Below are 54,312 nucleotides of genomic sequence, written 5' to 3' on the forward strand. Positions count from 1 at the left end.
CGCGTCGCTCCCTACGTCGAGGCGCTCGCCGACCGCGGGACCTGGCTCGCCGACGAGGCGGCAGCGGTCCTCCCCCGGCCCTACCGCGACTCGCTCGACGCCCTGCCCCGACCGGTCGCGCCCGCCCTCGGCGCCGTGCTCGCCCGGGCGGAGACGGACCCCGCCGGTCTCGAGGACGCCGACTACCTCGCCCTGCTCGCAGCCGACGGCGACGACCTCGACGCCCTCTCCGCTCTGGCGGACGACCTGCGGCACGACGCCGCCGGCGACGAGGTCTCGGTCGTCGTCAACCGCAACATCGACACCTCCCTCTGGGGAGACGGCGGGCTGACCGTCGAGCGGCTGGAGGAGCTCGCCGACGAGGCGGTCGCGCTCGGCGCCACCGAGCTCTGCCTCCAGGGCGCGATCGGACCGGAGCACCCGGGCGACGATCTGCTGCTGATCGTCCGCACGCTGAAGCAGCGGCAGCCCTCGCTGCACCTGCATGCCTACCGGCCCGGCGAGATCCTCGAGGTCGCCCGGCGCACGGGCCGAACCCTGCCCGCGATGCTCGACGCTCTGCGCGAGGCCGGCGTGGACTCCGTCCCGGGGACCGCCGCCCGCATCCTCGACGACGACGTCCGCGCCGTCCTGAGCGAGGGGACGGACCCGACCGTGGCCGAGTGGCGCGAGGCGATCACGGCCGCGCACCGCAGCGGCCTCCGCTCCACCTCGACCATGGTCTACGGACACGTCGAGACCCCCGAGCAGCAGCTCGCGCACCTGCGCACGCTCGCGGCGATCCAGGACGAGACGGGCGGCTTCACCGAGTTCATCGCGATGCCCTTCGTCCCGGCGGAGGCGCCTCCTTCCGTGGTGCGCGCGAGCCGGGGCGGGCCGACCCTCCGCGAGACCCGCGCCGTGCACGCCGTCGCACGGCTCGTCCTCCACGGCCGGATCGCCCACGTGCAGACCGCCTGGACCAAGCTCGGACTGCACGCGGCGCAGGTCCTCCTCCGCGGCGGGGCGGACGACCTCGGCGGCCTGCTGCTCGACGGCGCCCTGCGGCCCGAGGCCGGAGCGGAGGCCTACCGCTCGCTCGACACCGCGACCGTCGCCCGGCTGAGCGGCGAGATCGGCCGCGGCTGGCGCCAGCGCACCACGACGTACGGCGTGGTCGCGCCGGAGAGGGCGCTGCGGGCGGAGCCCGTCGCAGCGGCGGGTCCGCAGCGGATGCGCCTCCCGGTCCGCGGGACCCGCCGGGCGTCATGACCCGCTCCGAGTACCTGCGGCGCCAGGCCGACCTGGTCCGGGAGGAGCGGATCGAGTCGGGCAGCGCCACCGTGCGGCTGCTGACCGCGGGCGCCGAGAGCCCGCGCGCGGTCCTGCTGCTGACCGGCGTCGGCCGGGGCGCGCGGAGCGACACCGGGCTGCTGCTGCCGATGCTGGCGCGGCGCCACCGCGTCGCCGCGCTCGAGCTCGCCGATCTCGGCGACCCCTGGCTCGACGGACCCGCCGCGGTCCGCGCCTCCCTGGACGCGCTCGGCGCCGAGGAGGCCGTCCTGATCGGCCACTCGCTCGGAGCCGCCGTGGCCCTCGCCGCGGGCGATCGGCGGGTGCGCGCCCTCGCCCTCGTGGCCGGATGGCTGCGCCCGACGGAGCGCCTCCTCCGCACGGCGCGCCTCTGGCCGATGCTGCCGCCCGACGCGCAGGAGGAGGCCGCTCGGCTCCTCGCCGTCCGCTCGGCCACCGCCTCCTCCCCGTGGGGCGCCGACGCCGCGCGGATGCTCGCCGCCTCCGCCCGGGCCGACGTCGCTGCGGCCGCCTCGGACTGCCGGGTTCCCGCCCTCGTGGTCGGCTGCTCCGCCGACGCCGTCGCCGGCGTCGAGGGCGCCGAGGCCCTGCTCGGCGCGATCGACGACGCCCGCTACGCCGTCCTCGACTCCGGTCACGCGGTGCTCGCCGAGCGGCCCGCCGAGCTCCTCGCCGTCCTCGAGCACTTCCTCGCCGATCCGCACCGCGACCCGGCGGGCAGCGTCCTGGCGAGGACGACCGTCTGATGGACGTCGACGTCGTCGTGATCGGCGCCGGGTTCGCCGGGCTCGGAGCCGCGGTCCGCCTGGAGCGCCGCGGCGGGACCTCGTTCGTCGTGCTGGAGCGCGCCGAGCGGATCGGCGGGACCTGGCGGGACAACCTCTACCCCGGGGTCTCCTGCGACATCCCCTCGCACCTCTACTCCTACTCCTTCGCCCCCGAGGCCGACTGGTCGGCGTTCTACGCCCCCGGGGCCGAGATCCAGTCCTACCTCGAGCGCGTCGTCGAGAAGGAGGGCCTGGCGCCCCGGCTCCGGCTGGGGACCGAGGTGCTCGAGGCGGTCTTCGACGAGGAGGCGCACCGCTGGCGGGTGCGCACCTCCCGGGGCGACTACTCCGCCGCGGTCCTCCTCGTCTGCGCGGGGCGCCTCTCCGAGCCCCGCCTCCCGGCCGTCCCGGGCCTGGATTCGTTCGCGGGTCCCGCCTTCCACTCCGCACGCTGGCGGGACGACGTCGACCTCGACGGGAAGCGCGTCGGCATCGTCGGCTCGGGAGCCTCCGCCGTGCAGATCGTGCCGCACCTCGCCGAGCGCGCCGCCGAGGTGGTGCTCTTCCAGCGCTCGGCCCCGTACGTCGTCCCCCGCCGGAACCGCCCGTACCCGCCGGAGGAGCGCCGAGCCCTCTCCCGCGCGCCCGGGGCCCTCGCGAGGCTCCGCGAGGAGCTGTTCTGGCGCGCCGAGCTCGGCTTCGCCGGCCGCGTCGCCGTGCCCGAGGCCATCGACCGGCTGCGGGCGGAGGCACTCGGCCACCTCGAGGCGCAGATCATCGATCCCGCGCTCCGCGCCGTGCTGACTCCGGACTACGAGATCGGCTGCAAGCGCGTGCTCCTCTCGGACGACTACTACCCCGCTCTCGCGCAGCCGCACGTCCGCGTCGTCCCCGGTCCGCTCCGGCGCCTCGAGGAGGGCGCCGCGCTCGGCGACGACGGTGTCCCGCACAGGGTCGACGTGCTCGTCTTCGCGACCGGCTTCCACTCCACGCGGCCGCCCTTCGCCCGGCGCATCCGCGGCCGCGGCGGCGTCCTCCTCGCCGACCGCTGGGCCGACGGCATGGTCGCGTACGAGTCGACCGCGGTCCACGGCTTCCCGAGCCTCTTCGTCGTCAACGGCCCCAACGCGAGCCTCGGCCACAACTCCGCGGTGCACATGATCGAGACGCAGATCGCCTACGTGCTCGCCGCGCTCGACCACCTCGCGGTCTCCGGCGCCGACCGGCTCGAGGTCACCGCCGAGGCCGAGGCCGCCTCCGTCGCCCGCCTCGACGCCCTCAGCGCCGACACCGTCTGGACCAACGGCGGCTGCGAGAGCTGGTACCTGGACGACAACCGGCGACTCACCCTGCTCTGGCCCGACTTCGCCTTCGCCTTCCGCGAGGAGCTCGGCCGGTTCGACCCCTCCGCCTACACGACCTGACCGCGGCTCGCTATCGTGACCGCATGACCGACCGCGTGCTCGCTCCCGAACCGCCCGCCGACGGTGCGAAGCCGAAGGGACCGGCCTCGTACTTCCCGAGCATCGAGAAGACCTACGACCGTCCCGTCCAGGACTGGCTGGACCTCGCCGACGAGCGTCTGCGCTCCGAGCCGCACATGCAGGTCGTCACCTGGCTGAAGACCGAGCACGGCCTGGGCCACGGCCACGCCAACGCGATCGTCGCCTACGTCCGGGCCGCCCGCGCCTGACCGGTCCGCCCGTCGTCCGCACAGGCTAGGCCCGCCGGCCTCCCCGGACCACCCGTCGTCGGCGCCCGCGCCGTCCGGGGATAATCGGGGCATGCGCGAAGACGACGATGTCGATCTGGTGATCGACGCGTGGGCCGGGGCCCTGCCCGACCTCGATTTCGCGCCTCTGGACGTCGTCTCCCGCCTCCGCCGGCTCAGCCCGCGCGTGCAGGAGGTGCGGCGGCAGTCCTTCGCCGTCAGCGATCTCGCCCCGTGGGAGTTCGAGCTCCTCTCGCTGCTGCGGCAGCGCGGGGAGGGCGGGATGACGCCCTCGGCCCTGGCCACGCACCTCGCGCTGTCCAGCGGCAACCTCGCCAGCCGCGTCGACCGCCTCGGGGCCCGCGGGCTCGTGGTCCGCGAGCAGAACGCCGCCGACTCACGCAGCAAGATCGTCTCGCTCACCCCGCGGGGCACGAAGCGGGTCGACGAGGCGATGCGGAATCTCGTCGCCGCCGAGGGCGAGGTGCTCGCCGACCTGGACGCCGCGCAGATGTCGGTCCTCATCGAGTGCCTGCGGCGGATCAGCGACACCCTCGACCGACTGCAGTGACGCGCTACGCCCGACGAGCCTGAGAGGTCAAGCCCGTTCGGAGAGACGGGCACCGGACGTAGCGTGAAGCGTGCACGGTCGAGGCGTCAGCCACCCGTGCGAATGATCGCGAAAGCGGAGAGCACCATGACACAGATTTCTTCTATCCAACCCGCGCGATGGAGCCGGAACGGAGTCAGGATCGTCGTCGTTCCCGGGGCGGAGCTGCCCCGGTTCCGACTCGAGATCGACGCCCGACTGACCACCGCGCCCTCCCTCGTCCCCACCGGACCCTTCTCGACCGTCGAGGAGGCCGAGCGGGCCGCCGAGGTCGCCGCCGGCCTGCTGGGGGCGAAGATCCCGGCCTGAGCGCACACCCGTCGAGACGGCCGGATCAGCCCGCGAGCTCCGCGAGCGATCCGGTCGGGACCGCGATCCACCCCTCGGCCTCCGCCGCCTCCTGCAGTTCGGGAGGCACCGGCAGGGTCGCGCCCAGGGCGTGGGCGCGGGCGTTGAGAGCGGCGACGACGGCGTCGAACGCGTCGTCGGAGCGGCTCATCAGCGCGAGCGCAGGCGCCGGCACATCGAGCCAGGGTGCGGCCCGTCGCAGCGACTCCGCGGCGAGCGCCACGGCCTCCGGTCGCGTCTTGTACCCCGTGGTGTCCACTCCCCAGAGCCGCAGCGCCGCCGCCGGGTACGCCTCGACGAGCCGTCCGCGCCCGGAGCGGTCGACGTCCTCCCCGCTCGCGGCGAAGGCGTCGAGCAGCTCCGCGCAGCGCATCGCGGTCATCCCGAGCCGGTCGGTCGAGACGCTGAGCGGCCAGCGGCCGGTGACCTCGCGCGCCACCCGGTCCGTCTCGCGGTACGCGAGGCGGCGGCGCCAGTCGCGTCCCGCGAGCGTCCGCGGCGAGACCTCCCGCCGCGTGTGCGCGGAGACGAACGCCGCGAACTCCACTGGCCAGCCGAACGCGCAATCGATCCCGATGACCGCCGCGTCCCGTGACGCCTCGACGATCATCGCGTCCTCGGCGCCGAGGGCGAGCGAGCGGACGACGGCCCGACCGCCGGAGAACTCGAGGGCGGCGAGAGCGGTGCGCACCGGCTCCGCAGCGAGGTCGACACCGATCGTGAGCACGGGGACAGGGTAGGCGCTCCGGCGCTACGCTCGAGCGATGACGCCGCCCGCTCCCTCCTCCCGGGCGGAGTCGGCCCGCGTGCCGGTCGCGCTCCTCCGCCTTCTCGTGGCCGCCGCCGTCCTGGTGGCCGTGATCGCGACGGCCGTCGACACCGCCTCTCGGACGCCGCTGAACCCGTTCAACTTCTTCGGCTTCTTCACCATCCAGAGCAACATCGTGCTGGCCGTCGTGCTCGGAGCCACCGCCGTGCTCGCGCTCCGCCGCCGTCCCGCGCCCGGCGGGCTCGTGCTGGTGCGGGGCGCCTTCACCGGGTACATCATCGTCGTCGGCCTCGTGTACAACACCCTCCTCACCGATGTGGCGGGCGGAGTGGCGCTGCCGTGGGCCAACACCGTCATGCACGTGCTGTTCCCCGTCTACGGACTGCTCGACTGGCTGCTGCTCGCAGATCGCCCTCCGCTGCCGTGGCGGAGGGTCTGGCTGGTCGTGGTCTACCCGATCGTCTGGCTCGTCGTGGTGCTGATCCGCGGAGCGACGGACGGCTGGGTGCCGTATCCGTTCCTGGATCCCGCGACCGGGTACGGGCAGGTGTCGGTGTTCGTCGTCGGCATCGCGGTCGCGTTCCTCGCGTCGGGGGCGCTGGTCTGGGCGATGAGCCGGCTGCGGATCGTGCCGGTGGCAGGCGGCTGAGAGGACGCTCGCCTTCCAGCCGGTTCCGCCCGCCGACGACCGGATCCGCTGCCGTCGCGCACATCCGGCCCGTTCTGGGGTCACCCGTTCGGGGTCATCCGGGGCGCCGCTCCCCTAGCGTCAGCACCGACGGCTCCCCCACCGTCCTCCCCCTCGAGAACGGTCCCCCATGAGCCTCTCCTCCTCCCGCCCGCCGACCCCGAGCCGCCGCGTCCGCGCCCTCGCCGTCGGAGCCGCGCTCGCCCTCGCCGCCGCGCTGCTCCCGGCGCAGGCCGCCGCCGCCACTCCCGCCACCCTCTCGGTGCTGAGCCTCGGCGACTCCATCACCCAGGCCTACGGAACCTGCGGCTCCTTCGCGGACTGCCCCCGCAACAACTGGTCCACCGGCACCAGCTCCTCGGTGAACTCCTTCGCCTCGCGCCTGCGGACCGCGCTCCCCGGCACCACCGTCACGACCGCGAACTTCGCCACCACCGGCGACGTCGTCGCTCAGGTCCCCTCGCGGATCGACGCCGCGGTCGCCGCCGGCGTGCGGCCGGACGTCGTCACCCTGCTCATCGGCGGCAACGACCTCTGCTCGCCCGACAACCGCGTCGCCTCCGACGGCTACACGATGACCCCGGCGAGCACGTTCCGCACCGGAGCCTCCGCCGCGATCACGAAGATCCGCACCACGTGGCCCTCCGCCCGCATCGTCCTCTCGTCGATGCCGAACGTGGCCTCCGAGTGGTCGGTCGTCAAGACCGGAGTCGGCGCGCTCGTCTGGGCGGGCGGCGACCTCTGCCGCACCACGCGCGGCGTCAGCTCCACCGGCCGCAGGCTCAGCAGCACCGCCGCTGCCGCCTCCGCCGCTGCCGCGAAGACGCGGACGACGCAGTACAACACCGCGCTGCAGACGGCGTGCAGCGCCGCCGGTCAGCTCTGCGACTGGGACGGCGGAGCGCTCACCGCGACCCCCGTCACCAAGGGCCTGATCGGGACCACCGACTACTTCCACCCGAGCGTCGCGGGTCAGGCGAAGATCGCCTCGATCCAGTGGGCGGCGTCGAACTTCTCGAAGTAGCGGCCTCCGGAGCGGCCGCTCACGCGTCGAGCGGCCGCTCACCCTCGCGGCGGCGACGCTGCTCCTCGGCGAGCCGCGCGTAGTGCGCCTCCTCGCGCTCGAGGTCGGCGAGCTGCTCCTCGGTGCTCTTCGGAGCGGGCCGCACCACCATCGGCGGCGGCGCCTGCTTCCGGCGGCGGGGCACTCGGCCGCCCGGCACGAAGGATCCGCCGTCGCCGCGCTTCCAGTCGTGCCCGAGCAGGAACCACAGCGAGACGCCGATGAGCGGGAGGAAGAAGATCAGCAGGATCCACACGATCTTGGGCAGGTTCTTGATGATGTTGTCCGGCTGCCGTACGACGTCGACCAGCGCGAGCACGGTCAGGACGATGATCACCAGCGAGAAGACGAACCCCATGCAGTCGAGGGTACGACGCCGAGGGCTCCCCGTCGCCGCTGTGTCGGCCGACGTCCGTGGCGCCTGCGGTCGAGGAGCGGCTCCGACGCATCCGCCCCGTGCCTCCGCGCTGTTCGGCGCCGATCCCGGGCACACGCCTGCTCCCCACGAACGCGTGCCACCATCGGACGATGACCGAGACGCCGCCCGCCCCCGCCTCGACGCCGGCGAGGAAGCGCCTGACCGCCGCGCGTCTCGCCCTGCTCGCCGGCCTCGCCCTCGCCGTCGCCGGACTCGCGGCCCTCGCGCTCGTACCGCTGCAGTACGCGAACATCGACCGTCAGGGCTTCGACGACGTCTGCAGCGTCAGCCTGGGCGGCGTCCCGCCCGAGGCAGGCGACCTGGTCCGCGGCTTCTGGTCGTGGTGGCCGCTGGGCGCGGCCTGCGAATGGACGCTGCTCGACGGCACGACGGTGGTCGACCTCCCCGACTGGTCGACGACCGCCGTCGCGATCGTGGGGGCCGTGCTGCTCGTCGTCGGCGCGGCACTCGCGATCGCGTCGCCGCTCCTCCGCAGGCGCGCTCCGGTCCCGTCCGTCTAGCGGTCGAAGAGGTTCCCGAGGTCGCCGAGCCCCGGCAGCTGGAAGTCGGAGCCGAACTCCGACACCTGCTCCCCCAGCCCGGACACGTGCTCACCCGCACCGGAGACGAACTCTCCCGCGCCGCCCGTGATGTCACCGAAGTCGCCCAGATCGCCGAACCCGCCGGCGAGGTTCTCGAAGTCCACGCCGAGGCCGGACGCCTGCGCGAGCAACGGACCGGCGACGCTGCTGATCACGGCACCGCCCGCGACCGCCGCGAGCAGTCCGCCCGCCGCGCCGAGCCCGATGCCCGCCGCCGCTCCGACGCCGGCACCCGCGAGGGCACCGCGAGTCCCCGGCTTCGAGAACATCTTCTTGAGGAACCCCGGATCGTTCGCCTCGCCGCGCGTCGCCGCGCGCGCCAGGTCCTCGGGGGCGGAGGACCGCGGCTGCTCGTTCGCGGGCAGCTCGTCGCGGAGCCGCGCCTCGACCTGGGCGCGCTGCGCCGGCGACAGCTTCGCGAACGCGTCGCGGTGCACCTGCTCGAGCTGCTCCGGGTCGGCGGTGCGGAGGAGGTAGTCGTAGCGCGCGATCGCTGCGCGGTCCTCCTGCGTGACCACCGGCTGCTGCCCGGGCCGGGCGTCCTGCGGTCGCGCGGAGGGTCGCTGCGGCGACCCGTACTGCTGAGGCGGCTGGGCCTGCCCGCTCCGCGAGTCGCCCGTCACCTTGTCGGCGGCGGAGCGCACCATGTCGCGCCAATCGGTCGTCCCGCTCGAGGACGACCCCGAGCCGCTCTTCGAATCGAGCGCCTTCGACGCCATGCCGAGAACGCGCTTGAACATGCTCACAGAGAACCTTCCGTCGAGTACCAGCCTCGATCATGGCGGCGCCGCCTGAGCGAAGGCCCGCGAGACGCCCTCAGAAGGCCGTGAGCGGTCGGGCGGTGGGCGTCGCTCCAAGATGTCCTCTCCGCCCTCGCCTGCTCGAGGAGCTCGCGCACGCACCGCGGGCGGAGGACGGCCCGCCACATCCAGCCGAGGAAGGGGGTCTCGAATTCCGACAGCGACCGCCTGCGGACGGCCGCCATGCGACCGGCTATCGCGAGCAGCGCGCTGAATCCCGCGAGTCGGCTTTTCGCGAACGCGTTCCGCTGAACGGAGAGACTCAGGACGAGGACGGCCGCGAACCCGCGAAGGAGCTCCTCGGTCGTGCCTCCCTGCCGCCGAGGAGTCCCCACCCGGGCAGGACCATCGAGGACTCGAACCGTCGGCGCCTCGACCAGCACAGCTCAGAGTGCTGAGCGGGCGGCAGACCGTGGCGTCAGACGGAGCGACGGCGCGGTCTTCCGATGGACTGATCCCGATCGCGGATCGTGGTGCCCCTGGAGGGACTCGAACCCCCAACCTGCTCCTTAGGACGGAGTCGCTCTTCCATTGAGCTACAGAGGCTGGCCGAGCCAGTGTACCCGCCGGGCCCCGGCGCCCGCGAAGCGCCGACCGGCCCCCATCACAGCGCCCGCGAAGCGCGCCTCGGCCCTCCCCGCGCCGACCGAGCGGCACCCGCCTCTTGACACAGCCTCGCCGAGGCTCCATGGTTAGTTACAACCCCAACTAACCACTCAACCCAGCACCGAAGGAGCCCGCGTGGACGACTCCCGCCCGCTCTTCCTGCAGATCGCCGAGCAGATCGAGAACGACATCATCGACGGTGCGCTGCCGGAGGAGTCGCAGGTCCCGTCGACCAACGAGTTCGCCGCGTTCCACCGCATCAACCCGGCCACCGCCGGCAAGGGCGTGAACCTGCTCGTCGACGACGGGGTGCTCTACAAGAAGAGGGGGATCGGCATGTTCGTCGCCGAGGGGGCGCGCGACCGGCTGGTCGAGAAGCGCCGCACGCAGTTCCGCGACCAGTTCGTCGCTCCGCTGCTCGCCGAGGCCGCCAAGCTCGGCCTCAGCACCGAGCAGCTCGCCGACATGATCACAGAAGGGGGATCGCGATGAGCGCGGTCATCGAGGTCCACGACCTCACCAAGAACTACGGACGCATGCGCGCCATCGACGGCATCGGCTTCGCGCTGGAGGAGAACCGCATCCACGGCCTCCTCGGCCGCAACGGCGCGGGCAAGACGACGCTGATGTCGCTGCTCACCGGCCAGGAGTTCGCCAGCTCGGGCGAGATCCGCGTCTTCGGGCAGTCACCTGTGGAGAACGCCGCCGTCCTCTCCCGCACCTGCTTCATCAAGGAGAGCCAGAAGTACCCCGACGACTTCAAGGTGAAGCACGTCCTGCGCAGCGCTCCCTGGTTCTTCGACGGCTGGGACGAGGCGTTCGCCCGCGAGCTCGTCGAGGACTTCCGCCTCCCGGTCGACCGCAAGATCAAGAAGCTCTCCCGCGGACAGCTCTCGGCGATCGGAGTGATCGTCGGCCTGGCCTCCCGCGCCCCGCTCACGTTCTTCGACGAGCCGTACCTGGGGCTGGACGCCGTCGCCCGGCAGCTGTTCTACGACCGCCTCCTCCAGGACTTCGCCGAGCACCCGCGCACGGTCGTCCTCTCCACCCACCTCATCGACGAGGTCAGCAGTCTGCTCGAGCACGTCCTCGTCATCGATCAGGGCCGCCTCGTCGTCGACAGTGACGCGGAGGAGCTGCGGGGTGCTGCGGCAACGGTCATCGGACCCCGGCAGGCCGTCGAGTCGTTCACCGCCGGCCGCAAGGTCATCGCCCGCTCCGCTCTCGGCAGCCGCGCCTCGGCCACGCTCCCCCGGCTCGACGACGCGGGCCGCGCCTCCGCTGCCCGCCACGGGCTCGAGCTCGAGTCCGTCCCCCTCCAGCAGCTCGTCGTCCAGCTCACCACCGGGAAGGCCTCGGAATGACCGCCCTCACCGGCGCCCCCGCGCGCCACGACACCGCCGCCGGCCGCCTCGGCAGCATCGTCCGCCTGCACTTCGCTAACCCCGCCACCATCCTCTACACGCCGCTGATCATCACGGCCGTCATCCTGTCGGGCAACCTGGTCGTCTGGTGGCTGATCCTCCGCGGGCTCGACTCCGGCGAGCGCCTCGAGGCGCAGGAGGGGATGACCTACTCCGGCGCATCCTTCTTCCTCTTCGTCTACATGATGGTCGTGGCCGTCCAGTCGGTGAACGTCACCTTCGGCCTCGCCCTCGGCTACGGCGCCACCCGCCGCGACTTCTCCCTCGGCACGGCCCTCACCTTCGTCGCCCTCTCGGTCTTCTACACCGGCGTCTTCGTGGTCCTCGGGATCGTGGAGCGGGCGACCGACGGCTGGGGCTTCGGCGGCAGCTTCTTCCGCTCGATCTACTTCGGCGGGGACTCCGTGGGCGAGCAGGCCGTCGCGGTGCTCTGCGCCCTGCTCTTCTTCTTCTTCATCGGAGCGGCGACGGCGGCGGTCTACGTGCGCTGGCGCCAGCGCGGGATGCTGCTCTTCTTCGGGATCCTCGGCGCCCTCCTGCTGGCCGTGATCACCCTCCTCACGCTCACCGAGAACTGGCCCGCCGTCGGCTCCTTCTTCGGCAGCGTCGGATACGCGGGCGGCTACGCCCTCTCGCTCATCCCGACCGCGATCGCCGGAGTCGCGGGCTGGGCGATCCTCCGCCGCGCCACCCCGCGCAGCAGCTGACACCACCGCCACCGATCCGAGAGGACCGACCATGACCGCCCCCGCCCGCCACTCCGCCTCCCCGCGGAGGATCCTCTCCGTCCTGAGGCTCCACCTCGCCCACCCCGGGACGGTCCTCGGCTGGCCGCTGCTCGTCCTGCTCGCCGTCCTCGCCGGCAACCTCGTGATCTGGTGGCTCGTCCTCCGCGGGATCGGGGCCGAGCGGGGCGGCGGCGACTCGGGCATCCTCCTCGTGGGGCCGGGGATGCTGATCGTCGTCTTTCTCTTCATCGGCTCCATCCAGGCCACGACCGCCACCTTCGGGCTGGCGCTGAGCTACGGAGCGACCCGACGCGACCACGTCCTCGGCAGCGCTCTCGCCTTCGCGGCCCTGTCGGTGCTCTGGGCGGCGATCGTCGTGGCCCTCGGGGCGATCGAGGAGGCGACCGGGGGCTGGTGGCTGGGCGGCGCGCTCTTCCTCGCCTCTCCCCTCGACGGCCCGTGGCTCGAGCGCTTCGTCGTCCTGCTCTGCTCGCTCCTCGCCGCCTTCGCCCTCGGCGGAGCAGCGGGCGCGGTCTTCCTCCGCTGGCGGGAGCGCGGAGTGACGGCCTTCCTCCTCGCCCTCGGAGCGGTGGCACTCGCGGTGGTCGTCGTCGTCGCTCTCGCCGGGGGCCGGCCGGTCGTGGTGGACGTCCTCGAGAGCGCGGGCACCGCCGGAGCCGCCGCTCTGCTCCTCGTCCCCGCCGCGCTCCTGACGGCGGTGGGCTCGCTGGTCCTCCGCCGGGCGACGCCGCGCGGCTGACCCCCTCCTGAGCCGGGCCTGCAAGGCCCTTCCGCCCCGGGCGTCCGGATGCCAGCGTGGGCACATGGCCGACTCCCCCGCTCCGTCTCTCCTGCCCGTCCCCGAGCACAGCTGGATCGCGCGACCCGCCGACGCCGAGCTGACCCAGGACACTCTCGACACGGTCGACGCCTGGTGGCGCGCCGCGAACTACCTCGCGGTCGGGCAGATCTACCTGCTCGCGAACCCGCTCCTGAAGACCCCGCTGAGCCGCGAGGACATCAAGCCCCGCCTGCTCGGCCACTGGGGCACCACCCCCGGCCTCAACCTGATCTACGCGCACCTGAACCGCGCGATCCGCGAGCGCCGCCAGCCGACCCTCTACATCACCGGTCCCGGCCACGGCGGACCGGGCATGGTCGCCAACGCCTACCTCGACGGCACCTACAGCGAGATCTACTCCCACATCGACGAGTCGGAGGAGGGGCTGCGCCGCCTCTTCCGCCAGTTCAGCTTCCCCGGGGGCATCCCCAGCCACGCCGCCCCGGAGACTCCGGGCAGCATCCACGAGGGCGGAGAGCTCGGGTACGCGCTGAGCCACGCGTACGGAGCGGCCTTCGACAACCCGGACCTCCTGGTCGCGGCGGTCGTCGGCGACGGCGAGGCCGAGACCGGCCCGCTCGCCACCAGCTGGCACTCCAACAAGTTCGTGAACCCGCTCACCGACGGCGTCGTCCTGCCGATCCTGCACCTCAACGGCTGGAAGATCGCGAACCCGACCGTCCTCGCCCGCATCCCGCAGGAGGAGCTCGACAGCCTCCTCCGCGGGTACGGCCACGAGCCGTTCCTCGTCGAGGGCGGCTTCGACGGCGAGGACCCGATGCGCGTGCACGAGCGGTTCGCCGACGTCCTGGACACGGTGCTCGACCGCATCGCGGCGATCAAGGAGCGCGCCGCCGCCGGCGACCTCTCACGCCCGGCCTGGCCGATGATCGTGCTGAAGACCCCGAAGGGCTGGACCTGTCCGACCGAGATCGACGGCGTCCAGGTGGAGGGCACCTACCGCTCGCACCAGGTCCCGCTGCCCAACGCGCGCGACACGGAGGCGCACACCCGGCTCCTCGAGGACTGGCTCCGCTCCTACCGGCCCGAGGAGCTCTTCACCGAGGAGGGCGGCGTGGTCGACCGCGTCCGCTCGCTGGCCCCCGAGGGCGAGTTGCGGATGAGCGCGACCCCGCACGCGAACGGCGGGCTGCTGCGGCAGACCCTCGACCTGCCCGACTTCCGCCGCTACGAGGTCGTCGTGGAGCAGCCGGGTGGCACCGTCGCGGAGGCGACGAAGGTGCTCGGCGAATGGCTCGCCGACGTCATCCGCGCCAACCCGACCAACTTCCGCCTCTTCGGGCCGGACGAGGTCGCGAGCAACCGGCTGCAGTCCGTCTACGCCGCCACCGACAAGCAGTGGGACGCCGAGCTCAGCCCCCTCGACGACCACCTGGCTCGCGCCGGGCGGGTCATGGAGGTGCTCTCGGAGCACCAGTGCCAGGGCTGGCTGGAGGGCTACCTGCTCACCGGCCGCCACGGGCTCTTCACCTGCTATGAGGCGTTCATCCACATCATCGACTCGATGTTCAACCAGCACGCGAAGTGGCTGGACGGCACCCGCGACATCGAGTGGCGCCGCCCGATCGCGAGCCTCAACTACCTGCTCTCGAGCCACGTCTGGCGCCAGGACCACAACGGCTTCAGCCACCAGGACCCGGGCTTCATCGACCACGTCGTCAACAAGAAGCCCGAGGTCGTGCGCGTCTACCTGCCCTTCGACGCGAACACGCTCCTCTCGACCTACGACCACTGCCTCCGGAGCGTGGACTACGTCAACGTGGTCGTCGCCGGCAAGCAGCCCTCGCCCCAGTGGCTCACGATGGCGGAGGCGGTCGCCCACTGCACGCGCGGACTCGGCATCCTGGAGTGGGCGAGCAGCGAGCGGCAGGGCGAGTCCCCGGACGTCGTGCTCGCCTGCGCGGGCGACGTGCCGACCCTCGAGACCCTCGCGGCGGTGAGCATCCTCCGCGAGACGCTGCCGGACCTCGCGATCCGCACGGTCAATGTGGTCGATCTGATGCGCCTGATGTCGGAGTCGGAGCACCCGCACGGCCTCTCCGACCGCGAGTTCGACGCCATCTTCACTCCCGACCGCCCGATCGTGTTCGCCTACCACGGCTATCCGTGGCTCATCCACCGCCTGACCTACAAGCGGACCGGCCACGGCAACCTGCACGTGCGCGGGTACAAGGAGAACGGCACCACCACCACTCCGTTCGACATGGTGATGCTCAACGACCTCGACCGCTACTCGCTGGTGATCGACGTCATCGACCGGACCCCCGGCCTCGGCGCCCGCGCCGCCGGTCTCCGCCAGGAGATGCAGGACGCCCGCATCCGCGCCCGCGCTTACACCCGCGAGCACGGCGAGGACATCCCCGAGGTCGCGAACTGGACCTGGGCCGGCGAGCGCTCCGGCAACGCCAGCGCCAACACCGGCAACGACAACGAGTAACGCTGGGCCGCACCCCACGCCCCTCTCCTGACGGGTCGCGGTCGTATCGCTGGCAAGGCGGAGGAGGAAGCGATACCGGCGGTATCGCGCCCGACGACAACGCCGCCAGCGGCGCGACCGCGGCCCGTCAGGCGCTGGCAAGGCGGAGGAGGGAGCGATACCGGCTATCGCGCCCGACGACAACGCCGCCAGCGGCGCGACCGCGGCCCGTCAGGCGGCGGGAGCCAGGTAGTCGTCCCAGTCGGGCTGCGTCCGCTCCGCGCCGCGCACGAGCCAGGAGCCGGCGCGCGGCATCCGGGGGACGGTGCGCAGACGCCATCCCATCTCGTGCGGGGTGCGGTCGCTCTTGACGTTGTTGCAGCGCTGGCAGCAGGCGACGAGGTTCTCCCACGTGTCCCGGCCCCCGCGCGACTTGGGCTGGATGTGGTCGATCGTCGCCGCGTGCTGACCGCAGTAGCCGCAGCGGTGGTTGTCCCGGCGGAGCACGCCCCGGCGCGACACCGGCACGCTCCGGCCGCTCGGGATGCGCACGTACCGGGTCAGCACGATCACCGAGGGCCGCACGTGGTCGCCGTGCGCGCTGTGCACCGGATTGCCCTCGTCCGCGGCGATCACGGTCGCCTTCTCCGTCATCAGCAGGACCAGGGCCCGCTTGAACGACACCACCGCGAGCGGCTCGTAGCCGGCGTTGAGAACCAGAGTGCGCATCAGTGACCTCCGTGCTGTCGCACGCCGTCGCGCGAAGGCACCGCGACCACGAGCAAGGGCGCCGTCGTGATGACGGCGCCCTGCGAGGCCGCGGCGGAGTGCCGCGCGATGACGTGGAGTCGTATCCGCGTGTCGGAGGAGTGCACCGCCGCGGTGAGGACCCGCGCGCGTATCGAATCGGCCGGCCGCACGCGCGAGCGCAGCCCCACGCTGTGGCGCCCGCTCCGCTCGGCCATCCCGGCACTCCGTCCCTCGACGAATCGATCCGCTCGCCACGCGAGCGGACTGGGGTTCAGGTTAACCCTTCACGCCCGGAACACCAGGGGTCGGTCCGGATTCGTCACGCGGCGTTCACACGGCGGGACGACGAGAGCCCGCCCCCTCCAGGAGGGGACGGGCTCTCGAGCGGATCGACCGGATCAGCCGTTGATGCGCACGATCCGGTAGTCGGAGGTCCACAGCGGCTGCACGCGGACGCTCGCGCCCTCGTACGGCGCGTGCAGGATGTTGCCGTTGCCCGCGTAGAAGCCGTCGTGGCCGTCCATGATGACGAGGTCGCCGGGCTGCGCGTCGGCGAGCGAGACGGGGGTGCCCATGGCGCCCTGGCCCGCGGCCGAGTGCGGCATCGAGATGCCGTACTGCGCGAAGACGTACATCACGAAGCCGGAGCAGTCGAAGCCGCTCGGGTCGGCTCCGCCGAAGACGTAGGGCACGCCCTGGTACTGCATCGCCGTGTCGAACACGGCCGAGAGGCTGTAGCTGGTGGTCGGGGCGGCGGCCGCGATCTCGCTGGCCGAGGCGCCGGAGTAGGAGTTGAACTCCTCGGCGGTCTCGGCGCGCGCCTCGGCGACGTCGCTCGTGTCGACGACGGGCTCGGCGACCACGACGGGCTCGGGCTCCGGTGCGGGCGGCGGGGGCGCCGCCTCGGCCGAGAAGCCGTCGCGGGCGATCGCGGCCTGCACCACTCCGCCGTCGACGGCGACGGTCTGCGCGGAGCCCTGACGGAGGAGGTCGGCCCGCGACGCCGCGAACAGGCCGTCGTCCTGGCTGCCCGGAGTGAAGGCGTAGGCGGGGAGCGCCATGGTCGCGACCAGCGCGCCGGCGAAGCCGACCATCGCGACCTTGCCGACGACACGGCCCCGGCGCTTGCGCGGGGTCCCGGCCGGCGACGGCACGAAGTCGGTGATGTCCGCGCGGCGGGCAGGAGCTGCGGGAACGGCGCGACGGGAGACGGGTGCGTCCCCGTGGATCCGGGCGCGGATGACCGGGGGCCGGTTCTCGAAGTTCGCGTCGCCGGAGCGGTCGGGGTGGTTGGAGCGGAACCGGTCGGGTGAGCCGGCGTCCTCGTTCGGGGTGAGGGGGTTCTGGGGCAAGGGGGAGATCCTCCGACGTCCCCTCAGCCCAGGCAGCTGTCCCGTCTCATGCACGAAGCATCGGTGTGCACAGGATCCGAGACGGGTGTGGGGGCGTCGGATCCCGCGCCCTGGGACCGAGGCTCGGCCGCAGGGCTCCACAGAGCGTAAGCGACCGTTACCGATTTGTCACCTTCTCGGCGGAAAGAGACCGCTCTCCCGTTCGCCTCCGGTCACCGGATGCGGTAAGGGCCCGTACGGGCCGCTCCCAGGGAGACGCGGGTCAGACGACGAGGAAGATGTGCGCCGCGACCTCGTTCGGCAGCTCGATGCCCGCCTCGGCTCCGTCGATGCGCGCGAGCACGTAGCCGTTGAGGGCCGAGAACTCGCCCTCGGCACCGGGGACGACCCCGGCCTGCTTGAGCTGGAGGAGGAGCTCCGGATCGACCTGCGCCGGCTCGCCGAGGCGCCGGACGACGCCGCGGCGGGGCTCGCTCGACCCGGCGACGAAGCGCGGCAGGCTGATGACGCCGTCGGCGAAGCGGGAGGCGGGGGTGTCGCCGAGCTCGTCCAGGCCCGGGATCGGGTTGCCGTAGGGCGACTCCGTCGGGTGGTCGAGCATCTCGAGGAGACGGCGCTCGACCTGCTCGCTCATCACGTGCTCCCAGCGGCAGGCCTCCTCGTGCACGAACTCCCAGTCGAGCTTGATGACGTCGTGGAGGAGCCGCTCGGCGAGGCGGTGCTTGCGCATGACGTGGATCGCCTTGCGGCGGCCGTCCGAGGTGAGCTCGAGGTGGCGGTCGCCCGAGACGACGACGAGGCCGTCGCGCTCCATGCGACCGACGGTCTGCGACACGGTCGGCCCGGAGTGGCTGAGCCGCTCCGAGATGCGCGCGCGCAGCGGGATGATGTTCTCCTCCTCGAGCTCGAGGATGGTGCGCAGGTACATCTCGGTGGTGTCGATCAGATCCGTCATCTCAGCCTTCCCGTCTCGGCGCGCTCCACCCTAGTGGTCGCCACGACGCAGCATCGGCGCTGCGGCGCGACGCAGGCCTCCGTCGCTCGGAGGAGGGGTGCGGGCCGGGAACCCTAGTATTAACGCATGCCGGACCTCACCATTCCTCGCGAGCTTCTCCCCCACGACGGACGGTTCGGCTGCGGCCCGTCCAAGGTGCGGCACGACCAGCTCGCCCACCTCGCGACGCAGGGCGCGCACCTCCTCGGGACCTCGCACCGCCAGGCGCCCGTCAAGGACCTCGTCGGGCGCGTGCGCGAGCACCTCGCCACGCTGTTCCGCATCCCCGACGGCTACGAGGTCCTGTTGGGCAACGGCGGCTCGACCGCCTTCTGGGACGCCGCGGCCTTCTCCCTCATCGAGCGCCGCGCCGAGAACCTCACGTTCGGCGAGTTCGGCCAGAAGTTCGCGGCCGCCGCCTCCGCGCCGTTCCTCGAGCCGGCCCACGTCGTCTCCGCCCCCGCGGGGTCCCGGAGCGAGGTCGAGATCGTCGAGGGGATCGACGTGTACGCGTGGCCCCACAACGAGACGAGCACCGGAGTGATGGCCCCGGTCCGCCGGGTCCGCGGCGACGAGGGCGCGCTCACCGTCATCGACGCCACCAGCGCGGCGGGCGGCATCGACGTCGACATCGCCGAGGCCGACGTCTACTACTTCGCCCCGCAGAAGAACTTCGCCTCCGACGGCGGACTCTGGTTCGGCCTCTTCTCCCCCGCCGCGATCGAGCGGATCGAGCGCATCGCGGCGAGCGGCCGCTACATCCCCGAGTTCCTCAGCCTCAAGAACGCCGTCGACAACTCGCGCCTGAACCAGACGCTGAACACTCCGGCGCTCTCGACCCTCCTGCTGATGGAGTCGCAGCTCGAGTGGATGAACGCCTCGGGCGGCCTGGCCTGGGCGTCGGCGCGCACGGCCGAGTCCTCCTCCGCGATCTACGACTGGGCCGAGGCCTCGAGCCTCGCCACCCCGTTCGTCGAGGTGCCCGAGCACCGCTCCCAGGTCGTCGCGACCGTCGACTTCGACGCCTCCGTCGATGCCGCTCTCGTCGCGAAGATCCTCCGCGCGAACGGGATCGTCGACACGGAGCCGTACCGCAAGCTCGGCCGCAACCAGCTGCGCGTGGCGACGTTCGTCGCGATCGAGCCGGACGACGTCCGCTCGCTGCTCGGCTGCATCGACCACGTCCTCGAGCGCCTGGCGGTCTGAGGCACGCCATGCGGCTGTGGCTGCGCGAGGAGGAGCGGCGGCCCGCGCCGCCGCCCTACGCGAGCGACGACGCGACGGCTCTGCTGGTCGGGTGCGCCGTCTGGGCGGTCGCCCTCGTGGCCGCGCTCGTGGCTGCGGCCGTCGGAGCCGTCGTCGAGCCGGTCGTCCTGTCGACCGTCGTGATCGGACTGGTCCTCGGCACGATCGGGCTGTTCTACAGCCGCAACCGCCGCTAGACCGCGTCGGTCTCCATCCGGAGCCCGGTGCCGTCGGCCTCGGGCTCGAGACGGACGCGCAGGCCGGTGAACTCGCCGAGGCGCTCGACGTGGGTGCCGCCGCACGCGATCGCGGCGTCCCCCGAGGGGAGGGTGCAGCGCCATGTCCGCCGCGTGCTGAGGAGGTCGTCGTCGCGCTCGATGCGCACCTCCGCGTCCGAGGCGATCCACTCGGCGAGGAGGGCGTTCACCCGCTCCTGCACCTCGACGATCTCCGCCAGCAGGCGGGCGGTGTCCATCCCGCTGCGTCGAAGGGACTTGCCGAGGCGGTAGACGTCGGTGGAGCCGGACTCGCGGATCCGCGAGGTCTGGATCGCGGCCTGGTCGAAGTCCGGGTTGCCCAGGGCGTCGGTGCGCGCCGGCTTCGACCAGAACGAGGCCAGAGCAGCGTTGAGGGCGAGGGAGGCGAGGTGGCAGGCGGTGTGCCCGCGGGAGAGCTCGTGCCGGTGCTCCGCGTCGACCTCGACGTCGACCTCGTCGTCCACGTGGAGTGAGGAGGCGTCGTCGACGATGTGGACGACGACGAAGCTCCACTCCGGAGTACCGAGCCGCGCCGGGAGCCGCTCGCCGACGTGCAGCTCGCCGCCCTGCCACGCCCCGATGAGGCAGTCGATGAGGGGAAGCCGCTCCCCCGCCACGACCAGCGCACCGCGGTCGGGCCCCTGGTCGGGCCAGGTCGGGTCGACGGGGTGAGCGGCGGTCGCATCGAGGACAACCGCCCAGCGGCCGTCCTGCAGCCGGCCCACGTGCTGCACGCGCCCGGAGGAGCGCACGGCGCCGTCGGGATAGGCGATGCGGGTGTCGGAGTCGATGCTCATCGGGCGGCGCCGGACCGGATCAGCGGCGACGGCGACGGCGACGGGTGGTCGGGGCGGGAGCGGGTTCGGGCTCGACGTCGTCGGAGTCCTCGTCGTCCGAGTCGTCGTCGTCGGAATCGTCCTCCGAGTCGTCGTCGTCATCCGAGTCGTCGTCGTCGCCCGCGTCCTCGTCCTCGTCGGAGTCGTCGTCCGACTCGTCGTCGAGGTCGTCTTCCTCGGCGTCCTCGAGCTCGTCGTCGTCCGCGTCCTCGACCTCCTCGCCGAGCGCGTCCTGCGCGGTCTGGTAATCGGCCAGACGCACGGACCACGGCACCCAGTCCGGAGCGAGGACCGCGCCCTCACCCGGCAGCAGCTCGACCTCCAGGACGTTCACGTCCTCGTTCTCGTCGATCCGGGAGAGCGTCGCCGTCCACAGCCAACCCGGGTACCCGCGCATGAGGTTCGCGAACTGCAGCGACACGACGTGCTCGCCCTGCGCCAGAGTCGTGACCAGCTCGCCGATCGTCCCCTCGGGGGCGATCTCGGCGAGCGCGGCGCGAGCGACATCGAGAGACCCCGCGAGCACGGCGTCCGCCTCGTAGACGGGCTCGGGAGCCTCGTCCGCGGCGGCCTCGTCCGCCTCCCCCGGGGAAGCGTCGTCGTCGGCCTCGGAACGGTCGTCGGCGACGGGGCCGGAATCCTCAGCAGAAGTCGCATCCTCAGCAGGAGCCCCGTCCTCAGCAGGAGCCGCATCCTCAGCAGGAGCCGAGTCGTCAGCAGGAGCCATGTCCTGAGCAGGAGCCGAGCCCTCAGGTGTTCCCGCGTCGTCAGCAGGAACCGCGTCGTCAGCAGGAACCGCATCGTCAGCAAGCGCCGCGTCCTCAGCAGGAGTCGGCACTGCAGCAGAAGCCGTGTCCGCGCCGGGAGCCCCCGCCTCAGCGGCGACATCGTCGGCCGGAGGAGTCTCCTCCGCAGAGGCGGAGTCCTCGCCAGGAGCCTCGGGTACAGGGAGGGCGGCGTCGCTCTCACCCTCGCCGGAGGGAGCCTCGTCGACAGGAGCCGCCTGGTCAGCGTCGGTCTCCTCGTCGGCTCCGCGCGCGTCCTCAGCGGAGGAGTCAGAATCGGCGGGAGTCGCGTCGGGCTCGGCGCCGGAGACGCCCTCTCCCGAGGACTGCTTAACGCGAGCGTCCTCCGTGGTCGGAGCGGCGACGGTCTCCTCGACCGGGCCCTGCTCGTCGGTCGTGCCGTCGGCGTCAGGCATCCAGCTCGTCCGCAACCCGGCGCAGGAGCGCCGCGATCGTGCGCCCGTGCGCCTTGTCGGGGTAGCGGCCGCGCTTGAGCCCGGCGCCGATCCCGTCGAGCAGCTTGACCGTGTCCTCCACGATCACGGACATGTCGTCCGCGGACTTCCGGTTGAGCTTCACCAGGCTCGGCGGAGCGTCGAGGACGCGCGCCGAGAGCGCCTGCGCCCCGCGCTTGCCGTCCGCGATGCCGAACTCGAGGCGGGTGCCGGCCTTGACCGCGGTCCCGGAGGGCAGCGCGGAAGCGTGCAGGAAGACCTCCTGGCCGTCATCAGTGCTGATGAAGCCGAAGCCCTTCTCCTCGTCGTAGAACTTGACCTTGCCGGTAGGCATGCAGACCCCTCCTGGAAATGAAGCAGCCATCAGTTTAGTCGACCGGGCCCGCCCTATCCTTGACGGGTGAAGCCACAGGAGCCGGCGGGCGTCGGACGCGCGGAGCGCACGCTCGCCTACATGTTCATCGCGATCATCGTCGTGACGGTCCTCGCGTTCCTCGCGATCCTGGTCGCCCCCGCGCTCGGGATCCGCGAGTACGCCGGCCCGTTCTGGCAGTTCGTCTTCGCCGTGCCGCTGGTGGGCCTGCCCATCGCGTTCCTCATGATGATCGCGATGCTCATCGCGGGGGTCCGGCGCCGCCGCGCGCAGTCCTGATCGGACGCGCGCTCCTCCCGCCGCACCGCCTCCGATCCGGCGTTCCCCGCCGCCGAGCCGGCACCGAGCGCCCGGACAACCGACTCCCAGACTCCGTACAGCCGACGGCCAGATACTGTCCTGCATGGACGGACCCCGCATTCTCATCGTCGACGACGAGCCCAACATCAGAGACCTGCTCACCACGAGCCTCCGCTTCGCCGGCTTCGCCGTGCGTGCGGTCGGCAACGGGGCCCAGGCGATCTCGGCGGTCCTCGAGGAGGAGCCGGACCTGATCATCCTCGACGTGATGCTCCCGGACATGAACGGATTCGGCGTGACCAAGCGCCTCCGCTCGGCCGGATACACCTCCCCCATCCTCTTCCTCACGGCGAAGGACGACACCGAGGACAAGATCACGGGCCTCACCGTCGGCGGTGACGACTACGTCACGAAGCCGTTCAGCCTCGACGAGATCGTCGCGCGCATCAAGGCGATCCTCCGCCGCACCATGCACGCCGAGGAGGACGCGGTCATCCGGGCCGGCGAGCTGACGATGGACCAGGACACGCACGAGGTCCTCGTCGGCGACGAGCCGGTGGAGCTCAGCCCCACCGAGTTCAAGCTGCTCCGCTACCTGATGCTCAACCCGAACCGGGTGCTCAGCAAGGCGCAGATCCTCGACCACGTGTGGGAGTACGACTTCAACGGCGATGCGGGCATCGTCGAGTCCTACATCTCGTACCTGCGACGTAAGCTCGACACGCATTCGGAGGAATCGCTCATCCAGACCAAGCGAGGATTCGGATACATGCTGAAGGTCGCGAAGGCCTAGCCTCCGCCACCTCGGCGCCACCTCCCGCCGGAGGCGCGGCGCCCGCCGATCCCGAGGGAGTTCCACCGCCATGCACCAGGGTCTGGCCGAGCGGTGGAACTCCATCTCGTTGCGCACCAAGATCACCGCGGTCACGGTCCTCCTGCTCACGCTGGGACTCCTCGTCTCCGGGATCGGGACGATGACGATGCTGAAGCCGCAGCTCGTCGCCCAGCTCGACGCGCAGCTGGCCGACCAGGTCCAGCGGACGGCGAGCGACCTCTCCGTCAACGACCTCGCCGCGATCGACGAGTCCAAGGCCGATTTCGGCGCCGTCTACGACCAGTACGGCACGCTCGACAACACGAACGCGTCCGGCGCGGCCGACCCCGCCTTCCCGCAGACCTTCACCCTCGAGCGGGCGCTGCAGGGCGGCGACAAGCCGATGGAGATCTGGAGCTCGAACGGCAAGGTCGAGTACCACGTCATGTCGACGGTGTTCACGAGGGGCACCGAGTACCAGACGCTCCTGCTCGCGGTGTCGACCCGCAGCGTCGACGTCATCATGACGACGTACCTCACGATCTTCCTGGGCTTCGGAGTCGCGATCGTCGTGATCGGCGCACTCCTCACCCGCCTGCTGGTCACCACCACCTTCGCCCCGCTGCGCGAGGTCGAGCAGACCGCTGCCGCCATCGCGGACGGCGACTTCAGCCAGCGTCTGGACGGCACGACGCCCAACACCGAGGTCGGGCGCCTCAACCGCTCCCTGAACGCGATGCTCGGGCGGATCGACTCCGCCTTCCGCGACCGCGCCCGCACGATCGACCAGATGCGCCGCTTCGTCGGCGACGCCAGCCACGAGCTGCGCACGCCGCTGGTCTCCGTCCGCGGCTACGCCGAGCTGTATCGGATGGGCGCTCTGCAGACGCCCGAGGCCGTCGGCCAGGCGATGGAGCGCATCGAGAAGGAGGCGATCCGGATGGGCGGCCTGGTCGAGGACCTCCTCGAACTCGCCCGCCTCGACGAGACGAAGCCTCTCGCACTCGCGCCCGTCGATCTGATGCCGCTCGCCCGCGACGCCGCGATGGACGCGATGGCCTCCTGGCCCGACCGCGACTTCGGCGTCGAGACCCGCGACGACACCCCCGTGGAGACGCCCGCGCTCGAGCCCGACGAGGCCGGCGCCTCCGCCACGCAGACCATGGAGCTGACGAACCCCGGGCTCACCGGCCCGATCGCCGCGGCAGGAGCGAGGCTCGCCCGATTCCGCCGGCGTCCGCGCCGGGTCAACGCCGAGGAGATCGCCGCCGGCACCGCCACCGCCCCCGAGGAGCCGGGCGTGCCGGCGATGGTGATGGCGGAGGAGAACAAGATCCGCCAGGTCCTGACGAACCTGATCGGCAACGCCGTCCGCTATACGCCCGAGGACACTCCGATCGAGATCGGCGTCGCCGTCGACCGCTCCCGCCGCCTCGCCCTGCTGGAGGTCATCGACCACGGCGAGGGCATCCCGCCGCAGATCCGCGAGAAGATCTTCCAGCGCTTCTGGCGCGCGGACACGTCGCGGACCCGCGAGACCGGCGGCAGCGGCCTCGGACTGGCGATCGTGTCCTCGATCGTCGCCGCGCACAAGGGCCGCGTGGACGTCGTCGAGACGCCGGGCGGAGGCGCGACCTTCCGCGTCGCGCTGCCGTTGCTCACGGTCGGCCAGAACGGCGAGACCTCCCCCGCCTCGGTCTGATCCGCACCGCGGTCCGTCCCTCCTCGGGGGCCCCTTCGGTCCGGGCTCTCCCGTCGACGTCCGCGAGCGGCACGGATCGATCGGCCCGGGGCGACCGTGACCTCGCGCACCCGGCGCTCATGGCCGCGCGCAGCTCACTCTCTCCTCTTGGGGACCACCGGGCGGCGAGCCCGCCCGGACCGCTGGAAATGAGGCCCGACGCTCGACGGATGCCGCGTCGCCGGATCCTGCGGAGTCGCCGTCCGCATCCGTTCCGCCGAAGACATCTCCGCCCTGACCCCGGACGTCGCGACCCGCACCGGCGCCTTCCGCGCGCTTCTGGTGCCGGTGTCCGCTGAGGAGACCGAGGTGGCGCGGAGGGCGGTGCCACCGCAGGAGGACCGCCGTTGTGGTCGCGGAGCGGATTCAGAACCACCTGCCGGTTCGGTCGCCTGCTGCTCGCTCAGATGCCTCCGGAAACGCCGAAGGCGGCTCCCCCGGAGGGGAACCGCCTTCTGCGTGGTGGGGGGACGGACTAGAAGTCCATGCCTCCGGTGGGGTCGCCGCCCGCGGCGACCGGGTTCTTCTCGGGCTTGTCGGCGACGACGGCCTCCGTGGTGAGGAAGAGACCGGCGATCGACGCCGCGTTCTGCAGAGCGGAGCGCGTGACCTTGACCGGGTCGATGATGCCCGCGGCGATGAGGTCGACGTACTCGCCGGTCGCGGCGTTGAGGCCGTGTCCGGTGGGCAGCTCGCGGACCTTCGCAGCGACGACGCCGGGCTCCATGCCCGCGTTGAGGGCGATCTGCTTGAGCGGGGCGTCGATGGCGACCTTGACGATGTTCGCGCCGGTCGCCTCGTCTCCGACGAGCTCGAGCTTCTCGAAGGCGAGCTTGCCGGCCTGGATGAGGGCGACGCCACCACCGGCGACGATGCCCTCCTCGACGGCGGCCTTCGCGTTGCGGACGGCGTCCTCGATGCGGTGCTTGCGTTCCTTGAGCTCGACCTCGGTCGCCGCTCCGGCCTTGATGACCGCGACGCCGCCGGCGAGCTTCGCGAGGCGCTCCTGGAGCTTCTCGCGGTCGTAGTCGCTGTCGGTGTTCTCGATCTCGCCGCGGATCTGCGCGACGCGGCCGGCGATGGCCTCGGCGTCGCCGGCACCCTCGACGATCGTGGTCTCGTCCTTGGTGATGACGACCTTGCGGGCCGAGCCGAGCAGGTCGAGGGTGACGTTCTCGAGCTTGAGGCCGACCTCCTCGGAGATGACCTGGCCGCCGGTGAGGATCGCGATGTCCTGGAGCTGCGCCTTGCGACGGTCGCCGAAGCCGGGGGCCTTGACGGCGACCGACTTGAAGATGCCGCGGATCTTGTTGACGACCAGGGTCGCCAGCGCCTCGCCGTCGACGTCCTCGGCGATGATCAGCAGCTGCTTGCCCGCCTGGATCACCTTGTCGACGACCGGGAGCAGGTCCTTGATGTTCGAGACCTTGGAGTTGACGATGAGGATGTAGGGGTCCTCGAACACCGCCTCCTGGCGGTCGGGGTCGGTCACGAAGTACTGCGACAGGTAGCCCTTGTCGAAGCGCATGCCCTCGGTGAGCTCGAGCTCGGTGCCGAAGGTGTTCGACTCCTCGACGGTGACGACTCCCTCCTTGCCGACCTTGTCGATCGCCTCGGCGATGATCGCGCCGATCTCGGGGTCCGCGGCGGAGATGGAGGCGGTCGCCGCGATCTCCTCCTTGGTCTCGATCGCCTTCGCGCCGGCGATGAGCTCGGCGGTGACGGCCTTGACGGCCTTCTCGATGCCCTTCTTGAGGCTGATCGGGTCGGCGCCGGCCGCGACGTTGCGCAGGCCCTCGCGGACGAGCGCCTGAGCGAGGACGGTCGCGGTGGTGGTTCCGTCGCCGGCGACGTCGTCGGTCTTCTTGGCGACCTCCTTGACGAGCTCGGCGCCGATCTTCTCGTACGGCTCGTCGAGCTCGATCTCCTTGGCGATGGAGACGCCGTCGTTCGTGATGGTGGGAGCGCCCCACTTCTTCTCGAGGACGACGTTGCGGCCGCGCGGGCCGAGGGTCACCTTGACCGCGTCGGCCAGAGTGTTGAGTCCACGCTCGAGGCCGCGGCGGGCTTCTTCGTCAAAAGCAATGATCTTGGCCATGTGTGTTTCTCGTCCCTCCCGGACGTCGTGAAATGTCTGTGCTGGCACTCGACCGGAGCGAGTGCCAAGGTCGATTCTGGCACTCGCGGTGGACGAGTGCAAGCGATGGGCACGCGCTCCGACACGAAGGAGCCGCCGCCCGCACGAGGCGGACGACGGCTCCCGGGAGGCTCGGCGGTCAGGCCGGGCGGACCGATTCGGCCTGGGGGCCCTTCGACCCCGTGCCGACCTCGAACGCGACCTGCTGCCCCTCCTCGAGGACCTTGTACCCCGACATGTCGATCGCGGAGTAGTGGACGAAGACGTCCTGTCCGCCGCCGTCGACCGTGATGAAGCCGTAGCCCTTCTCAGCGTTGAACCACTTGACGGTTCCGTTCGCCATCTCTGTACTCCCCAGTGCTGTGATGCCCGCGGCACGAGCGATGTGCTGGTGCCTGGTCAGGAATACTAATCCGGCTATCGGCCCCGGGAGGGGCTGGAAAGGGCCTCGCGGGGAAGAGTTGCCCGGGATTCAACACGGAGGAAACGTGCCCGTAACAGAGGGCCCCGATCAGCCCTGCTCGGACGCGTAATCGGCCCCCAGGACCACGACGACGGAGCCCGTCTCGACGAAGTCCTGCGAGAACAGGACGGTCCCCGTTCCGAGCGAGTCGACGAGACCGAGGGCCGCTCCCTCGAGCGCCGGGTCGGTGAAGTAGACGGTCGTGGCGGCGATGTCCTCGGTGTTCGCGTTCGCGACGGTCGGGACGCTCCAGCCGGCCGTCGTCAGGGCGTCGCCGGCGCTGGCGGCGAGTCCGACGGTGGCGGTGCCGTTGAGGACGGCGACGGCGAGCTCGGGATCGAGCGTCGCGGCAGCGGTCGGAGTCGCCTCCGCGGTCGCGGTGGGCGGAGTGAACACGTCCGTGAACTGCACCCGGTCGTCGATGACCAGCAGCCCGATGAAGCCGAGCAGGACGATGACTCCGGTGGCGAGCGCGGCCCAGGCGAGCGCGACGGCCCGGGCGTGAGGGGCCGGCGGTCGGCGGTGGGCGCCGACGCGCGCCTCCGTCGCCGGGACCTCGTCGAAGCGGTCTCTCGGGTGCGTGTTCGACATCGGGGGTACGGCCGGCCTTCCGTTGGTGGACTCGAGCAGCTCGTCTACTCGAGGCGCCCGAGGCGTCGCGAGGCGCGGGCGCCGGCGCGCTGGTCGCGGATGCGCTGCAGCCGCGTGACGAGCATCGGGTCGTGCGCGAGGGCGGCCGGAGAGGCGAGCACCGCGCTGAGCACCTGATAGTAGCGGGCGGCCGACATCCCGAACTGGGAGCGGATCGCGTCGTCCTTGTCCCCGGTGCGGGCCGTCCACTCGCGCTCGAAGGCGAGCACCCGCAGCTCGCGCTCGGACAGACCGGTGCCCGGTCTCGGGTCCGTCGTCCTGCTCATCCCTCCAGGGTAGGCAGGCCCACGGCCGCCGCCGGGGAGGCGCTCCGAACACCTCGTGACCGTGTCGCGGCATGGAGGCGGGGAGTCTCCTCCACAGCCCGCGGAGGCGGAATGGAGCCGTCGCCCCGGGGGTTGGACCAGGTGGAGGGGCGCGACCGCCCCCGTACACTGACGAGGATTCCGAGGGAGACCCATGTCGTCGTATTCCGTGAACAAGTCCGACGCCGAGTGGCGCGAGGAGCTCGACCGCGACCAGTACGCGGTCCTGCGCGAAGCGGCCACCGAGCGCCCGTGGACCGGCGAGCTGCTCGACGAGCACCGCTCCGGCCTCTACACCTGTGCCGCCTGCAGCGCCGAGCTCTTCAAGAGCGGCACCAAGTTCGACTCCGGCTGCGGCTGGCCGAGCTTCTACGAGTCCGTGAACCCGGACGCGGTCCAGCTGATCGAGGACAGCACCCTCGGCATGGTCCGCACCGAGGTCCGCTGCGCGAACTGCGGATCCCACCTGGGACACGTCTTCCCCGACGGCTTCGGCACGCCCACCGGCGACCGCTACTGCATGAACTCGATCGCCCTGAACTTCCAGGCCGAGGGCGAGTGACCGTGTCCTCCTCCCCCGTGCTCGAGGCCGTCCTCGCGCGCCGATCGCGCTCGAAGGTGACGCCGGAGGCTCCGGGGCACGACGAGATCGCGGCGTTCGTCTCGGCGGCGTCGCGTCTCGCCGATCACAGCTCGCTGCGCCCGTGGCGGGTCATCGAGATCCGCGGCGCCGCCCGCGACCGGGTCGGCCGCAGCTTCGCGGTCGCCTCAGGGGCGAAGAAGGACCCGCGGAAGTACATCGAGAAGACGCACCGCGCCTCCCTGCTGCTGGCCGTCGTGGTGAGCGTCAAGAAGTCGAAGGTGCCGGCCTGGGAGCAGGAGGCCGTCGCCTCGGGCGTCGCCCACCTCCTGAGCCTGCTGCTCGACGAGGCGGGCTGGGGTGTCTTCTGGCGCACCGGCTCCTACACGCGCGACAAGGCCGTGCGGAAGGCGCATCGCCTCGAGAAGGGCGAGGAGCTGCTCGGCTGGCTCTACGTCGGCCGTCCCGACGGGAAGATCGGCGGCCCCAAGCGTCCCGCTCCCGCAGAGCGGCACCTCAGCATCCTCGAACCGTGAGACGCGGCGGGCCCCGATCCGGGCGGATCCGGGGCCCGCGATAGGGTGGCCGGGCGCGCGAGCGCACCTGCCGACGTGGCGCAATTGGTAGCGCACCCGACTTGTAATCGGGCGGTTACGGGTTCAAGTCCCGTCGTCGGCTCAGGAGAGAAGAAGGCCCCGACCGCTGTGTGCGGTCGGGGCCTTCTGTATGCGCGGGGCTCGTGCGCGTCCGGGGCTCAGCCGGCGGCGGCCGGAGTCGGCTCGGAGGAGGCCGGAGCCTCGGTGGAGACCGGGGCGTCGCCGGGAGCCGGGGTCTCGGTCGACGCGGGCGTCTCGGTCGACGCGGGGGCCTCGGTCGACGCGGGGGCCTCGGTCGAGGCGGGCGTGTCGCTCGGCGCCGGGGTCTCGGAGGAGGTGGGCGCGGGAGTCGCCGACGAGTAGGAGTCGGCGGCGGCCGAGAGCACGAAGGAGCTGAAGGCGTCCGGGTCGGTCAGCGAGCCCGAGTACGCCTCGCCGTTGACCAGGACGGTCGGGGTGCCCGTGACAGCGGGCACGTCCGTGCCGGGCAGCGGACCCGAGGTGGCGCGCTCGGTCGCGGCGCGGACCCAGCTCACGAAGCTCTGGTCGTCGATGCAGGTGTTCACGGCCGCCGTGTCCTCGACGCCGGCCTGCGAGGCGTAGTCCTTCAGCTGGTCGTCCGAGAGTCCGTCGGTCCCCTCCGCCGGCTGGTTGGCGAACAGCAGGGAGTTGAAGTCGAAGAACGAGTCGGGCGAGCGGTCCGCGACGCACGCGGCGGCGTTGGCCGAGCGCTCCGAGTACTTGGTGCCGTTGGAGCGGGTCGTGAGGATGGCGATCGGGTGGATCTCGACCGTCGCGGCACCGCTGGTCACCCACTCCTTGATCTGGTCGCCGTTGGTCTTCTCGAACTGGCCGCAGTAGGGGCAGAGGTAGTCGAGGTAGACCCGGATGTCGACCGTGCCGGCCGAGGTGTCGAGCGCGCTGGGGGTGGGCGTCCCGTCGGCGGCGACGGCGCCGCTCGTCTGCGCGACCATGTTCTCGCCGATGACGACACCGTCGCTCGCCATGTTCGCCGGGCCCGGACCCGCGGGGCGGATGCTCGAGGTGACGGCGAAGACCACGATCACGACGACCGCGATCACGACGGCGGCGAGCCCGCCCTGCAGGGCGAAGCGGCTCACGCGGTCGCGGCGCTTCTGCTGCTCGCGCAGGCGGCGCGCCTTCTCTCGGGCGGCCTCTCGTCGCTGGTTCTTCGAGAGACGGTCGTTGGCTCCGCCGGTGGTCATGACAAGAACGCTCCGAATGAGAGAGGGGGAAGAAGGGGGTCGCCGGGCGCGACTCGCCGGAATCCTACGCGCGAGCCCTGGGAAACCTCCAAACGACGGATACGCGGTGCCCGACCGACGACTGTCGGCCCCGTGGCATACTGTGACGGTTGGTCGGAGTCGCCCACGCGATGATGACCATCACTTCCATTCACTCGGATCGTCCGGCACGTACCTGCCGGTGAAGGAGCAAGAACAATGGCGTCCGTAACTTTCGACCACGCGTCCCGCGTCTACCCCGGGGCCACTCGCGCCTCCGTCGACAAGCTCAACCTCGAGGTGGGCGACGGCGAGTTCCTCGTCCTCGTCGGCCCCTCCGGCTGCGGCAAGTCCACCTCCCTGCGCATGCTCGCCGGCCTCGAAGAGGTCAACGAGGGCCGCATCCTCATCGGCGACCGCAACGTCACGGACGTTCCGCCGAAGGACCGCGACATCGCGATGGTCTTCCAGAACTACGCGCTGTACCCGCACATGTCGGTCGCCGAGAACATGGGCTTCGCGCTCAAGATCGCCGGCGTCAACAAGGACGAGCGCGCCGCGCGGGTCCTCGAGGCCGCGAAGATGCTCGACCTCGAGCCCTACCTGAACCGCAAGCCGAAGGCGCTCTCCGGTGGCCAGCGCCAGCGCGTCGCGATGGGCCGCGCCATCGTCCGCAAGCCGCAGGTCTTCCTCATGGACGAGCCGCTGTCGAACCTCGACGCCAAGCTCCGCGTGTCCACCCGCACCCAGATCGGCACGCTGCAGCGCCGCCTGGGCATCACCACGGTCTACGTCACCCACGACCAGACCGAGGCGCTCACCATGGGCGACCGCATCGCGGTCCTCAAGGACGGCCTCCTCCAGCAGGTCGGCTCGCCCCGCGACCTGTACGAGAACCCGAACAACGTCTTCGTGGCCGGCTTCATCGGTTCGCCCGCGATGAACCTGTTCCACGCGGACGTCACCGACGGCGGCGTCAAGTTCGGCGACACCGTCCTCCCGATCGCCCGCGAGGCGCTCGCGAAGACGAGCCAGAAGGTCGTCACGCTGGGCGTGCGCCCCGAGGACGTCACCGTCTCGACCCAGCCCGGCGGACTGCCGATCGAGGTCGACCTCATCGAGGAGCTCGGCTCGGACGGCTACCTCTACGGCCACACCGAGGTCGAGGGCCGCCGCACCGACATCGTCGCGCGCGTCGACGGCCGCGTGCACCCGACCGCGGGCGACCGCGTGTACGTGACCGCGAACCACCGCGTGCACATCTTCGACGCGGAGTCGGGCGAGCGCCTCTCCTGAGCCTCCTCCTGCACCGCACGCTGCCGCCGTCCCCTCCAGGGCGGCGGCAGCGTCGTCTGCGGCTCCCCCACCGTCCGACACGCGACACGAACGGCGCACCATGTCCGGCTCCCTGAACATCACCTCGGCCACCGTCGACCCGGCCCTGCTCGACCTGCCGTGGAACCTGCGGCTCGACGACTGGCCCGACGAGTACATCGCCGCCCTGCCGAAGGGCATCTCGCGGCACACGGTCCGCTTCGCCCACCTCTCCGGACACGTCGTCGCCGTCAAGGAGACGACCGCCGAGATGTCGCGGCGCGAGTACGAGATGCTGAAGACGCTGCAGCGCCTCGACGTGCCGTGCGTGGTTCCGGGCGCGGTGATCACGAACCGCACCGACGACGAGGGCGAGGCCCTGCCCGCCGTGCTCGTCACCCGTCACCTCAAGTTCTCGCTCCCCTACCGGGCGCTCTTCTCGCAGACGCTGCGGCCGGACACGGCGACCCGCCTGGTCGACGCGCTTGCGCTCCTCCTGGTCCGCCTGCACGTGATCGGCTTCTTCTGGGGCGACGTGTCCCTTTCGAACACCCTCTTCCGGCGCGATGCCGGCGCCTTTGCCGCCTACCTGGTCGATGCGGAGACCGGGCAACTCTACTCGGGCGGCCTCTCGAACGGCCAGCGCGAGAACGATCTGGAGATCGCCCGCGTCAACATCGCCGGCGAGCTGCTCGACCTCGAGGCCGGCGGTCGCGTCGACGACGACCTCGATCCGATCACGGTCTCCGACGGCATCGTCGCGGCGTACCGCAGCCTCTGGAAGGAGCTGACCGGTGCCGAGTCGTTCGCGACGTCGGAGCGCTGGCGGATCAACGACCGCGTGAACCGGCTGAACGAGCTGGGCTTCGACATCGAGGAGCTCGCGATCAAGACCGACGAGGCCGGGTCGACGGTGCGCATCCAGCCGAAGGTGGTCGACGCCGGCCACCACCAGCGGCGGCTGCTCCGTCTCACCGGGCTGGACGCGCAGGAGAACCAGGCGCGACGCCTGCTCAACGACCTCGACTCGTACACGGCGACCTACGACAAGCAGGGCCTGGACGAGGAGATGGTGGCGCACGAGTGGCTGGCGCAGGTGTTCGAGCCGGTCATCCGCTCGATCCCCCGTGATCTCAAGGGCCGCCTGGAGCCGGCCGAGATGTTCCACCAGCTGCTCGAGCACCGATGGTTCATGTCGCAGCAGCAGGCGCGCGACGTCCCCCTGGCGGAGGCGGTCACCGCCTACGTGAACGACATCCTGCGTCACCGCCGCGACGAGGCGACGGTCATCGCTCCTCCCACCGAGGCGCTGACCCTCCCGAACCTCGTCCTCGACGAGTCCGGCGACGCCGAGCTCACCGACGAGGACGCCGACGTCGACTGGACGAAGAACGTCTGACCCCTCCCACGACCGCGAGAGGGCCCGCGCTGTCAGCACGGGCCCTCTTCACATTCCCCCGGCTCGCTCGCCACAGGCGGCGCCCCTCGATCCGCTCGCCGCAGGCGGCGCCTCTGACATCCAGACCCGTAGCGCGGGTGCCGGCGCGGGGAGCTGCAAGGCGGAGGAGGAAGCGATACCGGCGGTATCGCGCCCGACGACAACGCCGCAGATCACCGTGCCGGTGCCCGCGCTACTCGGAGGCGGAGCGGAGTTTGGAGATCTCGTAGAGCGCGACCGACGCCGCGATCCCGGCGTTGAGGGATTCGGTGGCGGAGCTGATCGGGATGGAGACGACGGCGTCGCACTGCTCGGTGACGAGGCGGGAGAGGCCCTTGCCCTCGCTGCCGACGACGACGAGGAGCGGCCGGTCGGCGAGTTCGAGGCCGGGGAGCATCACGTCGCCGTCGCCGTCGAGTCCGATGACGAAGACGCCCGCGCGCTTGAAGTCCTTGATCATGGCGGTGAGGTTGGACGCCATCGCGACGGGGATGCGTGCGGCGGCTCCGGCGGAGGTCTTCCAGGCGGCGGAGTTGAGGCCCACGGAGCGGCGCTGCGGGACGATGACGCCCTGTCCGCCGAACGCGGCGACGGAGCGGATGATCGCTCCGAGGTTGCGCGGGTCGGTGATGCCGTCGAGGGCGACGAGGAGGGGGACCGCTCCGCGGGAGACGCTGCGCTCGAGCAGGTCGCTCGGGTGGGCGTACTCGTAGGGCGGCACCTTCAGCACGAGGCCCTGGTGCACGGAGTCGGGGCCGGCGAGGCGGTCGAGCTCCGGGCGCATGACCTCTAGCACGGGAAGGCCGCGGGCGGTGGCGATCTTGAGCGCCTCCTTGACCCGGTCGTCCATCTCGATGCGGGTCGCGAGGTAGAGGGTGGTGGCCGGGATGCTGGCGCGCAGCGCCTCGAGGACCGAGTTCCGGCCCGTCACCATCTCGAAGTCGTCGCCGCTCTTGGGTTTGCGCGACGGGGCGGGCCGCCCCTGTCCGCGGGCGGCCGCGGAGAGGGCTCCGCCGGGGCGGCCCTTGCCGCCGGCGGCGACGAAGCGCTCGCGCGCGAGCTTCGCCTTGCCTGCGGGGTGGTAGGGCCGGTCCTCGGCCTTGGGCGTGGGCTTCTTGCCCTCGAGGGCCTGACGGCCCTGACCGCCGGAACCGACGGCCTTGCCCTTGCTCTTCTTTCGGACCGCTCCGGGGCGGCCGGGCTTATTCGCCATCGAGACTCCAATGCGCACCCGTCTGGGTGTCTTCGATCGTGATTCCCGCCGCGGCGAGATCGGTTCGGATGCGGTCGGCGCTCGCCCAGTCGCGCTGCTCGCGCGCGGTCTGGCGTTCGGCGACCAGGCGGTCGACCAGCACGCTGAGCGCGCGGTACGAGGGTTCGTCGTCGGAGCGCGCCCATTCGGGCGCCTCCGGGTCGATGCCGAGCACGGCCGCCATCGCGAGCACCTGGGTGCGCAGGGCCGAGACGGAGCCGAGGTCCTCGGCGTCGAGGGCGGCGTTGCCGGCGCGCACGGTCTCGTGCAGGACGCCGATGGCCTGCGGGACGGACAGGTCGTCGTCCATCGCCTCGGCGAACTCCTCCGGAACCACCGGCTCGCCGAGCGCGGCGAACCGCGTGCCGTCGAGGCGGCGGCGGGAGCGCTCGAGGAAGCCCTCGATCCGCTCCAGCGCCGCTTCGGCCTCCTCGAGGGCCCCGTCGTGGAACTCGAGGGTGGAGCGGTAGTGGGCCGAGCCGAGGTAGTAGCGGACGACGAGCGGGCGGGCCGCCTCGAGCAGCTCGGAGGCGAACACCGAGTTGCCGAGCGACTTGCTCATCTTCTGGCCGATGACGGACACGAGGCCGTTGTGCAGCCAGTAGCTGGCGAAGGCGTGGCCGGCGGCGCTGGACTGGGCGAGCTCGTTCTCGTGGTGGGGGAAGCGCAGGTCGAGCCCGCCGCCGTGGATGTCGAACTGGGTGCCGAGGTACTTCGTCGACATCGCGGAGCACTCGATGTGCCAGCCGGGGCGGCCGGCGCCCCACGGCGAGGCCCAGGCGGCCGACTCGGGCTCCTCCGGCTTGGCGCCCTTCCAGAGAGCGAAGTCGTGCGGGTCGCGCTTGCCGCGCGGGTCGGCGTCGGTCGCCGCCTCCATGCTCTCGAGGCGCTGGTGGGTGAGCGAGCCGTAGTCCGGCCAGGACCGCGTGTCGAAGTAGACGTCGCCGGAGTCGTCGGGCGCCGGGTAGGCGTGACCGCGCTCGATCAGGGTCTGGATGAGGGTGATCATCTCGGCGATGCTCGCGGTCGCGCGCGGCTCGTAGGTCGGCGGGAGGATGCCGAGGGCCGTGTACGCGGCGGTGAACTCGAGCTCGACGCGGTAGGCGAGCGCCCACCACTGCTCGACCGGCGCACCCTCGGGCACCCGACGCCGCGCGTCCTCGGCGATGGCGAGGATCTTGTCGTCGATGTCGGTGACGTTGCGCACCAGGGTGACCTGGAAGCCGCGGTACGCCAGCCAGCGGCGCAGCTGGTCGTAGGCGAGGGCGGAGCGCAGGTGCCCGATGTGGGGCGAGGACTGAACGGTGGGTCCGCAGACGTACATCCCGACCTCGTTCTCGCGGAGGGGGACGAAATCGACGAGGGCCTGGGCCTTCGAGTCATGCAGTCGCAGAGTCACGCGGGCGAGTTTACCGGGCGGACCGCTCCCGGCCGGGTCGGCGGCTCCGCCCGGGGACTACCGGGTGACAGCGGGGGTGGGGAGGACGAGTGCCGTCGCGGTCGCGGCGACCCCCTCGCCCCGGCCGGTGAAGCCCAGCGCGTCCGAGGTGGTGGCGGCGACGCTGACCGGTGCGCCGAGCAGCTCCGAGAGCAGCCTCTGCGCCTCCTCGCGCCGCGGCGAGAACTTCGGGCGGTTGCCGATGAGCTGCACCGAGACGTTGCCGATGGCGAAGCCGGCGGCCTCCACCAGCTCGCGGGTCGCGCGGAGGAAGACCTCGCCGTGGGCGTCCGCGAAGCGCGGGTCGGCCGTGCCGAAGCGGGAGCCGATGTCGCCGAGACCCGCCGCCCCCAGGAGCGCGTCGCAGATCGCGTGGGCGACCGGGTCGCCGTCGCTGTGCCCGGACAGGCCCCGCTCCCCCGGCCAGTGCAGCCCGGCGAGCCAGAGCGGCGACGCGTCGTCGAACGCGTGCACGTCCGTGCCGATGCCGACGCGCGGCACGACGACGGCGGGCGGCGGTGCGAGCACCTGCTCGGCGCGGGCCAGGTCCCAGGGGGTGGTGATCTTGAAGGCGAGCGGGTCGCCGGCGACGACGATCGAGGGACTGCCGCGCGAGGCGAGGAGCGCCGCGTCGTCGGTGAAGTCCTCCTCCGCCGAGGCGTAGGCCTCGTCGAGGAGCGCGCGCGGGAAGCCCTGCGGCGTCTGCACCGCGGCGAGCTCGGAGCGGTCCACCGTGCCGAGGATCCCGCCGTCGGCGCGGATGCGCTTGATCGTGTCGGTGACCGGCAGACCCGGGATCACTCCGCCGCCCGTCTCCCGGACCGCCGCGATCACCCGCTCGAACTGGTCGACGGGCGTGAGGGCGCGGGCGGCGTCGTGCACGAGCACCGTCTCGACGGCCGGACCGAGCGCCCGGAGCCCTCGAGCGACCGACTCCTGGCGGCTGGCGCCTCCGGCGACGACGCTGACGGAGCCGTCCGGGGCTCCGGCGGCGTGCGTCAGAGCGGCCGTCTCCTCGAGGAGGGCGGCGGGAGCCACGACGACGATCTGGACCGGCTCCGCGAGCAGCAGCACCGTGCGCAGGCTGCGCTCGAGGATCGTCCTCCCCGCGCAGTCGACGTAGGCCTTGGGGCGCTCGCGGCCGAGCCTCGTGCCGCTGCCGGCGGCGACGACGACGACGGCCGCGGTCGGCGCGCCGGCCGGACCGTTCAGGATGCGAGGACCTCGTCGAGGAGCACGGAGGCGGCGTCCTCGTCGGTCTTCTCGGCCAGGGCGAGCTCGGAGACGAGGATCTGGCGGGCCTTGGCGAGCATGCTCTTCTCCCCCGCCGAGAGGCCGCGGTCGCGGTCGCGGCGGGTGAGGTCGCGGACGACCTCGGAGACCTTGACGACGTCGCCGGACCCGAGCTTCTCGAGGTTGGCCTTGTAGCGGCGCGACCAGTTGGTCGGCTCCTCGACGACCTCGGCGCGCAGGACCTCGAACACGCGCTCGACGCCCTCGCGGCCGATGACGTCGCGGACGCCGACCAGGTCGACGTTGTCGGCGGGCACCTCGATGACGAGGTCGCCCTGCGCGACGCGGAGCTTCAGGTACGTCTTCTCCTGGCCCTTGATCGTCCGGGTCTTCACCTCGGCGATCGTGGCGGCTCCGTGATGGGGGTAGACGACCGTCTCTCCGACCTCGAACTGCATGCGACGTCCTTTCAGCGGCGGAAAGATTACCATGCGCGCCGAGCGGGACGGGAGTCCGGACGGGCGGAGCCGCGGTGCTCGCTACGCTAGCCTGGTGTCGGCTCGTGCACAGTGAAGTCGCCCTGTCCGGGGCGAGCGGGGCCGACGATCTGGAGGTTCCTGTGAAGGCGCGTATCGCTGCATCCGTCGTTCTCGCGGTCGGCGTCGCCCTCGCTACCGCCGGCTGCAACCTCGTCGCCCCGCAGGCGACGCGCAAGATCTACGACCCGAGCGACGGAGTCGGCGCGACGATCGGCGATCTCGCCATCCGCAACGCGATGATCGTCTCGGACGACGGCGAGGCCGGCACCCTGATCGTGACGCTCGTGAACTCCACCGATGAGGCGCTGAGCGTCGAGGTGCAGTACGAGGGCTCCGCGGGCCGCACCAGCGACACCGTCGACGCCGTCCCCGGCCGCACCGAGGTCCGCCCCGACAGCACCGAGGCCGTCCAGATGGACGACATCGACACCATTCCCGGCGGCCTGCTCCCCGTCTACTTCCAGTACGGCTCCGAGCAGGGCAAGGAGCTCCTCGTCCCCGTCCTGACGAACGCCCTCGAGGCCTACTCGACGCTGACTCCCGCTCCCTCCGCGACGCCGACCGTCACCCCGACGGCCGACCCCGCCCGGACCGCGCTCCCCACTCCCACCGCCGAGCCCGGCGTCGACGCTCCCACCGCGGAGTAGCCCCCTCCGCCCTCGAGGGCCGTCCACCGCGGTGAGCGGCCCTTCGTCGTGCCCGCAGGTCACGATCCGCCGACTCCGTCGGCCACTCGACCACCATTCGCGCGACGTCCGGCTGCGCGCGTCTCGATACACCGACTCCGCCGACCACTCGAGCACCACGCCCTGAGCGACGCCCCCGCCCGGCTCGTCGCGCAGCGACGGCCCACCCCACCTGGCTCGTCGCGCAGCGACGGCCTCGTCCCCCACCCCTCCAGTACAGGGTTGATCGCGGGTCCTGGCGGGGTGAGCTGCAAGGCGGAGGAGGGCGCGATACCAGCGGTATCGCAACCGACGACAACGCCGCAGATCGCCCCGCCAGGGCCCGCGATCAAGCGTCGAAGCGGTAGCCGAGGCCGCGGACAGTAACCAGGAGCACCGGCTCCTTCGGCGTCTTCTCGATCTTCGAGCGGATGCGCTTGACGTGGACGTCGAGGGTCTTCGTGTCGCCGAAGTAGTCGCTGCCCCAGACGCGGTCGATGAGCTGGCCGCGGGTGAGGACACGGCCCGCGTTGCGGAGGAGCATCTCGAGGAGCTCGAACTCCTTGAGGGGCATCGGGGTCTCGACGCCGTCGACTTCGACCGTGTGGCGTTCGATGTCCATGCGGACGGGGCCGGCGACGACGATCCGCTCCTCGCCGGGCTCCTCGGTGCGGCGCCGGAGGACGGCGCGGATGCGGGCGAGCAGTTCGCGGGTGGAGTAGGGCTTGGTGACGTAGTCGTCCGCGCCGAGCTCCAGGCCGACGACGATGTCCACTTCGGAGTCCTTGGCGGTGACCATGATGATCGGGACGGAGGAGCGGGTGCGGATCTCGCGGCAGACCTCCGTGCCGGGCATGCCGGGCAGCATGAGGTCGAGGAGGATCAGGTCGTAGTCGCCCTCGTCGAAGGCGGCGACGGCGCGGTTGCCGTCCTCGGCGACGGTGACGTCGTAGCCCTCGCGTTCGAGCAGGTAGCTGAGGGGCTCGCTGAGGGCGCTCTCGTCCTCGACGAGCAGGATGCTGGTCACGCGTGTTCTCCTATCGGGGCGGTCGCCGCGAAGGGCGTCCGGGCGGGGTCGGCTTCGGGGAGCCGGATGGTGAAGGTGGAGCCGCGGCCGGGCTTGGACCAGACGCGGACGTCGCCGCCGTGGTTCTGCACGGCGTGCTTGACGATGCTGAGGCCGAGGCCGGTGCCGCCGGTGTGGCGGGAGCGGGCCTGGTCGACGCGGTAGAAGCGCTCGAACACCCGGTCGAGGTCCTCCTCCGGGATGCCGATGCCCTGGTCGGTGACGGCGATCTCGACGACGCCGCCGGTGGAGCGGACGCCGATGCCCACGCGGGAGCCGGCGGGCGAGTACTGGATGGCGTTGGCGAGGAGGTTGTGCAGCGCCGAGACGAGCATCTTCTCCTGCCCCACGACGTAGGCCTTCTTCATCCCGCCCTTGACCAGGGTGACGTCGTGCGACTCCGCCAGGACGTGGGTGGTCTCGAGCGCCGCCGTGACGACGTCGTCGACGCGGATGATCTCGGCGGAGCCGGCGACGTCGGCGGCCTGGAGGCGGGAGAGCTCGATGATCTCGCGGGTGATCTTCGCGAGGCGGTGCGACTCCTGGGTCAGCCGGTGCGCGAAGCGGCGCACCTGCTGGGGGTCGTCGGCGGCGGAGTCGAGGGCCTCGGCGAGCAGGCCGACGGCGCCGATCGGGGTCTTCAGCTCGTGGGAGATGTTGGCGACGAAGTCCCGGCGGACGGCCTCGAGCCGGCGCGCCTCGGTGTGGTCCTCGGCGATGACGAGGACGTAGCGGGAGCCCAGGCGGGTCGCGTGGACGACGAGCGTCACGGCGGCGTCGGAGAGCGGGCTGGTCGCGAGCTCGAGGTCCTGGACGATGTCGTCGCCGAAGCGGCGGACGCGGTCGACGATGGCGGCGAGGTCGGGGTGGAGCAGCGTGTCCTGCGAGACCAGGCCGAGCGCGACGGCGCGGGTGGACGCCTTCAGCACGTTGTGCGACGGGTCGGTCACGAAGGCGGGCGAGCCGACGGCGTCGATGATCGCCTCGATCCCCTCGGGGAGCCCGACCGAGATCACGTCCTGCGCGATGCGGCCCTGGCGGGCGGCGAGCGTGAGCACGGTCGTCAGAAGGATCCCGATCGCGACACCGAGAACGAGTGACAGAACCACGATCAAGCCCGAATCCACGGACCCAGGCTAACCATCCACCGGGCGTCCCCCTACCGGACGCCCGTCGATCCTCCGGGGGTCGAGTACTGTTCAAACGCCCGGCACCGTCCGTTAACCTGCCGTGGTCATCATGACTGCGCCTGCGCCCACGGAGTGCAGTCGCAGCGGCGTGCGAGGTGCTCGCCGCAGATCCGGCGCCGTCGTCCGCGCGCGCCGTAGAGAGGGTCGAACACAGATGCGCGAAGTTTTCCAGCAGGAGCTGGCCGAGGTCCAGGAACGACTCGTCGAGATCTCCGGACTCGTCGAGATCGCCATCGAGAAGGCGACCCAGGCGTTCAACCACTCCGACGTCACCCTCGCGGAGGAGGTCATCGCGAGCGACGCGCGCATCGACGAGCTGGCCATCAGCCTCGACGAGCTCGCGATCGACATCCTCGCCCGGCAGAACCCGGTCGCCCGCGACCTGCGGATCGTCGTCTCGGCGCTGCGCATCAGCGCATCGCTCGAGCGGATGGGCGACATCGCCGAGCACATCGCCCAGCTCTCGCGCTACCGCTTCCCCGACAAGGTGGTCCCCAAGAGCCTGCGTCCGACGTTCGTCGAGATGGGCCGCCTCGACGTGGTCGTCGCGCACAAGCTGACCGACCTGCTCCGCTCGCAGGACCCGCGCATCGCCGAGGAGATCCGCGACGAGGACGACAAGATCGACGAGCTGCACGTCAGCGTCTTCGACAAGGTGCTCAGCGAGGCGTGGAAGGGCCAGGCCGCCGACACCGTCGACGCGACCCTCGCCAGCCGCTACCACGAGCGCTTCGCCGACCACGCCGTGTCGATCGCCAAGAAGGTCCAGTACCTGATCTCGGGCGACTACTCCTAGTCGACACCTCGGGCTCCAGCCCGTCTCACCGTCCGGCCCGCAGGAACGAGCGTCTCCTGCGGGCCGGACGTGTCCGTGCGCTCCGCCTCCGGGGCTACGGGAACGGCCCGCCGGAGTCGAGGACTCGGGCGGGCCGTTCGCGCGTTCGGGGCGGTGCTACTTCTTGGCGCCCTGGGCGGCGACGGCGGCGGCACCGGCGGCCGCGGCCTCGGGGTCGAGGTAGCGCGCCTCGCCGATGGGCTCGAAGTCCTCGTTCAGCTCGTAGACGAGCGGGATCCCGGTCGGGATGTTGAGCTCCGCGATGTCCGAGTCCGAGATGCCGTCGAGCGTCTTCACCAGCGCGCGGAGGGAGTTGCCGTGCGCGGTGATCATGACGGTCTTGCCCGAGGCGAGGTCCGGCTTGATGTCGGACTCCCAGTACGGAAGCATCCGCTCGATCACGAGCTTCAGCGACTCGGTGCGGGGCAGTGCGTCGCCGAGGTCGGCGTAGCGCTCGTCGTGCGCCTGCGAGTACTGGTCGTCGTCGTCGAGCGGGGGCGGCGGCACGTCGAAGGAGCGGCGCCAGGTCTGGAACTGCTCGGGGCCGTACTCGGCGAGGGTCTGCGCCTTGTCCTTGCCCTGCAGGGCGCCGTAGTGGCGCTCGTTGAGGCGCCAGGAGCGCTTGACGTCGATCCACAGGCGGTCGGCGACCTCGAGGGCGATGTTGGCGGTCTGGATCGCACGCGTCTGGCGCGACGTGTAGACGATGTCGGGGTGCAGGCCCGCCTCGGTCAGCAGCTCGCCGGCACGGGTGGCCTCCGCGACTCCCTGCTCGGTCAGGCGCACGTCGACCCAGCCGGTGAACAGGTTCTTCTGGTTCCACTCGCTGTTGCCGTGGCGCACGAGGATGAGGGTGTAGGTCTCGGACATGCGTCCAGCTTAGAGGCGGCCCCCTCACCCGCGGATACGCTGGAGAGCATGCCCATCGGAGCCGTCACCCGCGGAACGACGGGCACGAACCGCCTCCGCCGGGTCGACCGCCGGCTCGCCGAGCTGCCCGTCCTGCGCAGCACCGCCTCCCCGCTCGTCGTCGATCTCGGCTTCGGGGCGAGCGCGGTCACCACGCTCGAGCTGCACCGCCGGCTCGTCCGGGCCGCGCCCGACGTCGAGGTGCTCGGCCTCGAGATCGAGCCCGCACGGGTCGACACCGCTCGGCGCCAGCTCGCGCGGGTGAGGGAGGGCGGCACGCCGTTCCCTGCGGACGCGCGCGTGCGCTTCGAGCGCGGCGGCTTCGAGGTGCCCCTGCCCGCGGGGCGGCGGGCAGGCGTCATCCGCGCCTTCAACGTGCTCCGCCAGTACGACGAGGACGCGGTTCATAGAGCCTGGGCGACGATGACGGACCGTCTGCAGCCCGACGGCGTCCTGGTCGAGGGCACCTGCGACGAGATCGGCCGCATCTGCACCTGGATCGAGGTCGGCCGGGAGGGCCCGCGCTCGCTGACCCTCTCGCTCCGGCTCGCGGCGATCCCCTCGCCGATGACGGCGGCCGAGCGCCTGCCGAAGGCCCTCATCCACCGCAACGTGCCCGGCGAGGGCGTGCACGCCTTCCTCTCCGCCCTCGAGCGGGCGTGGACGCTGAACGCCCCTCTCGCCGTCTACAGTCCGGGTCAGCGGTGGATCGCGACGGTCCGGGACCTCCGGCCGGAGTGGCCGGTCCTCGGCGGGCCGCGGCGCTGGCGCCTGGGCGAGGTGACGGTCGCGTGGGAGGCGGTCGCCCCCTCCTGCTGAGCGCCGGGCCTGAGCACCGGACCTCCTGAGCCCTAGGCGAGCGGGGGCAGAGCGGCCCGAGCCTCGGCGGGAGCGGCGCCGGTCGCCGTGAGCAGGTCGACGACGAGCGGGCGGAGCAGGACGAGCACCGTCTTCTCGGCGAGGCGCGCCTCCGGGATCAGCCGCTGGGGGTCGAGCGTGGTCGCGAGCAGCACGAGGTCCTGACGCGCCAGGGCGAGCACCGACGGATCGGCGACCGCGCGGCCGAGCAGCGCGATGCCCGGGCCGAGGGCGGCGACCGCTCCGGCGAGCGCCGGCCGCGGGGCGCCGTCCCCGACGAGGAAGTCGGTGCGGCGCGCGACGATGCGCAGATCACGGGTCGCGAGGTCCAGCGCGGACAGCATCACGGCCTGGCGGGAGAGCTCGCCGCGGTGCCGGCGGACGAACGGCGAGATCCGGGCGACGCCGGTAGCGGAGTCGAGCGCCGCGGTCCAGCCGTCGATGACCGGCTGCGTCCCGCGGATCCGCTCGAGGGCCGCGGTGGACGCCGAGGAGTCGCCCCGGCGGAGCGCCTCGGCCAGCTCCTCCACGGTCCGGCTGAGCGCGGTGAGGAGCCGGTGCGCCTCGGCCCGCGCTGTGCGCAGCGGCGGGCGGGGCACGATCGCCGTGCAGAGCAGCGCCGCGAGCCCGCCGATCAGGCCGTCGACGCTCCGGGTGAAGACGCCTCCGTCCGGCGCAGGGAGGACCATCACCAGCATCGCCTGGGTCCCGGCGGCCACGGCGAACCCCGGCGAGGGCGAGAGGGCCCGGCCGAGCGTGAAGACGATCGCGAGGACGACGGCGAGCTGCCAGACGCCGCTCCCCCACAGCAGGAGCAGGACCTCGCTGGCCGTGATACCGATGAGCATCCCCGTCGCTGTCTCGGCCACCTGCTTGGGACGGGTGTCGCGCGCGATGCCGAGGCTCGAGATCGTGGCCGTCAGCGCCAGCACCGGCGCGGGGTGCCCGAGGAGGAAGTGCGCGACGGAGTAGGCGAGGGTCGCCGCGAGCACGATCTGCAGCACTGCGGGGAGCGACGCCCCCGCGCGGGCGAGGGCGCGCGCGGGACTCAGCTCGGGGGCCCGGACGAGACCGCGCAGCCGCTCGGCCGCCCGGCCCCGCTCGGCGGGACGTGCGGCCACCACGGCGTGGCCTACCTGGTCGTCGCCCCGAGGCGGGGCAGGCGGGGCACTCCCGCCTCCGCTCCGGCTCCGGGCGGGACCACGACCTCCTGGGCCGCGGCCACGCGCGAGTCGTCGGCCAGCACGGTCAGCTCGAGGTCCACCGGGACGCTCCGCTTGACGACCGCGAGAGCGACCGGTCCGTCCTCGTAGTGCCAGGCGCTCGAGGTGACCGTGCCGACCTCGACCGGCTCGCCGCCCTTGAGCGCCGTGACGACGTCGCCGTGGGCGGGGAGGACCGAGTCGGAGCCGTCGAGCTGCAGCAGGACCAGGCGCCGCGGCGGGTGCCCGAGGTTGTGCACCTTCGCCACCGTCTCCTGGCCCCGGTAGCAGCCCTTGGCGAGATGCACGCTCGAGCGGAGGAGGTCGAGCTCGTGCGGGATGGACCGCTCGTCGACCTCCGTCGCGTGGCGCGGGCGCCAGGCGGCGATGCGCAGGGCCTCGAGGGCATCGACCCCGGCGAGGGCCACTCCCACCCCGACGGCCGTCTCCGCGAGGGCCTCGAGGGCCGCTCGCGGGACCAGGACCTCGCGGAGCTCCCAGGAGGCCCCGGGGTGCTCTGTGGTCAGCGCGTACTGCCAGCCGCCCGGCTGGACCTGCGACCACGGGTCGCTCCAGACGACGGGCTCCTCGGCCAGGGACAGGGCGAGCGTCAGGGCCGGCCCGTCGCCGAGGGCGGCGAGGGTCGCGAAGTCGTCGGTGCGGTCGGCGACCTCGACGCGGAGCATGAAGCGCATCCGGTCGAGCCAGGCGGCCAGGCCGGCCGTCTCGTCGCGGTCGAGCAGGAGCCAGGCGGTCTCGCCGTCGTCGACGAGGCGGATGACGTGCTCGATCCGGCCGGTCGGGTCGAGCAGGAGCGTCTCGGCCGACGCGCCGGGAGCGAGGCGCGAGACGGCCTGGCTGGTGAGCGAGTCGATCCAGGTGAGGCGGTCCGGCCCCGTGACGGTCACGACGCCCCGGCCGGAGAGGTCGACGAGCGCGGTGCCCGCGGCGAGAGCGCGCTGCTCGCGGAAGGGCTCGCCGTAGTGAGCGGCGACGCCGGGCTCGGCGGCGCTCGTCGTGGCGACGGCGCCCGGGGCGGCCAGGAGCGGGGAGAGCGCGTCAGTCGACACGGGCGAGCCGTCCGGAGGAGTGGGTCCGCAGGCCCTGGCCGAGCGCGGCGATGTCCCACGCCCACAGCAGGTGGTCGTCGACCAGGCCGTAGAGGCGGGTGGCGGCGGCGTAGTCCTTCGCCGCGGCGGTGCGCATCACCGCGTCGGTCGCGAGGTCGATCCGCGGCCCCTTGACCTGGCCGAGGTAGAGCTCGCTGACCCCGTCCGGGTGCACGAGCGAGACCTCGATGTCGAAGCCGCCGGCGGCGTTGCGCAGCGTCTCGACGGACTCCGCGTCGGGGAAGGCGGGTGCGCCGCGGCCGGGCAGCATTCCCGGGCCGGCGTCGGAGTCGGTCAGAGCGCGGCTGAGGCGCCAGTAGCCGGTCTCGGTGACCAGCGGCCGGGGCGCCTCCTCGGCGCCCTCCTCGATCAGCCACGTGTAGGAGTTGTAGTTGAGGTACGGGAGGCCGTCGTAGCTGAAGCTGATGCGATGGCCGAACTCGGCCTGGACGGAGTCGTCGCCGATCGTGTAGTCGATGACGCCCGAGCCCTCCCAGACGCCGAGCAGCCAGGACAGGGGGACGAGCTCGGGCGGCAGGCCCGACGGAAGCGAGATCACTCGGGCTCCGGCGGCGGCTAGCGCTGGCCGCGGTAGAGCTTGTAGACGACCACGCCGGAGACCCACGCGATGGCGAGGGAGGCGAGCCCGAGCAGACCGAGGTAGAAGAGTTCCAGGGCGAGAAGCATGCGCTCATCCTACCCGCCGCCTCCGACGCCGGGGCGGGGCGGACGCGGCCGCTCAGGCGGTGCGGATCCGGGTGCTCGGGACAGGACGGCGCGACCGCTCAGGCGGGGAGGAGGAGGGCGATCCCGCTCGCGACCGCGACCACGGCCATCGCTCCGACGATGCTCGTCATCGCGCGGAGGAGGTACCCCTCGGCGCGGGCCACGGCGAGCTGCACCGCGAAGGTCGCGAGCACGCAGCCGCCGAACGTCAGCGCGAGCCAGAGCTGCCGGGACTCCGGAGCGGCGATCGCCAGAGTCAGCACGGAGCCCGCGAGTGCGAGCGCCCAGACGACTCCGATGCCCACCCGATCCCTGCCCATCCGACAATTGTGCCCCAGGCGGACGCCCCTCCCGGCCCGCCGCTAGTATTGCGGGCAGACCAGTTCTGGAGGATCCGTGGCGCAGTTGTTGATACTGACCTCGGCGGGAGGCGCCGAGGTGCTCCCCGCACTGGGGCTCCTCAGCCACCGGACCCGGCAGATCCCCGCGGAGCCCGCCCAGCTCGTGAACGCCCCGAGCTGCGATCTGATCCTGGTCGATGCGCGGCAGGACCTCGCCAGCGCCAAGTCGCTCTGCAAGATCCTCACGACCACGGGCATCAACGTCCCCCTCATCCTGATCCTCACGGAGGGCGGGCTCACGGCCGTCTCGGCCGACTGGGGCGTCAACGACGTCATCCTCGACTCGGCCGGCCCCGCCGAGGTCGACGCCCGCATCCGCCTGGTGATCGGCCGGCTGGCGCAGGAGCAGTCGACCTCGCGCATCCAGGCCTCGGGCGTCGTGATCGACGAGGCAAGCTACTCCGCCAAGGTCCACGGGCGCCCGCTCGACCTCACCTTCAAGGAGTTCGAGCTCCTCCGCTTCTTCGCTACGCACCCCTCGCGCGTCTTCACCCGCGAGCAGCTGCTGAGCGAGGTGTGGGGCTACGACTACTTCGGCGGCACCCGCACGGTCGACGTGCACGTGCGGCGCCTCCGCGCGAAGCTCGGCGACCTGGAGTCGCTGATCGGCACGGTCCGCAACGTCGGATACCGCTTCAACGTGTACGAAGAGGACAATGAGCGAGTCGCTCAACCTGTCCGTTGAGGATCTGGCCGATCCCGCGGTGGCGGCCGGCCTCGAGCACCTGATCGGGCGCGCCGCCTGGTTCGACCACCAGCCCCCCTTCAGCGATCAGACCCTCGTCGACGCCCGGGCCGGCTCGCGCACCCTCCTCGTGGGGCTGCGCGCCGACGTGGTCGTGGCGGCGGCGATCCTCGGGCAGGGCGAGCTGGAGTTCGTCGTCGATCCGGAGTGGCGCGGGGTCGGCTTCGGCACCGCGACCCTGGAGCAGGTCCTCGCGAGCGGCCGGACGGGCCTGCTCGCCTGGGCGCACGGCGACCACCCCGCCGCCCGGGCCCTCGCGGCCTCCCACGGCTTCGCACCGGTTCGCACCCTCCTGCACCTCGAGCTCGAGCCGCTCGCCGCCCCCGAGGTCCGCGTCCCCGAGGGCGTCGTCCTCTCGGACGCCCGCGACCTCGCTCCGGCCGAGTGGATCGCCCTGAACGCGCGGATCTTCGCCGCGCACCCCGAGCAGGGGCGGATGACGGAGGAGGACCTGGCGGCCCGCCGCGCCGAGCCGTGGTTCGACGAGGGCGACTTCCTCCTGCTCCGCGACGTCGACGGCACGCTCCTCGGATACGACTGGCTCAAGATCGAGCCCGGATCGACGACCGGCGAGATCTACGTCCTCGGGGTCGCCCCCGAGGCGGCCGGACGGGGACTCGGCCGCACCCTGCTGAACGCCGGGCTCGCGCGGATGCTCGAGCGCGGCTGCACCGCGGCCGACCTCTACGTCGAGGCCGAGAACCGGTCGGCGGTGGCGCTCTACCGCTCGCTCGGGTTCACGGACGCCTCCGTCGACGTGCAGTACCTGCAGCGCGCCGCGCCGCTGCGCTGAGCCGGCACTCCTCCACAGGGCCTCCCCCGGCCCCGTTCATCCGGCATTCACGAGCGGCGGCGCGGAGCGGACGGACGCGGTGCCAGGATGGTCGCATGGACGGCGACAACCTGCTTCTCGAAGACGGTCTCAGCGATGACCTCGACGACGACTTCGACGACGAGGAGGAGCACTCGGACCCGCTCCTCCCCGACAACCGCTACCTCGACCGGGAGCTGAGCTGGCTCGCGTTCAACCAGCGCGTGCTCGAGCTCGCGGAGGATCCGCTGGTTCCGGCGCTCGAGCGGGCGAACTTCCTGGCGATCTTCTCGTCCAACCTCGACGAGTTCTTCATGGTCCGGGTCGCCGGCCTCAAGCGCCGCATCCTCACGGGGCTCGCCCTGCCGACGAACATCGGCCGCGTGCCGGTCGACGTGCTGACCGACATCTCGGAGAAGGCGCACCTGCTGCAGCAGCGCCACTCCCGAGCGTTCAAGGAGCTCGTCGAGCCCGCCCTGCGCGCCGGCGGCATCGACCTCGTCCGCTGGGACGAGCTGAGCGACGCCGAGCGCACCGTGCTGGACGACTACTTCTCGGCCCAGGTGTTCCCTGTTCTGATGCCGCTCGCGGTCGACCCGGCGCACCCGTTCCCCTACATCTCCGGCCTCTCGCTCAACCTCTCGGTGCGGGTGCGGAACCCGAAGACGCAGAAGGTCGAGTTCGCGCGCCTCAAGGTGCCGCAGATGCTCCCCCGCTTCGTGCGGATCGCCGGAGTCGCGGCGCCGGGCGAGCCGATGCGGTTCATCTCGCTCGAGGACCTGATCGCCAACCAGCTGGACGACCTGTTCCCCGGCATGGAGATCCTCGACCACCACGTGTTCCGGGTGACGCGCAACGAGGACGTCGAGGTCGACGAGGACGAGACCGAGAACCTGATCAAGGCCCTCGAGAAGGAGCTGCTGCGCCGCCGGTTCGGCCCGCCCATCCGCCTCGAGGTCACCGATGACATGGACGACGAGACGCTGGGCCTGCTGGTCCGCGAGCTCGACATCACGACGCAGGAGGTCTACAAGCTCCCGGCCCCGCTCGACCTCAGCGGGCTCTTCAGCCTGCAGAAGATCGACCGCCCGGACCTGAAGTACCCCAATCACGTCCCGACGACGGCGGTGCAGCTCTCGCCCAGCGAGCCCAACCAGCGGCAGGACGTCTTCAAGGCGGTCTCCCGCGGCGACGTGCTCCTTCACCACCCCTACGAGTCCTTCGCGACGAGCGTGCAGTCGTTCCTCGAGCAGGCGGCGGCCGATCCGGACGTGCTCGCGATCAAGCAGACGCTCTACCGCACCTCGGGCGACTCCCCCATCGTCGAGGCGCTCATCGACGCGGCCGAGTCGGGCAAGCAGGTGCTCGCCCTGGTCGAGATCAAGGCGCGCTTCGACGAGCAGGCGAACATCTCGTGGGCGCGCAAGCTCGAGAAGGCGGGCGTGCACGTGGTCTACGGGCTCGTCGGGCTGAAGACCCACTGCAAGCTCGCGCTCGTCATCCGCCAGGAGAAGGGTGGAGTGCTCCGCCACTACTCCCACATCGGCACCGGCAATTACAACCCGAAGACCTCGCGCATCTACGAGGACCTCGGACTCCTGACGGCCGACCCCGAGGTCGGCAAGGACCTCACGCGCCTGTTCAACGAGCTCTCGGGCTACGCGATCGAGAAGAAGTTCAAGCGCCTGCTCGTCGCGCCGCGCCACCTCCGGAAGGGCCTGCTCAAGCGGATCGCCGCCGAGACCGAGAACGCCCGCGCGGGGCGGCCCTCGGGCATCCGGATCAAGGTCAACTCGATCGTCGACGAGTCCGTGATCGACGCGCTCTACCGCGCCAGCCAGGCCGGCGTGCCGGTCGACGTCTGGGTGCGCGGCATCTGCGGGCTGAAGCCCGGCCAGGAGGGGCTCTCCGAGAACATCCGCGTGCGCTCGATCCTCGGCCGCTACCTCGAGCACTCCCGCATCTTCAGCTTCGTCAACGGCGGCGAGCCGGACGTCTTCATCGGCAGCGCCGACATGATGCACCGCAACCTCGACCGCCGCGTCGAGGCTCTGGTGCGGATCGTCGAGCCGGCGCACCTCAGCGAGATCGACGACATGTTCGAGCGGGCGATGGACGAGCGGACCGCCTCCTGGTGGCTCGGCCCGGACGGCGACTGGACGCGGCACCACCTCGATGAGGAGGGCGCTCCGCTCGCCGACCTGCAGAACCAGCTGATGCAGCACATCACCCATCGCAAGCGCGCGGCGACACGGTCCGCCAACCGGGCCTCCAGCCGCTGACGCCCGTGACGGGCACCGTCTACGCAGCAGGAGCGGTGTGCTGGCGGATCATCGAGGGCCGCCCGCACATCCTCGTGATCCACCGGCCGCACCGCCGGGACGTCAGCCTGCCCAAGGGCAAGGTCGACGCGGGCGAGTCCCTCCCGGAGACCGCGGTGCGCGAGATCCGCGAGGAGACCGGGCTCTCGGTGGCGCTCGGGGTGCCGTTGGGGTGCACCGAGTACACGCTGCCGAGCGGGCGCCCGAAGGCCGTCTACTACTGGGCGGCGCAGGTGACCGAGAAGGCCGTCCTGGCGTCCGACTTCCTCCCGAACGACGAGGTCGAGGCGCTCGAGTGGGTGACGCTCAAGCGGGCCCGGAGCTACCTGACCTATCCGCACGACGTGACGATCGTCGACGAGTTCGCCCGGATCGCCGCACGCGGTGCGCTCGAGACCTTCGCGATCGTGGTCCTGCGGCACGCGAAGGCGGTGCCCGCCTCCTCCTGGGACGGCCGCGACTCCACCCGCCGCCTCACCGGGCGCGGCCGGGTCGAGGCCGCGGCCGCCGCTCAGGCCGTGGCCGCCTGGCGCCCGCGCCGCCTCGTCTCGAGCACCGCCAAGCGCTGCCGGTCGACCATCGCCCCGCTGTCCGGTCTGGTCGGGAAGCCGGTCAAGCTGCGCGACGACCTCAGCCAGGAGGCGCACGAGCAGGGCACCGCCGACGTCCGCGCCCTCGTCGGCAAGCGGGTCCGCGCCCGCCGCACCGCCGTCCTCTGCAGTCACCGGCCGGTGATCCCCGAGATCCTGCGCGAGATCGCCCTCGCCACGGCGACTCCTCTCGGCGCCTACCTCGACGAGGCGGCAGCGCTCCCGACCGGGGGCTTCGCCGTGGTGCACCTCTCCACCGGTCACCCCGGCTCCGGCATCGTCGCGATCGAGACGCACACGCCGCTGGCCTGACCCGCCCGGGCGCTGCGCGTCCGGCTCGACGGGTCCCTCCGCACCGGGCCGGTCGCGCAGCCGGGACGCGCCCGACGCACCGCGCCTTCCCCGCCGCCCCGTCGCTCCGCAATCCCCGAGGCGGACCCGTTCACCGCGCGTTCACCGAGCGGTCGGTGCCAGGACACGACCCCTCCGTACTCTCGCTCGCGGGCTGCACCAGGCCCTGTTCTGTTTTCCACGCTTTCCTACCCGAAAGGGATACTTGTGAGATTCTCGCGTCTCGGCCAGGCGGCCGTCGTCGCCGCCGTCGCAGCGATCACGCTGACCTCCTGCGCTGCCAACGAGGCACCGGCCGCAGGCGGCAGCTCCGGCTCCGCCACCACCTCCACGCTCTCCGGCACCATCACCGGGATCGGCTCGTCCGCTCAGGGCACCGCGCAGACCACCTGGGCCGCCGCGTTCCAGACCGCGAACCCCGAGGTCACGGTCAACTACGACCCGCAGGGCTCCGGCGCCGGCCGCACCAACTTCATCGACGGCGCCGCCGACTACGCCGGCTCCGACTCCGCGCTCAAGGACGAGGAGCTCGCGGGCACCTTCGCCGCCTGCGCCCCCGACACCAAGGCGATCGACCTCCCGGTCTACATCTCGCCGATCGCGGTCATCTTCAACGTGGAGGGCGTCGACGAGCTCAAGCTCGACGCGGCCACCATCGCTGGCATCTTCAAGGGCACCATCACCTCCTGGGACGCCCCGGAGATCAAGGCCCTGAACCCCGACGCGACCCTCCCGTCGGCGAACATCACCTCCGTGCACCGCTCGGACGACTCGGGCACCACGCAGAACTTCACCGACTACCTCGCGGCCACCGCGAGCGACGTCTGGGACGCTCCCGCCGCGCAGACCTTCCCGTACCAGAGCGGTGACGGCGCCAAGGGCACCTCGGGTGTCGTCGACGCGGTCAAGAACGGCACCAACACGATCGGCTACGCCGACGAGTCCGGCGCCCAGGGCATGGACATGGCCCAGCTGAAGGTCGGCGACGCGTTCTCGACCATCTCGGCCGACGGAGCCGCGGCGGTCGTCGCCGCCTCGCCCATCGCCGAGGGCCGCGAGGACAACGACCTCGCGATCAAGATCGACCGTACCGGCACCGAGGCGGACGCCTGGCCGATGGTCCTGGTCAGCTACCTCATCGTGTGCCAGGAGTACGCGGACGCCGACAAGGGCGAGGTCGTCAAGTCCTTCGCCTCCTACGTCGCGAGCGAGGAGGGCCAGGAGGCCGCCGCCGCTCAGGCCGGCTCCGCTCCCCTGAGCTCCGAGCTCGCCTCGACCGTCGCCACCGCGATCGAGTCGATCAAGTAGTCCCACCGGCAGGGCCCGTCTCGCAGCACGATCCGCGGGACGGGCCCCGCCTGTGCCGGGCTCGACCCACCGGACGCCCCCTCCGAGCCCTAGCATCTTCCTGTGCGCCCCGCCGAACCCCCTCGTCTGAAGAGAGTCCCCTGGAATGGCAACTGAGACCGTCGTCCGCCCGAAGGCGAAGGTGCGTGTCGGAGATCGGGTCTTCTCGATCTCGACCGTCGCCGCCGGTTCCCTCATCCTCCTCGTCCTCGCCGCCGTCGCGATCTTCCTGATCGCGCAGTCGATCCCCGCGTTCACCGCGCCGGCCGGCAGCCTCCCCGGCGACGCGACGAGCTTCTGGGCCTACGTCGGCCCCCTGGTCTTCGGCACGGTCTGGTCGGCGGTGATCGCCCTGGTGATCGCCCTGCCGCTCTCGATCGCGATCGCCCTCTTCATCTCGCACTACGCGCCGCGCCGCATCGCGATGGCCCTCGGCTACGTGGTCGACCTCCTCGCCGCCGTCCCCTCGGTGGTCTTCGGCCTCTGGGGCGCGACCGTGCTGGCGCCGATGGTGCAGCCCTTCTACCTCTTCCTCAACGTGAACATCGGCTGGTTCCCGCTCTTCGGCGGCCAGGCGTCGGGCACCGGCAAGACGATCCTCACCGCCTCGGTGGTGCTGGCCGTCATGGTCATCCCGATCATCACCGCGGTCTGCCGCGAGATCTTCCTCCAGGCCCCGCGCCTGCACGAGGAGGCGGCGCTCGCGCTCGGCGCGACCCGCTGGGAGATGATCCGCATGGCCGTCCTGCCCTTCGGCGCCCCGGGCATCGTCTCGGCCGCCATGCTCGGCCTCGGCCGGGCCCTCGGCGAGACGCTCGCCGTCGCGATGGTGCTCTCGCCCGCGACGGTCGTCTCCTTCCTCCTGCTCACCTCGCAGAACTCGAACACCATCGCCGCGAACATCGCGCTGCAGTTCCCGGAGGCGAGCGGAGTCGGCGTGAACGTCCTCGTCGCCTCGGGCCTCATCCTCTTCGTCATCACCCTCGTCG

The 54,312-nt window shown here is 71.9% G+C and carries 57 protein-coding genes and 2 tRNA genes (2 of these 59 only partly in view); 33 read left to right on the top strand and 26 right to left on the bottom strand.

The features are described 5' to 3' along the window. The 6 genes from cofG to C5B93_RS02095 form a co-directional block, all read left to right on the top strand. On the top strand, nucleotides 1-1,251 hold the 3' portion of the coding sequence (cofG, locus tag C5B93_RS02070; protein WP_104291638.1) for a 7,8-didemethyl-8-hydroxy-5-deazariboflavin synthase CofG. The gene continues 1,140 nt to the left of window position 1, outside the view; the window shows 1,251 of its 2,391 coding nt (coding positions 1,141-2,391); its start codon lies beyond the left edge, outside the window; its stop codon occupies nucleotides 1,249-1,251. Beyond that, nucleotides 1,248-2,039: an alpha/beta fold hydrolase gene (locus tag C5B93_RS02075; RefSeq protein ID WP_104291639.1), complete on the top strand. Its 792-nt coding sequence runs from the start codon at nucleotides 1,248-1,250 to the stop codon at nucleotides 2,037-2,039. Before cofG ends, C5B93_RS02075 begins: the two co-directional genes overlap by 4 nt. Beyond that, the gene (locus tag C5B93_RS02080) at nucleotides 2,039-3,484 is read left to right on the top strand and encodes an NAD(P)/FAD-dependent oxidoreductase (protein WP_104291640.1); all 1,446 of its coding nucleotides are present in this window, start codon (nucleotides 2,039-2,041) and stop codon (nucleotides 3,482-3,484) included. The genes C5B93_RS02075 and C5B93_RS02080 overlap by 1 nt, the downstream gene beginning before the upstream one ends. A 23-nt stretch (nucleotides 3,485-3,507) precedes the next feature. Next, nucleotides 3,508-3,753, top strand: a complete 246-nt coding sequence (locus C5B93_RS02085) for a DUF4287 domain-containing protein (RefSeq protein WP_104232872.1) — start codon at nucleotides 3,508-3,510, stop codon at nucleotides 3,751-3,753. A 91-nt stretch (nucleotides 3,754-3,844) separates the two neighbouring features. After that, nucleotides 3,845-4,342 carry a MarR family winged helix-turn-helix transcriptional regulator gene (locus C5B93_RS02090; RefSeq protein ID WP_104291641.1) on the top strand — a complete coding sequence of 166 codons (498 nt, stop codon included), beginning with the start codon at nucleotides 3,845-3,847 and terminating at the stop codon, nucleotides 4,340-4,342. A 126-nt stretch (nucleotides 4,343-4,468) separates the two neighbouring features. Next, nucleotides 4,469-4,690 (top strand): hypothetical protein, encoded by a 222-nt coding sequence (locus C5B93_RS02095; protein ID WP_146076606.1) that lies wholly within the window; start codon nucleotides 4,469-4,471, stop codon nucleotides 4,688-4,690. Nucleotides 4,691-4,715: 25 nt separating this feature from the next. On the opposite strand, the gene C5B93_RS02100 is transcribed toward C5B93_RS02095, so the two are convergent. Further along, nucleotides 4,716-5,456 carry a DUF429 domain-containing protein gene (locus C5B93_RS02100; RefSeq protein WP_104291642.1) on the bottom strand — a complete coding sequence of 247 codons (741 nt, stop codon included), beginning with the start codon at nucleotides 5,454-5,456 and terminating at the stop codon, nucleotides 4,716-4,718. 37 nt (nucleotides 5,457-5,493) lie between these two features. On the opposite strand from C5B93_RS02100, the gene C5B93_RS02105 reads away from it, so the two are divergent. Both C5B93_RS02105 and C5B93_RS02110 read left to right on the top strand, forming a co-directional pair. Next, complete coding sequence (locus tag C5B93_RS02105) at nucleotides 5,494-6,147, top strand: Pr6Pr family membrane protein (RefSeq protein ID WP_104291643.1); 654 nt, start codon at nucleotides 5,494-5,496, stop codon at nucleotides 6,145-6,147. A 169-nt stretch (nucleotides 6,148-6,316) separates the two neighbouring features. Further along, a complete protein-coding gene (locus tag C5B93_RS02110) occupies nucleotides 6,317-7,210 on the top strand; it encodes a GDSL-type esterase/lipase family protein (protein ID WP_104291644.1) in 894 nt (297 codons plus the stop codon). 19 nt (nucleotides 7,211-7,229) lie between these two features. On the opposite strand, the gene C5B93_RS02115 is transcribed toward C5B93_RS02110, so the two are convergent. Next, on the bottom strand, nucleotides 7,230-7,607 hold the full coding sequence (locus C5B93_RS02115; RefSeq protein ID WP_104291645.1) for a PLD nuclease N-terminal domain-containing protein: 378 nt from the start codon (nucleotides 7,605-7,607) through the stop codon (nucleotides 7,230-7,232). A gap of 170 nt (nucleotides 7,608-7,777) precedes the next feature. Here C5B93_RS02115 and C5B93_RS02120 point away from each other — a divergent pair, with 170 nt between their 5' ends. Further along, complete coding sequence (locus C5B93_RS02120; protein ID WP_104291646.1) at nucleotides 7,778-8,188, top strand: hypothetical protein; 411 nt, start codon at nucleotides 7,778-7,780, stop codon at nucleotides 8,186-8,188. On the opposite strand, the gene C5B93_RS02125 is transcribed toward C5B93_RS02120, so the two are convergent. Further along, nucleotides 8,185-9,009 (bottom strand): hypothetical protein, encoded by an 825-nt coding sequence (locus tag C5B93_RS02125; protein WP_258068100.1) that lies wholly within the window; start codon nucleotides 9,007-9,009, stop codon nucleotides 8,185-8,187. The genes C5B93_RS02120 and C5B93_RS02125 overlap by 4 nt on opposite strands. Nucleotides 9,010-9,540: 531 nt before the next feature. Next, nucleotides 9,541-9,615, bottom strand: a tRNA-Arg gene (locus C5B93_RS02135). 195 nt (nucleotides 9,616-9,810) lie between these two features. On the opposite strand from C5B93_RS02135, the gene C5B93_RS02140 reads away from it, so the two are divergent. The 5 genes from C5B93_RS02140 (at nucleotide 9,811) to C5B93_RS02160 (ending at nucleotide 15,126) form a co-directional block, all read left to right on the top strand. Then, complete coding sequence (locus C5B93_RS02140; protein WP_104224613.1) at nucleotides 9,811-10,167, top strand: GntR family transcriptional regulator; 357 nt, start codon at nucleotides 9,811-9,813, stop codon at nucleotides 10,165-10,167. Then, nucleotides 10,164-11,039: an ABC transporter ATP-binding protein gene (locus tag C5B93_RS02145; protein ID WP_104291649.1), complete on the top strand. Its 876-nt coding sequence runs from the start codon at nucleotides 10,164-10,166 to the stop codon at nucleotides 11,037-11,039. The genes C5B93_RS02140 and C5B93_RS02145 overlap by 4 nt, the downstream gene beginning before the upstream one ends. Next, on the top strand, nucleotides 11,036-11,806 hold the full coding sequence (locus tag C5B93_RS02150; protein WP_104258198.1) for an ABC transporter permease: 771 nt from the start codon (nucleotides 11,036-11,038) through the stop codon (nucleotides 11,804-11,806). The genes C5B93_RS02145 and C5B93_RS02150 overlap by 4 nt, the downstream gene beginning before the upstream one ends. Nucleotides 11,807-11,837: 31 nt before the next feature. Further along, nucleotides 11,838-12,587, top strand: coding sequence for a hypothetical protein (locus tag C5B93_RS02155; protein ID WP_104258199.1), 750 nt, complete (start codon nucleotides 11,838-11,840; stop codon nucleotides 12,585-12,587). Nucleotides 12,588-12,651: 64 nt separating this feature from the next. After that, a complete protein-coding gene (locus C5B93_RS02160) occupies nucleotides 12,652-15,126 on the top strand; it encodes a phosphoketolase (RefSeq protein WP_104224609.1) in 2,475 nt (824 codons plus the stop codon). A 210-nt stretch (nucleotides 15,127-15,336) separates the two neighbouring features. Here the strand turns inward: C5B93_RS02160 and C5B93_RS02165 are convergent, their stop codons facing one another. The 3 genes from C5B93_RS02165 to C5B93_RS02180 all read right to left on the bottom strand — a co-directional run bounded on the left by C5B93_RS02165 (nucleotide 15,337) and on the right by C5B93_RS02180 (nucleotide 18,162). Continuing rightward, nucleotides 15,337-15,834 (bottom strand): HNH endonuclease, encoded by a 498-nt coding sequence (locus C5B93_RS02165; protein ID WP_104224608.1) that lies wholly within the window; start codon nucleotides 15,832-15,834, stop codon nucleotides 15,337-15,339. 419 nt (nucleotides 15,835-16,253) lie between these two features. After that, on the bottom strand, nucleotides 16,254-17,207 hold the full coding sequence (locus C5B93_RS17075) for a C40 family peptidase (RefSeq protein ID WP_258063262.1): 954 nt from the start codon (nucleotides 17,205-17,207) through the stop codon (nucleotides 16,254-16,256). Nucleotides 17,208-17,469: 262 nt separating this feature from the next. Then, nucleotides 17,470-18,162 carry a metal-dependent transcriptional regulator gene (locus C5B93_RS02180; protein WP_104224606.1) on the bottom strand — a complete coding sequence of 231 codons (693 nt, stop codon included), beginning with the start codon at nucleotides 18,160-18,162 and terminating at the stop codon, nucleotides 17,470-17,472. Between the two features lie 126 nt (nucleotides 18,163-18,288). Here C5B93_RS02180 and serC point away from each other — a divergent pair, with 126 nt between their 5' ends. Then, nucleotides 18,289-19,407, top strand: coding sequence for a phosphoserine transaminase (gene serC / locus C5B93_RS02185; RefSeq protein WP_104224605.1), 1,119 nt, complete (start codon nucleotides 18,289-18,291; stop codon nucleotides 19,405-19,407). Between the two features lie 8 nt (nucleotides 19,408-19,415). Next, nucleotides 19,416-19,643, top strand: coding sequence for a DUF2530 domain-containing protein (locus C5B93_RS02190; RefSeq protein ID WP_104291650.1), 228 nt, complete (start codon nucleotides 19,416-19,418; stop codon nucleotides 19,641-19,643). Here the strand turns inward: C5B93_RS02190 and C5B93_RS02195 are convergent. The 3 genes from C5B93_RS02195 to C5B93_RS02205 are packed head-to-tail and all read right to left on the bottom strand — an operon-like array spanning nucleotide 19,640 to nucleotide 22,113. After that, nucleotides 19,640-20,500: a metal-dependent hydrolase gene (locus tag C5B93_RS02195; protein WP_104291651.1), complete on the bottom strand. Its 861-nt coding sequence runs from the start codon at nucleotides 20,498-20,500 to the stop codon at nucleotides 19,640-19,642. The two genes, C5B93_RS02190 and C5B93_RS02195, sit on opposite strands and share 4 nt — an antisense overlap. Before the next feature lie 19 nt (nucleotides 20,501-20,519). Then, a complete protein-coding gene (locus C5B93_RS17570) occupies nucleotides 20,520-21,740 on the bottom strand; it encodes a DUF3027 domain-containing protein (protein ID WP_258068101.1) in 1,221 nt (406 codons plus the stop codon). Beyond that, nucleotides 21,733-22,113 (bottom strand): cold-shock protein, encoded by a 381-nt coding sequence (locus tag C5B93_RS02205; protein WP_104224602.1) that lies wholly within the window; start codon nucleotides 22,111-22,113, stop codon nucleotides 21,733-21,735. Before C5B93_RS02205 ends, C5B93_RS17570 begins: the two co-directional genes overlap by 8 nt. Nucleotides 22,114-22,179: 66 nt before the next feature. Here C5B93_RS02205 and C5B93_RS02210 point away from each other — a divergent pair, with 66 nt between their 5' ends. From C5B93_RS02210 to C5B93_RS02220, 3 genes are all read left to right on the top strand, one after another. Then, the gene (locus C5B93_RS02210) at nucleotides 22,180-22,431 is read left to right on the top strand and encodes a hypothetical protein (RefSeq protein WP_258068102.1); all 252 of its coding nucleotides are present in this window, start codon (nucleotides 22,180-22,182) and stop codon (nucleotides 22,429-22,431) included. 124 nt (nucleotides 22,432-22,555) lie between these two features. Beyond that, complete coding sequence (locus C5B93_RS02215; RefSeq protein ID WP_055787731.1) at nucleotides 22,556-23,245, top strand: response regulator transcription factor; 690 nt, start codon at nucleotides 22,556-22,558, stop codon at nucleotides 23,243-23,245. Nucleotides 23,246-23,315: 70 nt separating this feature from the next. Then, nucleotides 23,316-24,968, top strand: coding sequence for a HAMP domain-containing sensor histidine kinase (locus C5B93_RS02220; RefSeq protein WP_104291652.1), 1,653 nt, complete (start codon nucleotides 23,316-23,318; stop codon nucleotides 24,966-24,968). A gap of 514 nt (nucleotides 24,969-25,482) precedes the next feature. Here the strand turns inward: C5B93_RS02220 and groL are convergent. From groL to C5B93_RS02240, 4 genes are all read right to left on the bottom strand, one after another. Further along, entirely contained in the window at nucleotides 25,483-27,105 is a 1,623-nt protein-coding gene (gene groL / locus C5B93_RS02225; RefSeq protein ID WP_104224600.1) for a chaperonin GroEL, read from the bottom strand. A gap of 178 nt (nucleotides 27,106-27,283) precedes the next feature. Continuing rightward, nucleotides 27,284-27,487: a cold-shock protein gene (locus tag C5B93_RS02230; RefSeq protein ID WP_104224599.1), complete on the bottom strand. Its 204-nt coding sequence runs from the start codon at nucleotides 27,485-27,487 to the stop codon at nucleotides 27,284-27,286. A gap of 168 nt (nucleotides 27,488-27,655) precedes the next feature. Continuing rightward, nucleotides 27,656-28,198, bottom strand: coding sequence for a LytR C-terminal domain-containing protein (locus C5B93_RS02235; RefSeq protein WP_104291653.1), 543 nt, complete (start codon nucleotides 28,196-28,198; stop codon nucleotides 27,656-27,658). A gap of 44 nt (nucleotides 28,199-28,242) precedes the next feature. Continuing rightward, a complete protein-coding gene (locus tag C5B93_RS02240) occupies nucleotides 28,243-28,524 on the bottom strand; it encodes a DUF3263 domain-containing protein (protein ID WP_104291654.1) in 282 nt (93 codons plus the stop codon). A 193-nt stretch (nucleotides 28,525-28,717) separates the two neighbouring features. Between C5B93_RS02240 and msrB the strand changes: the two genes are divergently transcribed. From msrB to C5B93_RS02255, 3 genes are all read left to right on the top strand, one after another. Next, nucleotides 28,718-29,125 carry a peptide-methionine (R)-S-oxide reductase MsrB gene (gene msrB, locus C5B93_RS02245; protein ID WP_104224596.1) on the top strand — a complete coding sequence of 136 codons (408 nt, stop codon included), beginning with the start codon at nucleotides 28,718-28,720 and terminating at the stop codon, nucleotides 29,123-29,125. Further along, a complete protein-coding gene (locus tag C5B93_RS02250) occupies nucleotides 29,122-29,679 on the top strand; it encodes a nitroreductase family protein (protein ID WP_104226480.1) in 558 nt (185 codons plus the stop codon). Before msrB ends, C5B93_RS02250 begins: the two co-directional genes overlap by 4 nt. 69 nt (nucleotides 29,680-29,748) lie before the next feature. Next, nucleotides 29,749-29,821 (top strand) — tRNA-Thr (locus C5B93_RS02255). A gap of 76 nt (nucleotides 29,822-29,897) precedes the next feature. Here the strand turns inward: C5B93_RS02255 and C5B93_RS02260 are convergent. Next, nucleotides 29,898-30,965, bottom strand: a complete 1,068-nt coding sequence (locus C5B93_RS02260) for a thioredoxin domain-containing protein (RefSeq protein WP_104291655.1) — start codon at nucleotides 30,963-30,965, stop codon at nucleotides 29,898-29,900. 237 nt (nucleotides 30,966-31,202) lie between these two features. Here C5B93_RS02260 and C5B93_RS02265 point away from each other — a divergent pair, with 237 nt between their 5' ends. Together C5B93_RS02265 and C5B93_RS02270 are read left to right on the top strand one after the other, a co-directional pair. Further along, on the top strand, nucleotides 31,203-32,279 hold the full coding sequence (locus tag C5B93_RS02265; protein WP_104224593.1) for an ABC transporter ATP-binding protein: 1,077 nt from the start codon (nucleotides 31,203-31,205) through the stop codon (nucleotides 32,277-32,279). Between the two features lie 100 nt (nucleotides 32,280-32,379). Next, nucleotides 32,380-33,696: a DUF4032 domain-containing protein gene (locus tag C5B93_RS02270; RefSeq protein WP_104226481.1), complete on the top strand. Its 1,317-nt coding sequence runs from the start codon at nucleotides 32,380-32,382 to the stop codon at nucleotides 33,694-33,696. A 232-nt stretch (nucleotides 33,697-33,928) separates the two neighbouring features. Here the strand turns inward: C5B93_RS02270 and rlmB are convergent, their stop codons facing one another. Genes rlmB through C5B93_RS02290 form a run of 4 tightly spaced genes read right to left on the bottom strand, consistent with a single transcriptional unit; the run spans nucleotide 33,929 to nucleotide 38,116 of the window. After that, nucleotides 33,929-34,948: a 23S rRNA (guanosine(2251)-2'-O)-methyltransferase RlmB gene (gene rlmB, locus C5B93_RS02275; RefSeq protein WP_104224591.1), complete on the bottom strand. Its 1,020-nt coding sequence runs from the start codon at nucleotides 34,946-34,948 to the stop codon at nucleotides 33,929-33,931. Then, nucleotides 34,938-36,386 carry a cysteine--tRNA ligase gene (gene cysS, locus C5B93_RS02280; protein ID WP_104258202.1) on the bottom strand — a complete coding sequence of 483 codons (1,449 nt, stop codon included), beginning with the start codon at nucleotides 36,384-36,386 and terminating at the stop codon, nucleotides 34,938-34,940. Before cysS ends, rlmB begins: the two co-directional genes overlap by 11 nt. Before the next feature lie 57 nt (nucleotides 36,387-36,443). After that, entirely contained in the window at nucleotides 36,444-37,640 is a 1,197-nt protein-coding gene (gene ispD, locus C5B93_RS02285) for a 2-C-methyl-D-erythritol 4-phosphate cytidylyltransferase (protein WP_181068298.1), read from the bottom strand. Then, the gene (locus C5B93_RS02290) at nucleotides 37,634-38,116 is read right to left on the bottom strand and encodes a CarD family transcriptional regulator (RefSeq protein WP_104224589.1); all 483 of its coding nucleotides are present in this window, start codon (nucleotides 38,114-38,116) and stop codon (nucleotides 37,634-37,636) included. Before C5B93_RS02290 ends, ispD begins: the two co-directional genes overlap by 7 nt. Before the next feature lie 161 nt (nucleotides 38,117-38,277). Between C5B93_RS02290 and C5B93_RS02295 the strand changes: the two genes are divergently transcribed. Continuing rightward, a complete protein-coding gene (locus tag C5B93_RS02295; protein ID WP_104224588.1) occupies nucleotides 38,278-38,844 on the top strand; it encodes a hypothetical protein in 567 nt (188 codons plus the stop codon). Between the two features lie 367 nt (nucleotides 38,845-39,211). On the opposite strand, the gene C5B93_RS02300 is transcribed toward C5B93_RS02295, so the two are convergent. Together C5B93_RS02300 and C5B93_RS02305 are read right to left on the bottom strand one after the other, a co-directional pair. Beyond that, nucleotides 39,212-39,889: a response regulator transcription factor gene (locus C5B93_RS02300; protein ID WP_104227263.1), complete on the bottom strand. Its 678-nt coding sequence runs from the start codon at nucleotides 39,887-39,889 to the stop codon at nucleotides 39,212-39,214. After that, nucleotides 39,886-41,055, bottom strand: a complete 1,170-nt coding sequence (locus C5B93_RS02305) for a cell wall metabolism sensor histidine kinase WalK (protein ID WP_104258259.1) — start codon at nucleotides 41,053-41,055, stop codon at nucleotides 39,886-39,888. Before C5B93_RS02305 ends, C5B93_RS02300 begins: the two co-directional genes overlap by 4 nt. A gap of 217 nt (nucleotides 41,056-41,272) precedes the next feature. On the opposite strand from C5B93_RS02305, the gene phoU reads away from it, so the two are divergent. Further along, a complete protein-coding gene (gene phoU, locus C5B93_RS02310; RefSeq protein WP_104224693.1) occupies nucleotides 41,273-41,914 on the top strand; it encodes a phosphate signaling complex protein PhoU in 642 nt (213 codons plus the stop codon). A gap of 156 nt (nucleotides 41,915-42,070) precedes the next feature. Here phoU and C5B93_RS02315 read toward each other — a convergent pair whose 3' ends face one another. Next, nucleotides 42,071-42,823 (bottom strand): phosphoglyceromutase, encoded by a 753-nt coding sequence (locus C5B93_RS02315; protein ID WP_104224694.1) that lies wholly within the window; start codon nucleotides 42,821-42,823, stop codon nucleotides 42,071-42,073. A 48-nt stretch (nucleotides 42,824-42,871) separates the two neighbouring features. Here C5B93_RS02315 and C5B93_RS02320 point away from each other — a divergent pair, with 48 nt between their 5' ends. After that, the gene (locus tag C5B93_RS02320; RefSeq protein ID WP_104291656.1) at nucleotides 42,872-43,681 is read left to right on the top strand and encodes a class I SAM-dependent methyltransferase; all 810 of its coding nucleotides are present in this window, start codon (nucleotides 42,872-42,874) and stop codon (nucleotides 43,679-43,681) included. 32 nt (nucleotides 43,682-43,713) lie between these two features. Here C5B93_RS02320 and C5B93_RS02325 read toward each other — a convergent pair whose 3' ends face one another. The 4 genes from C5B93_RS02325 to C5B93_RS02340 all read right to left on the bottom strand — a co-directional run bounded on the left by C5B93_RS02325 (nucleotide 43,714) and on the right by C5B93_RS02340 (nucleotide 47,077). Continuing rightward, a complete protein-coding gene (locus C5B93_RS02325; RefSeq protein ID WP_104291657.1) occupies nucleotides 43,714-44,844 on the bottom strand; it encodes an aromatic acid exporter family protein in 1,131 nt (376 codons plus the stop codon). Nucleotides 44,845-44,852: 8 nt separating this feature from the next. Next, entirely contained in the window at nucleotides 44,853-45,992 is a 1,140-nt protein-coding gene (locus tag C5B93_RS02330) for a folate-binding protein YgfZ (protein WP_104291658.1), read from the bottom strand. Next, on the bottom strand, nucleotides 45,982-46,590 hold the full coding sequence (locus C5B93_RS02335; protein WP_104224698.1) for an FABP family protein: 609 nt from the start codon (nucleotides 46,588-46,590) through the stop codon (nucleotides 45,982-45,984). Before C5B93_RS02335 ends, C5B93_RS02330 begins: the two co-directional genes overlap by 11 nt. Before the next feature lie 226 nt (nucleotides 46,591-46,816). After that, entirely contained in the window at nucleotides 46,817-47,077 is a 261-nt protein-coding gene (locus C5B93_RS02340) for a hypothetical protein (protein WP_146076503.1), read from the bottom strand. Nucleotides 47,078-47,153: 76 nt separating this feature from the next. Here C5B93_RS02340 and C5B93_RS02345 point away from each other — a divergent pair, with 76 nt between their 5' ends. The 6 genes from C5B93_RS02345 to pstC all read left to right on the top strand — a co-directional run. Next, on the top strand, nucleotides 47,154-47,843 hold the full coding sequence (locus C5B93_RS02345; RefSeq protein ID WP_104224700.1) for a winged helix-turn-helix domain-containing protein: 690 nt from the start codon (nucleotides 47,154-47,156) through the stop codon (nucleotides 47,841-47,843). Continuing rightward, complete coding sequence (gene mshD, locus C5B93_RS02350; RefSeq protein ID WP_104224701.1) at nucleotides 47,815-48,696, top strand: mycothiol synthase; 882 nt, start codon at nucleotides 47,815-47,817, stop codon at nucleotides 48,694-48,696. The genes C5B93_RS02345 and mshD overlap by 29 nt, the downstream gene beginning before the upstream one ends. 95 nt (nucleotides 48,697-48,791) lie before the next feature. Continuing rightward, nucleotides 48,792-50,996 carry an RNA degradosome polyphosphate kinase gene (locus C5B93_RS02355; RefSeq protein WP_104291659.1) on the top strand — a complete coding sequence of 735 codons (2,205 nt, stop codon included), beginning with the start codon at nucleotides 48,792-48,794 and terminating at the stop codon, nucleotides 50,994-50,996. Nucleotides 50,997-51,001: 5 nt separating this feature from the next. Then, on the top strand, nucleotides 51,002-51,937 hold the full coding sequence (locus C5B93_RS02360; RefSeq protein ID WP_104291660.1) for an NUDIX domain-containing protein: 936 nt from the start codon (nucleotides 51,002-51,004) through the stop codon (nucleotides 51,935-51,937). A gap of 246 nt (nucleotides 51,938-52,183) precedes the next feature. Further along, nucleotides 52,184-53,284, top strand: a complete 1,101-nt coding sequence (gene pstS, locus C5B93_RS02365) for a phosphate ABC transporter substrate-binding protein PstS (RefSeq protein ID WP_104233897.1) — start codon at nucleotides 52,184-52,186, stop codon at nucleotides 53,282-53,284. Nucleotides 53,285-53,429: 145 nt separating this feature from the next. Continuing rightward, on the top strand, nucleotides 53,430-54,312 hold the 5' portion of the coding sequence (pstC, locus tag C5B93_RS02370) for a phosphate ABC transporter permease subunit PstC (RefSeq protein ID WP_104227270.1). The gene runs 59 nt beyond the window's last position; 883 of the gene's 942 nt are visible here — the first part of the coding sequence; its start codon is at nucleotides 53,430-53,432; the stop codon falls past the right edge of the window.

Source organism: Rathayibacter sp. AY1A2 (assembly GCF_002930935.1).
Taxonomy (GTDB): Bacteria; Actinomycetota; Actinomycetes; order Actinomycetales; family Microbacteriaceae; genus Rathayibacter.

Excerpts from the sequence above, each read along its gene's own strand:
- C5B93_RS02075 (WP_104291639.1), top strand. The coding sequence starts at position 1,248 with ATGACCCGCTCCGAGTACCTGCGGCGCCAGGCCGACCTGGTCCGGGAG.
- C5B93_RS02080 (WP_104291640.1), top strand. The coding sequence starts at position 2,039 with ATGGACGTCGACGTCGTCGTGATCGGCGCCGGGTTCGCCGGGCTCGGA.
- C5B93_RS02085 (WP_104232872.1), top strand. The coding sequence starts at position 3,508 with ATGACCGACCGCGTGCTCGCTCCCGAACCGCCCGCCGACGGTGCGAAG.
- C5B93_RS02090 (WP_104291641.1), top strand. The coding sequence starts at position 3,845 with ATGCGCGAAGACGACGATGTCGATCTGGTGATCGACGCGTGGGCCGGG.
- C5B93_RS02095 (WP_146076606.1), top strand. The coding sequence starts at position 4,469 with ATGACACAGATTTCTTCTATCCAACCCGCGCGATGGAGCCGGAACGGA.
- C5B93_RS02105 (WP_104291643.1), top strand. The coding sequence starts at position 5,494 with ATGACGCCGCCCGCTCCCTCCTCCCGGGCGGAGTCGGCCCGCGTGCCG.
- C5B93_RS02110 (WP_104291644.1), top strand. The coding sequence starts at position 6,317 with ATGAGCCTCTCCTCCTCCCGCCCGCCGACCCCGAGCCGCCGCGTCCGC.
- C5B93_RS02115 (WP_104291645.1), bottom strand. The coding sequence starts at position 7,607 with ATGGGGTTCGTCTTCTCGCTGGTGATCATCGTCCTGACCGTGCTCGCG.
- C5B93_RS02120 (WP_104291646.1), top strand. The coding sequence starts at position 7,778 with ATGACCGAGACGCCGCCCGCCCCCGCCTCGACGCCGGCGAGGAAGCGC.
- C5B93_RS02125 (WP_258068100.1), bottom strand. The coding sequence starts at position 9,009 with ATGTTCAAGCGCGTTCTCGGCATGGCGTCGAAGGCGCTCGATTCGAAG.
- C5B93_RS02145 (WP_104291649.1), top strand. The coding sequence starts at position 10,164 with ATGAGCGCGGTCATCGAGGTCCACGACCTCACCAAGAACTACGGACGC.
- C5B93_RS02150 (WP_104258198.1), top strand. The coding sequence starts at position 11,036 with ATGACCGCCCTCACCGGCGCCCCCGCGCGCCACGACACCGCCGCCGGC.
- C5B93_RS02155 (WP_104258199.1), top strand. The coding sequence starts at position 11,838 with ATGACCGCCCCCGCCCGCCACTCCGCCTCCCCGCGGAGGATCCTCTCC.
- C5B93_RS02160 (WP_104224609.1), top strand. The coding sequence starts at position 12,652 with ATGGCCGACTCCCCCGCTCCGTCTCTCCTGCCCGTCCCCGAGCACAGC.
- C5B93_RS02165 (WP_104224608.1), bottom strand. The coding sequence starts at position 15,834 with ATGCGCACTCTGGTTCTCAACGCCGGCTACGAGCCGCTCGCGGTGGTG.
- C5B93_RS02180 (WP_104224606.1), bottom strand. The coding sequence starts at position 18,162 with ATGACGGATCTGATCGACACCACCGAGATGTACCTGCGCACCATCCTC.
- serC (WP_104224605.1), top strand. The coding sequence starts at position 18,289 with ATGCCGGACCTCACCATTCCTCGCGAGCTTCTCCCCCACGACGGACGG.
- C5B93_RS02190 (WP_104291650.1), top strand. The coding sequence starts at position 19,416 with ATGCGGCTGTGGCTGCGCGAGGAGGAGCGGCGGCCCGCGCCGCCGCCC.
- C5B93_RS02195 (WP_104291651.1), bottom strand. The coding sequence starts at position 20,500 with ATGAGCATCGACTCCGACACCCGCATCGCCTATCCCGACGGCGCCGTG.
- C5B93_RS17570 (WP_258068101.1), bottom strand. The coding sequence starts at position 21,740 with ATGCCTGACGCCGACGGCACGACCGACGAGCAGGGCCCGGTCGAGGAG.
- C5B93_RS02205 (WP_104224602.1), bottom strand. The coding sequence starts at position 22,113 with ATGCCTACCGGCAAGGTCAAGTTCTACGACGAGGAGAAGGGCTTCGGC.
- C5B93_RS02215 (WP_055787731.1), top strand. The coding sequence starts at position 22,556 with ATGGACGGACCCCGCATTCTCATCGTCGACGACGAGCCCAACATCAGA.
- C5B93_RS02220 (WP_104291652.1), top strand. The coding sequence starts at position 23,316 with ATGCACCAGGGTCTGGCCGAGCGGTGGAACTCCATCTCGTTGCGCACC.
- groL (WP_104224600.1), bottom strand. The coding sequence starts at position 27,105 with ATGGCCAAGATCATTGCTTTTGACGAAGAAGCCCGCCGCGGCCTCGAG.
- C5B93_RS02230 (WP_104224599.1), bottom strand. The coding sequence starts at position 27,487 with ATGGCGAACGGAACCGTCAAGTGGTTCAACGCTGAGAAGGGCTACGGC.
- C5B93_RS02235 (WP_104291653.1), bottom strand. The coding sequence starts at position 28,198 with ATGTCGAACACGCACCCGAGAGACCGCTTCGACGAGGTCCCGGCGACG.
- C5B93_RS02240 (WP_104291654.1), bottom strand. The coding sequence starts at position 28,524 with ATGAGCAGGACGACGGACCCGAGACCGGGCACCGGTCTGTCCGAGCGC.
- msrB (WP_104224596.1), top strand. The coding sequence starts at position 28,718 with ATGTCGTCGTATTCCGTGAACAAGTCCGACGCCGAGTGGCGCGAGGAG.
- C5B93_RS02260 (WP_104291655.1), bottom strand. The coding sequence starts at position 30,965 with ATGACCACCGGCGGAGCCAACGACCGTCTCTCGAAGAACCAGCGACGA.
- C5B93_RS02265 (WP_104224593.1), top strand. The coding sequence starts at position 31,203 with ATGGCGTCCGTAACTTTCGACCACGCGTCCCGCGTCTACCCCGGGGCC.
- C5B93_RS02270 (WP_104226481.1), top strand. The coding sequence starts at position 32,380 with ATGTCCGGCTCCCTGAACATCACCTCGGCCACCGTCGACCCGGCCCTG.
- rlmB (WP_104224591.1), bottom strand. The coding sequence starts at position 34,948 with ATGGCGAATAAGCCCGGCCGCCCCGGAGCGGTCCGAAAGAAGAGCAAG.
- C5B93_RS02290 (WP_104224589.1), bottom strand. The coding sequence starts at position 38,116 with ATGCAGTTCGAGGTCGGAGAGACGGTCGTCTACCCCCATCACGGAGCC.
- phoU (WP_104224693.1), top strand. The coding sequence starts at position 41,273 with ATGCGCGAAGTTTTCCAGCAGGAGCTGGCCGAGGTCCAGGAACGACTC.
- C5B93_RS02315 (WP_104224694.1), bottom strand. The coding sequence starts at position 42,823 with ATGTCCGAGACCTACACCCTCATCCTCGTGCGCCACGGCAACAGCGAG.
- C5B93_RS02320 (WP_104291656.1), top strand. The coding sequence starts at position 42,872 with ATGCCCATCGGAGCCGTCACCCGCGGAACGACGGGCACGAACCGCCTC.
- C5B93_RS02340 (WP_146076503.1), bottom strand. The coding sequence starts at position 47,077 with ATGGGCAGGGATCGGGTGGGCATCGGAGTCGTCTGGGCGCTCGCACTC.
- mshD (WP_104224701.1), top strand. The coding sequence starts at position 47,815 with ATGAGCGAGTCGCTCAACCTGTCCGTTGAGGATCTGGCCGATCCCGCG.
- C5B93_RS02355 (WP_104291659.1), top strand. The coding sequence starts at position 48,792 with ATGGACGGCGACAACCTGCTTCTCGAAGACGGTCTCAGCGATGACCTC.